The sequence below is a fragment of the Bacillus sp. 2175 genome, from assembly GCF_057812155.1.
In genome coordinates this window covers 2,756,346-2,814,016 of the sequence record NZ_CM173819.1, presented here as the reverse complement: position 1 = coordinate 2,814,016, position 57,671 = coordinate 2,756,346, and the positions used below count along the sequence as shown (strand labels likewise).

Genomic DNA, 57,671 nt, shown 5'->3' with positions numbered 1-57,671 from the left:
TGCAATTTATGAAGGATACGATAATTAATTAAATTTGAGAATGGTTACTCAAGAAAGGAATTAGCATACGCTAGTTCCTTTTTAATATTTTGTAAAACATTATCCATTCTAAAATTTGCATAGATATACTTGCTTTTTTCATATACATAGTTACTAATGACTCAATTTTTTCGTGAGAGGAGCGTATTTCTTGGAAAAAGTATTATTTTTCGGAGACCCAGGTATTGATGACTCATTTGCCATTATGTATGGCTTACTGCATCCCGAAATTGAAATTGTCGGTATTGTAACTGGATACGGAAATGTTGAGCATATACATGCTGCACATAATGCAACGTATATTTTGCAGTTAGCAAATAGACAAGACATTCCTGTCATTAGTGGTGCAACAAAACCACTTACAGAAGAAATTACTACGTACTATCCTGAAATTCACGGAGCAGAAGGATTAGGGCCTATCCATGTTCCAGAAAATGTATTATCTATTCCAATATATAATTTCGGCAGTATTGCTGCGATTCTTATAAAGTACGGAAAAGATTTGACAATTGTTGATGTAGGAAGATCTACCTCGTTAGCAATTGCTTTTAATTTATGGAATGATTTAATGCTAAATGTAAAAGGAATCTATTTCATGGGTGGTGTTTTTTTAGAAGTAGGAAACGTTACGCCGTTAGCAGAGGCAAATGTGTATGGAGATCCTATAGCAAGTAAAATTGTTTTCCATCAAGCAAAGAATTTATTCATATTCCCTTTAAATGTAACAAACAAAGCTGTGTTAACACCAAATGTGTTTGACTATATTCAAGCTAATTCAAAGAATCCATTCCATACGATAATGAAACCAATGTATGATTACTATTTTTCTGCATACCAAAAACTTAATCCATCTATCGAAGGGCCATTGCTTCATGATGTGGTTGCTATAAGTGGATTAGTTAACCAAAGTTTTTTTGAATTTGCGCATCGTACAGTGAATGTAGATACATACGGAGATACGAAAGGACAAACATTTGCTGATTTTCGCCCTAACTCTAAATCTGAAGGAGCCCGTATAGCTTTAGAAATAGATGCAGAAAAATTCATTCAAGATTTTATAAAAATTATGTTATAAGTCGTTGTCGAAAAAGGGAATTATTTCGCTACGTTGAATATAAACATACATCCTCTATATAAGGGAGCTTACAATATTGAATGTCCAGTTAAAGGTTGTTACGAGAGAAAATTGGGAAGAAGCATTAAAACTACAAGTTAAAGAAAATCAGTTGAAATTTGTTCCATCCGTAGCAGTTTCGCTTGCTAAAGTATATATAAAACCAGATGGTGACAATGTAGAGTACATACCACTCGCTATATACGATGGTGACCTTATGGTTGGTTTTGTTATGCATGCTGTTGTAAGAGAGACATCAGATATGTATTGGATTAACGGATTTATTATTGATCAATCGCAGCAAGGTAATGGTTATGGAAAAGCAGCATTACAAGAAAGTATTAATATAATAAAAAATACTTTTAAATCGTGTAAAGAAATTAGATTAACAGTACATAAAGATAATATCTCTGCAAAGAAACTATATGAACGATATGGTTTCATATCATTAGGACAGGAGTATGATGGTGAGCAAGTATATCGTTTATTTGTTTAACTATTATGAAGTAAAGGTGTGAAATGAAATATGCAATTTACTGAATTGAAAATTGAAGTATTCATTCCTGAAGAATATATTGAAACATTAAGGGATGAATTAAATAAAATTGGAGCATGTAAAACGGGCGAATATGACCATTGTCTTTCCTATAGTTCAGTGAAAGGATATTGGAGACCTTTAGACGAGGCATCTCCTTTTAATGGAGAAATTGGTCGAATATGCGAAGGGCAAGAATGTAAAGTTGAAATAAAGTGTAAACGAGAACTTGTAAAAGATGCTCTTGAAGTTATTAATGATATGCATCCGTATGAAACACCTATGATTTATATTATACCAATACTAAATGACTATTTTGAGCAACTATACATTGAATAACTAGGAGGAATATCAATTGAAAAGTAAATTCCATCATATTGTACGAGCAGTCATGATAAAAGATGAAAAATTATTAGTTGCTGAATATATTGGCCATCATTATTTTTTACCTGGTGGCCATGTTGAAATTGGAGAATCAGTAGAGAATGCATTAATAAGAGAGTTAAGAGAAGAACTTGGAGTAAACTGTAGTATACAACAATTTTTAGGAGTCATAGAAAATCAATGGCAAGATAAAGAAGTGCTCCATCATGAAATTAATCACATTTTTGAAGTAGAGTCACAAGATTTACATACGGACTTAACACCGAAATCGAGCGAGTCTCATTTAGCATTTCACTGAATAGATTATAATAAAGAAGCCTTAAATCATTATGAAATCATGCCAATGCCTTTAGTGAAGGAATTACTAGAAAGAAAGTTAAGTGATGAACTACTAAATTGTTGGATTAGTAATTTTTAAATCACTTTATTTATAGTAAATACGTCCATCGAATAAATATAAAGAAAATAGGCTGAAAAACAAGGTACATCACCTAGTGTAAGTTCATATTTTGTTGATGTACGCATTTAGTCTATAGTCTTGTTTCTATTTTGTTTACAAAAATATATAAACTTTAACGTTTGGGCGAAATTTATATTTATAAATGGAGGGGTTCGTAATGAATCAGTTTCAACATGAATTACAAACATTAAACCTTAATGATTATCAAACTGGTAATGTTGTGTATTGGGATCAACAACAAAGCCAATATCCATATTATTACATCCAAGGCGATGCACGTCGTTGTGGCGGATGCGGAGGTTGTGGTGGACGCTGTGGCGGTTGCGGCGGTGGCAGATGTGGTGGTTGCGTAGGTTGTGCCGGATGTTTTGGTTGCTTTAATTGCTGGAACTGGTGGATTATTTAAATATAGTACATCATTAATATTTTATATGAAAGAAAGGTGTAAATACTGTTTATACTTTTCTTTCATACTGTAATTTTGATGTGTATTAAGGGGGATTTATTTGTATACATATGATAAGTTGATTTCTTGGGTAGAGAATATAAAAGAAAAAAATCATAGTTCTGCTACAGCAATTTGTATTATAAAAAATAATAAAGTCGTATTAGAGCATTATAGCGGTTATCACTCAAATACATCGACTAATAAAAAAGTAACCGCATCTTCGCAGTTCAACGTTGCTTCTGCTAGAAAAAGTTATTTAGGATTAATGATAGCGTATGCGCTTTACGAGGGGAAAATAAACTCTATTGATGATGAAGCGATAAAATATTTTAAAGACTTTAATCCTGCATTGCTTGGTAAAACAACGATAAGACATTTGGTAACACATTCGCACGGATTAGAAGAAATGAATGACGGGACAATTTTTCGTGAATTTGAACCGGGACAAGCATGGGCATATAGAGATATTAATGTAAGAATGATGACACGTCTTATTTATCAGCTATATAACAAAAGTTTTCCTGAATTGTTAAAGGAGCGTGTTTTTAAGCCTGCTAATTTTCAAGAAACAGGTTGGAGAGTTCAGCGAGATGAAAATTTAGTTGACGTTGTTAATAATCCAAATGAAGACGCGACTAGTGAAATTGGTACGGTAGATGACGGTACTGAAAAAAATCTGTTTGTCTCAGCTAGAGAATTTGCTTATTGGGGCAATCTTCATTTAAATCAAGGTGTGATAAACGGTAAGCAAATTGTTCCAAAAGAAGTTATAAAAATCGCTACGAGTTTGCAGAGTCCAACATATGTAAATAAAGAGCTACCACAAAATGGCTTGTTTTGGTTCGTTCAAAATGAACCTGCACAATTAAGCGAACTTGGTGAACGTGTTCCAAAAGGGTCATATCAAATATTAGGGATTACTGGACCGACTATTTTAGTAATACCTGAATATAATGTAGTTGTTGCAAAAATGTATAACAAAAGATATAACTACGGCGGTGATAATTACTTATATTATTTACGTGAATTTAGTAATTTAGTCGCTGATACATTTAGTAACGGTAATAGGGCATAATTACTCCTATAACAAAAAGGAGTGATTGTAAGTGAAAGATAAAGTGAACAAAAATAAAAAACAAAATATAAAAGATGTAAATACAGAGCAAAATGCAATTTATAGCGATCCTAAAGATGCAGCTAATATGCAAACTGTACCGCAGCCGAAGGATTTTGATGAAATCGAATATTAATTTTTCATCCGACTATATGATGAATGAAAAATACGTCTTAAGTCTCATCACATATAAGAAATTATTTGATAACATATATACATAAGCATTCGAAAATGGCTTATCTTAACAAAGCTTTCTTTAGAAACATCTGATATAACCTGCAAAAGACACTTCTTTATGAAGTGTCTTTTTGTGTATATGAACTTAATTACCATTTTCCGTACAGTATCTTGCAATTTACGATGGATATACTAACTGTGAAAATCTATGTCAAGATAAAAGAAGGGGACAGTTAGTATGAAACAAACTTCTATAAATCCGTTACTAATTGTTCTAGGTACAATCATTGTTCAAATTGGCCTTGGAACAATTTATACATGGAGTTTATTTAATCAACCCCTTGTAAGTAAGTTTGGATGGAATCTTAATTCAGTAGCGATAACTTTCTCTATAACAAGTTTTTCTTTATCATTCTCAACTTTATTTGCAGCAAAATTGCAGAAAAAATTAGGACTTCGGAAACTTATTGCTACTGCAGGAATTGTTTTAGGACTCGGCTTAATACTTAGTTCACAAGTTTCTTCCTTACCACTATTATATTTATTAGCTGGTGTTGTTGTTGGTTATGCGGATGGAACAGCTTATATTACATCACTATCTAATTTAATTAAATGGTTTCCAAATCGGAAAGGGCTTATTTCAGGTATATCTGTATCAGCGTATGGAATGGGCAGCTTAATCTTTAGATATATAAACGGAAATTTTATCGATAACCTTGGTGTATCACAAGCATTCTTATATTGGGGTATTATCGTGTTACTTTTAGTGTTAATCGGATCGTTCTTCTTACGTGAGGCAATTGTAAGTAATGCTGTAACTGAAACATTGCACAATGACTATACTCCGCGTGAAATGATGCGAACGAAACAAGTATATCTGCTATTTTTTATGTTATTTACCTCGTGTATGGGTGGTTTGTATTTAATCAGTATGGTAAAAGATATCGGTGTACAACTCGTTGGACTTAGCGCAGCAACCGCTGCAAACGCCGTTGCTATGATTGCAATTTTTAATACAGTAGGTAGAATTATTCTTGGGACGTTATCAGATAAAATCGGCCGAATGAAAATTGTCTCTGCAACGTTTATTATTATAGGATTGTCAGTCTTTACTTTAAGTTTTATTCCGCTAAATTACGGAATCTATTTTGCTTGTGTAGCAAGTGTCGCCTTTTGCTTCGGCGGTAATATAACTATATTCCCAGCTATTGTCGGAGATTTCTTTGGATTAAAAAACCATAGTACAAATTACGGGATTGTCTACCAAGGTTTCGGATTTGGTGCGCTTGCAGGATCATTTATTGGAGCGATACTCGGGGGATTTCAACCAACTTTCATTATAATCGGTGTTTTAAGTGTTATTTCCTTCATTATTTCAATATTAATCCGCCCACCAAATGTAGAAAAGAAAAAGGAACTAAAACATTTACATCGGAAAGTAGCTTAATTTTAAAAAGAGTCCTCATGTTAGGGCTCTTTTTTATTCCATTAACTTTGCTTCTTTACGAACTTATTAAAGACAGGACAATTTCATTATAAAATTGAATAGATAAGTAAAAAGGAGCGTGACACTTAAAATGAAAATAGTACAGCAGTGGGTACAAGAAGATAGTGATTACATAAGAGAGAAAGTAATTGAATACAATCAAAAATATCTTGCAGATGAAGAAAAAACACCTTCAGAAAAGGTTAGTTTCATAGTAAGAAATGAAAAAGAAGAAATAGTAGGTGGGGTAACAGCAATAACTTTTTGGCACCATGTACACGTTGAGTTTCTATGGGTTTCTGAAGAATATAGGCATAAAGGTTACGGAAGCAAGTTAATAAAGCTTATTGAAGAATTTGCAATTGAAAAAGGGTGTAGGTTAATTAATTTAGATACTTTTAGTTTCCAAGCACCTGATTTTTATAAGAAACATGGATATAAAGTAATTGGAGTAAGTGAAGATCATCCGAAAGGACATAATCATTATTATTTAGAAAAACGGTTAAAAAGTATATAGAATTTGTTAACGTTAGTATTTGAAATACAAATGCAATAAGGGCGAGGTTATTATTAATTTCAGTATTAATTGAATCAATTTTTATACTAAAACTGCAAGAACGTACTTTGGATAATCTTCCTAAGGTACGTTCTTTTTTTATATCAGTAGCCTATTCTTATTAACTCCAACAATAGCGGTAAAGGCAAGACTTAACTAACTTATATATATTAAAAGGAGTTAATGGTAGAATGAATAGAAGACAGAAAATTCCTTTTATTTAAAATAGAGGAGGTACATATGAAAAAAGTTAATGTTACATACGCGATTTTGTACGATAAAACTAATGAAAAGATCTTAATGGTAAAAAACAAAGGGGAAAATGGTTCTTATTATACATTACCAGGTGGCGCAGTTAAACTAGGAGAAACATTAGAAGAAGCAGTAATTCGAGAAGTAAAAGAAGAAACAGGGTTACACATAAACGTAAACGGGATTTGTTCTATCAGTGAAGCCTTTTTCGAGGAAAGAGATCATCATGCAATTTTCTTTAATTTTCTAGGCGAAATAATCGGCGGGGAGACATATATATCAAGGCCAAAAGAAATCGAAGAGATTACTTGGATGGAATTACATATAGCAGCACCGTATTTACGCATACCAGAACATTTACTATATTTATTACAAAAGAAAGAAACAGTACCTTATTTTTTTAACGGAACAATCGTTCATCAATCTTCATAAAAATATTATCTCATGTAAGGCGGGGGAAACATGGAGTTTATCGTTAATCACAAACAATTCACTCAAGCACTTTCAGAAGTCAACAAAGCAATATCAACAAAATCTTTAATTCCTATATTATCTGGTATAAAAATAACTGCAGATCAATCTGGAATTACTTTAATTGCAAGTAACTCAAATATTTTTATTGAAAAATTCATTCCTGTTTCAATTGAAGACGAAAAGATTGCAACTATTTTAAAGGTAGGAACTATGGTTGTACCTGCAAAGTATTTCATTGAAATAATAAAGAAAATGCCAAGTGATATCGCAATAAAAAGTAAGAATGAGCAAACTATTAAGATACAATCAGAAGAAATCACATTAAGTTTAAATGGATTTCCTGCAGATGAGTTTCCGAATGTACCGCTTATAGACAATCATGCAGAAATCAAGGTAGAGACAGAGCAATTGATTGAAGTATTTAAACAAACAGTCTTTGCGGTAGCAAAAAATGAATCTAGACCTGTTCTTACTGGGGTGCATATAGAGTTATCTAATAATAAGTTAATTTGCGCTGCAACTGACTCACATAGACTAGCGATACGAGAAACATTACTTTCCTCAGATGTAAAAGCAAATTGTATTGTGCCAAGCGCAACCATTAGTGAACTTCTAAAATTAATGAACAGCAATTCGGAATTCGTATATATCTACCTTTCAGAGAGTCATATTATATTTACGCTCGGAACAACTACATTATATTCAAGACTAATTGAAGGGAAATATCCTAATATTTCTAACCTTATTCCAAATGATTTTAAAACGATTATTAACGTAGATAGAAAAAAGATATTACAAGGTGTAGACCGATCAAGTTTATTAGCAAGTGAATGGGCTAATAACAATGTTAACTTAGAAATCATAAACGAATCCACAATTAAAATTTCTTCAAACGCTTCTCAAATTGGGAAAATATCTGAAACGCAACAAATAGATGCGATTCAAGGTGAAAAACAATTAAATATATCTTTCGATGGGCGTTTTATGGTTGATGCTTTAAGAGCAATAAAAGAAGAAACGATTACTTTAAGTTTTGGAGGTTCTATGCGACCGATATTGATTGAAGCAGGAGAGCAATCTGCAGCAGTACATCTTATATCGCCAGTAAGAGCTTATTAAGGATAGAGGAAGGGATTAATAGACAAAGCAGCAATGGTAATCTGAAATACAAAGCAAAATAATAATAACCTGAATATAAAAGCCATAGATTAATCGATATGGGGTGAGTACGATGAAGAAAATAATTGTTTTACTCATTGGTATAGTTTTAATTATTTTTGCTTTTTATCAATACAACAAAAAAGACTATGCAGCTAAAAGTACTAACTTGTATGTAGAAAACTTTAAAGGGGAAAATGATTCAATAAAAATACAATCTGCTATTAATAAAGCAGAGTCTAGTAAAATTAAAACTGTATTGCTTGATGATAAAAAGTATAAAATCACGTCACCAATCATTGTTAAAAAAGGTGTGAAATTATTATTTGGTTATGGATCCCAATTTGTAGTTGAGGGAAACTTTAGAGTTTTAGAACTAGAGAAAAACGCATCCATTGAAGGAGCGTATATAACTATTGACGATCCTAAATTTAACTCTGAAGTTATTTATTTAGACGGTAAAAATAAATATTATAACACTTGGAACAAAACACAAATAAAAGATATAAATATTATCAATTGGACGGAAACGAATAAAGGTACCGGAATTTCTTTATACTCTGCTGGAAAAGAAAATGAAATTTCGTTTGTTAACTTCGAAAATATTAAAGTTGTAGGAATGGAAACTGGACTGAAATTAGTAGCGAAAAAACCGAGCACCGGACAAGCTTGGATAAATGCCAATCGTTTTATGAACTTTTCTTTAGAAGACTGTGTAAATATGATTTATATGGATAGTCAAGTAACTACGCCAAATGAAATTAGTGGGAATCAATTTACAAACCTTCAAATACAGCCTTCAAATAAAACAAAAAGCATTATACAGGTAAGTGGTCAACATAATGAATTTCATGGAATGGTGTGGGATTTAAATAAAATAAAACATGAAAACGAACTCATTGAACTGACTGATAAGAGTATGAATACAGTGGTTGAAATGTCCAGTGTACCAGCAAATAGAGTATTAGATAGTGGGAGATCCAATATAGTGAAATAAGTTTAAATACAGAAAAAAGAGCGAATTCTTTATAAGAGGATTCGCTCTTTTTATATTTTAAAATTAAATTTCCTTCCACCAAGCGGATAAAGGATAGTCTGTAGATTTTAACGTAATAGATTCGCCAATTTGTGGCGTTGTAATTTTAACTCCTAAACGGTTAGCTTCTTTCGTAACACGTTCTATCGGGTCACTCCATTCGTGTAATGCTAACGTAAAAGCACCCCAATGAATCGGAAGAAGTAATTCTCCTTTAACATCAATATGAGCTTGTACCGTTTCTTCAGGCAACATATGAATAGCAGACCACCTCGGATCATATTGCCCGCATTCCATTAATGTAAGATCGAATGGACCGTATTTATCACCAATTTCCTTAAAGTGAGGGGCATAACCGCTATCACCACTAAAGAAAATTTTAGTCTCTTGACCAAGAATAAGCCATGAACACCATAATGAACGATCTCTATCTGTCATACCACGTCCAGAGAAATGCCTTGCAGGCGCACATACTAACTTAATATTATCAAACGTAATTTCGTCCCACCAATTATGCTCACTAATTTTACTAGGTGAAACACCCCATTTAATAAGATATTGTGCAACTCCAGTTGGAACATAAAAGTGTTTTGCGCGATTTTTTAACTGCATAATACTTTTGTAATTCAAATGATCATAGTGATTATGAGAAATGATAATCGCATCAATTTCTTGAAGGTCATCACGTTCTAAAGAAAAAGCACCACTATAACGCTTACTATTAAACAAGGGAAATGGGGAAGAGGCATCTCCAAACATCGGGTCTAATAACAGTTTTTTACCTTCTATTTTCAAAAGAGAAGCAGAATGGCCAAACCATGTAACACTCTCTAACGCTTCATTATCTTTATTTGATAAAACAACAGGCAAATCCTTTATAGGACGCAGCTTTGATTTCATTTTAAAGTAATCCGTCATTAAACTTATAATATCTTTCGGTTTAAAACTCATATCAGTATGAATTTGGTTTGTATATTTCTTATTCATTCGTTCTCCTTTTTACGATTAACAATATACGTATGTTGTTATTGTAGCTATTTGTAGTTTAAACGAAATCATTTTACCTTTCACCTTAAATGCAGTACCTTTCATAAATTTGTCAAATTCATTATTCTTATATGCAAAATAAAAACCATGTAGCAGCAGATAAAATCAATATTAAGTAGATGTAAACTTTTTTAATTTAGTAAATTTCTTCTTATAAGCAACAAAGAACGTACGTTTCGTTATATGTTATAGAAGAAGATAAGTCTCAAATTATTAAAAGGAAGGAGAGGATGTAAGTGCACATAGAGCGAAAAAAGAAATCAAAATGTAAACTATCAAAATCTGAAATAACGCAGCTATATGCAGAGGGGAAAAGCACCTCAGAGATCGCTACACTTGCTAATGTGTCTGCAAGGTATATTCGTATGGTTTTATCAGACAGCAACGTCCCAAGGCGCGCTATAGGGAATTGGAAGAGAAAGTATGACATAAAAGAAAATTATTTTAAAACTTGGTCAAATAATATGGCTTATATTTTAGGATTTATAGCAGCTGACGGCGTTATACAAAAAGAAAATCAATGCGTCAGTATATCACAAAAAGAAAGTTATATTTTAGAAGATATAAAAAAAGAACTAAAAACAAATCAGCCGCTATACCAAAACAAAAAAACAGGTGTATATATGCTAAATATTAATAGCAAAACAATAAAAGACGACCTTATGAACATGCACGGAATTATGCCATGTAAATCATTTAACATCGAATTTCCTTTTGTACCAGAAGAATATTTACATCATTTTGTTCGTGGATATTTTGATGGGGATGGTTACGTCAAGTATGAAACGTATACAGTAAGCTTTGTAGGAGGATCATATAGCTTTATGAATTCTTTAAATCAGGTACTACAAAATCACAATTTACCAGCCGATTTACTAAATCAAAATAAACATTATCGCGTCATTTTAACCGGGAGAAAATCAATACAACTATTTTCAAATTGGATTTATAAAGACAAAGATATTTATTTGCATAGAAAATATGAAGAATTTCAGAAAGAAAGTCTAAGTCTAGATCAATTAAAAGATCGAAACCTAAAAAGAACCCAATCTGCTGTTAAGCAGAGAAAACAAAATTTCCTTAAGGAATATATGAAAAATAAATGTATCGCTAAAACTTGTTCCATTTTAGAAATAAAGGAACCAACTTTTAAAAGTTGGTTAAAAAATGATAATCAATTTAAAAAAGACTATGAAAGAATTCATTCATTATAAAAATACAAAAAACCTTAGTATATCTATGCTAAGGTTTTTAATTTGAGATTATTAGAGGATACTTATTTTCGTTTATAGAAGTTAGTAAATACATAAATCTTACAATGAATTTACTAGTAAGGGAGGGGTTATGAAGTGTTTACTAATAATATTCCGGAGAATATATTACATACAGCTTATGAAGCTAAAATGATTTTCTCTGGAGATAATTCGCCATCTATAAAAATAAAAGGAACGAAACTTCAATATTTACTTGTAATGCTTCATCTTGGATCAGTAAAGATTTAGTCTTATTGTTTAATGAAAACGATAAATCTTTAAAAGAATACTTTGCCAGCAGCAGATACTCAAAAGAAATTACTTATGAAGAGTTTTTTATCTGGTGGTATCACTTTTTCTATACAAAAGTAACTGAAGAATTAATAAAACAAGGTGTAATTATAACAAGCACAAAAAAAATCAAACGTACATAATCCATCAATAACTTTAAATTAAAGTGCTAATACACTTTTACAAATGTAGCAGCTAAATCGATAAATAATTATTAGTAAATAGAGGATAATCTGAAATCAAAACCTAACATTAAGAAAATGAAATGTTTAAAGGGGAGAAGAGCCTTGCAAAAGAAATTTATCAATCCAGAAACGATGCCACCAACTTTTGGATACTCGCATGTAGTCGAAGTTACAAACGCTAAACGAACAATTTACATATCTGGACAAGTAGCGATTAACACTGACGGTCAAATAGTTGGAATTGACGATTTAGCTACACAAACGCGACAAGTATTCGAAAATATTAAAAGTGCATTGGAAACTTCGGAATTAAAATTTAATGATGTAGTCAAATTAACATTTTTTTTAACAGATATTTCTCAAATGGCCATTGTGAGAAATATTCGAGATCAATACATTGACACTAATAATCCACCAGCAAGTTCAGCTGTAGAAGTTAGAAAGTTAATTAACGATAACTTATTAATTGAAATCGAAGCAATCGCTGTAGCAAACTAGTTATAAAAAAATATTCGTCATCATAATACAATTCGTTTAAAATGAACAGATTAAACGAATTGTATTTTTATTATTTAAAATCTAATTTATATCCGAAAATATTATTATCAATAGCTAATAAAGCGAATAAATACATAACCAATCACACATTACTAATTCGGTGGAAAAGGGGATCATAATAAGCACAACTAAAACTTAGTAAGTTTATTACTTTTTTACAGTTAACATAATATATATTATAGGCAGTTATAGGGACAAAGCGATATCGGGTATCAAAAACCAAGTAAACTATACTTAATGAGACGAAACAGAGATTTTTAGTGAGATTTACACAAAATCTTATCTAAACGAATTTCTACAGTTTTTATCATTTATTTTGCTATAAATCCATCACAGCAAATTCAAATCAATAATCAATTAAGAATTATCGAATCAAAAACATTTTTGATCGACAAGAAATTTTTTATACAGAAAAATTATTTCTATACAAAATATAAATTAATAATTATATTTTATGTTTTACTTTATGAATTTATTGCTATTTGCACACGTTTTACAACTTCACATTATTTGTTGTTATTTCTGTTATTTAGGCTTGACTTTCATTACACTCATTGTTTCTTATCCTAGTTAACATAACGCTTATTTTTAACATAAAAAAATCCTCCTCACCTTCAGGAAGATTTTTTGTTTGCTATTATTTTATTTATATCCTCTAGTAACAATCCCAATTGTAAATGACATTGGAAAAATCTAGATTTAACAGCTCTTCCTTACGTATAAAGAAATTAGCAACCCCAGAATCGCCCCACATAATATTTAATGAATCGTCTGTATCAATTTGCAGCAATAATATGTCATGTTGCTGGTATTTTTCTTCCCATTCTCTCGGATCTGTCTGTGTGAAAAATGGATATCCACCAATTTTATGTCCTTGATCTTTACATAAATCATCATACAGTTCGCCTAATTCTGTATTATTTTCTTCATCAACAATTTCTTCCCAATCAATGTTATCACTAAAAATCATTTCAAATCGATAATCTCTTGGTGTTACTGGTTGATAAGCTAACTCAAAATTCAGTTTTGCTGCTTCAGGTATGATAAAGTCTTCTAATTCTAAAGTGTTTAAATAACTAAAATCAGTAATTACCTTATTTAAATCTTCTATAATTGTAGAATGATAAATAATTCGAAAGTCTTTTTGGATTGTTGGATGATCAAAATCTGCTCCATAAAGCTCATCATCAGCACTTACGAAAAACTGTAACATTCCCTTTTGAGGCATATATTCAACATGCGGAATTTCTTCAAAGTTTAACTGCGCAAGTAGCATCATAGGTTGTCCATTTGAGTCTTTAGGATGCTCTTGATCTATAGGTAAATACGGATAACCACCAAACTTACTCTCAAAAAGTGTTGTCTCTGCTAATGTTCCAGACACTTTAACATACGGTTTTATACTTTCTTCTAAAATACTACGATACTGCTCTAGTTCTGTCGGAATTTGAAGTTGATACGTATTCTTCATCACATTTGCCTCCCTTTAGTAATGAATTGAAAATGCCTTACTTAATTATATAGCAAGAAATAGCTTCGTGAAAAATTGTTAAAAGTCCGTTTTCACCCTCGTTTTTTGCGCACTTGGTGGACAAAGTAAATTATGTTCTAAAACCTTTTTATTAATAGTTCGAATTAAATCCGCTGCTTCTGCCGTATTTGTATTTTCTTTTAGTCTTTCTTTTAAATCGTCAATTTCTTTTGAAAGCTCAATCCACCTAGGCAAAACATGATTATTTGCTAAAGTTCTATAAAGTTGCTTTTCAGGATTGTAAGAAAGATCTTTATCGAGATTAAGAGGTTTACCTTTACCAGGTAAATTATCAAATGACCCTTTCTTTTCTGCCTCTTTAACGATAGAACTAATATGATCCTCATACGTATAGGACCAAACTTTTTCATCTTTTACTAAAATCTCTTGCTTTTTTAGTTTTTTATCTAGTTCTTCTTGATTCATAGCTTCTCTCTCCTTTTTATTTTTTAGTGTCGTTTTTGTAAATTCCAATGCCCTTAATCCTTCGAATAGCTTTTCTCGCCACCACACGCTACCATGATCGCCTTGAAACTCTTCATAAGTAATTTGGTATTCCTTTTCTTTTAAAGCTTTATACAGACGTCTATTAGCCGTTAAAAGAGGTTTGTTTTCAAGTTCTCCTACTGCTATGTAAGAATAGAGATGAGTCGCATTAGAATCTATTGATTAAATTTGATTTTCATAATCATCTTTTTTCCAATGTACGGATCCAGACATTGACAACACATTTCCGAAAACATGTGGATTTTGAAGTGTTGCATAAAAAGCTGCTAAGCCACCAAGACTGAAACCAGCAATTGTTGTATGTTTTGTTTCTTGATGCACACGATACTTCGCCTGAATTCACGGAAGTAATTCCTCCTTGAAAAATGCATTCATTTTATCATTATAAGTTAGCTCTTCTAATCGATCGACAGGATCTATAGCAACAGCAATACAAGATGGGATTTCATTTTTGTAAATTAAATAATTAAGTGTTTTTGCGATTGGAAGGTTATGAATGAATGAATTCCCATCAAATACAATGAGAAGTTCTTGAAGATGTGAAGTGTGAGAATAATCATGAGGCGTATAAATATGAATTTTACGTGTGTTATTTAAAATCGAACTATAAAAAGAATATGTTTCAATCTTTCCGGATGGATAATCATTTGAAGGAAAACGACTGCTATACTGCACGTCCATACCTATTTTTAACACAGACGCTTTATTGGTACCTTCTCCATCACCTCTCTTTCTCCTTTGTAGTATTCTATATGTAATTTTTTCATTAGAATCCCTATATAAAAGTAGTCGTAAGTTATGTGTTTAGAGAAGTTATTGATTAGAAAGATGATCAATTGCTTGAATAGAAAGTTCCAATGATTTTATTCTTCTTTCTAACAGTGTTCTTTGAGGACTCCCAAGCTTTGACTTAACATAAATCTTTTCAATTGATGGCAACAAACCAATTAGAACATTTCGAGCGTCTGCTAAATCCTCTTGGGTGTAATGATGGGTTTCTTGATTCCAAATACTTTCTAACATAGCTAAGCCGATACTAGCTGCTTTGAGTCTTTTTTTCACTAATGTAGTATTTGCACCTTTTTGAGTCATCTGAGATAGTGCATTTTCAAGTTTACGGATTGTTGACTGTAAAGACTGTATGGATTCTACTTTATCTACATTTGATACGTTTTTCATATTAAACCTGTCCCTTCTTCGTTTCTAAATTAGTTTTCTTGATATTTGATAATACCATTTAGAAGCGAATTTTACTCGAAATATTTGAGTTGGACATGAATTGGAAGGAAAACAGCTAACAAGCTTCTATCTCCTCCCTCTTACATATTTTATATGTACTTCTTTTTTCTCGTTAAAATACCTACATGGACAAGGTATTAATATTGTATATTTTATGAACAAAAAACGTACAAACAGCATCACTTGTACGTTTTAATTTTTATTCAGTAAGATAATAAAGTAATAGCTTACGGGTTTTTTCATAATTCATGAAATCTCTATATAAAATGGGATAATTTATAATCTCTGTTTCTAGAAAACGATATTGCGGAAACCACTCAAAAAACGATTTTCTTAGCCACTTAATTTGATTAAACACAATCTCCTGTTCATTATTATTAAACACGTAACTTAAAGTACCTGCTGTATGCATCCAATAATAATTTAAATCAGCGCTTATACAATCATCTTCTGTAAACGTATTATTAAAATCTTTTCTTATTTTTCGAATGTCACAATTCGGAAACGGTTTATACAGTAGACTAGGCATGTTCTGCAATTCATTAAAAATAACCTTTTTACCTACCACTCCTTTATTTCTCTAGCCAATTTAATAAGTTTTCATAATGATATTGAGCATCGATATACCCAAGATTATATAAATTAACGAGCTTTTCCTTATTTCTTTCTATTCCGCTTATAGGAAGCTGTACACTTGGTTGAATTACAAAAAAATTATCTTTTTGTTCTTCTTGATTCATATAAGATATCGTCTCGTTATAAAAACGATAATGGTCTACTAAATTCTCTGCGATTTTCGGATATTTTCTATATAGAATTTTAGCTAGACCAGAAAATTTATTTCGCTGCTTCTCGTATCCTTCTGGCTTTGTCATAATTACAACGTTCTTTTCATAACCATCAGTTTGAGCTTTTAAAACTGGTATAGGATCTATAATTCCTCCATCTAGTAATTTTCGATTATCATATTCTACAGCAGGTGCTATAAACGGCACAGAGCTGGATGCACGGATGATTTTTAAAATATCATTTCCATGTTCTGTTTTATTATAATAAACAGCTTGTCCTGATTCGCAATCAGTCGTCCCTATAACAAATTGTTCATTACAGTTTAAGAAAGTTTGAAAATCAAATGGAACAATTTTATTAGGTACTTCATCAAATAAAAAGTCCATTCCAAATAATTCACGTTTTCGAATTAAATTTCGATAAGATATATACCTGTAATCTGATACTAGCTCTGTATTTACTTTCTTATTTCTCCCTTGTTGACGCGACAAATAGGTTGCTCCCATACAGGCTCCAGCTGATACGCCGACTACATATGGAAAGAATAAGTTCTTTTCCATGAAATATTCGAGTACACCTGCAGTATATAAACCTTTCATTCCTCCGCCCTCTAATACTAAACCGATATTCTTCATTCTATATCCCTCTGCTTCTTTTTTCTTAATTTCATATTAGCATAAGATTTTAAGATGAGGTTATATAAACTAATTACAACAATAACCAGAAACTACTAAAGTAATGTGATAATATCTTTGTGAGTAACATGGTACAATATAAGTAATTCATTCCACATATATTAAAGGAGGAATTTAATATGGGTTTATTTAGCGGTATTTTAGGAAATGCATCAAATACGAGTTCTGAAAATGTAGAACGTGATTTAGAGAAGATTATGCTAGACGATGAAAAAGTAGAGCATGCTTATAAATTAATTCGTGATCTAATCGTATTTACAAATCGTCGTCTTATATTAGTAGATAAACAAGGAGTAACTGGCAAAAAAACAGAATACCATTCTATTCCTTATAAAAGTATTACACAATATAGCATCGAAACGGCTGGGCATTTTGATTTAGATGCAGAACTTAAAATTTGGGTGTCTAGTATGGAGGAACCAATTACGAAAGAATTTAAAGGTGACGATAGTATTTTAAGCATTCAAAAAGCGCTAGTAACCTTTACGACAAAGTAGTGGTTTTTGTATCTTTATTCATTTTCAAAATTACTAACCCGAGTATTTTGGAAGAACATACATTGTTTTTGTATATTTAATCTAAAATAACATAAAAAGGTAAAGCGTATTTTAAATGCTTTACCTTTCTTTTTTGTAATAAACAAGTGTAGTTTTATCATTTAATTTCTTTATTACTTCTGTTCTTTTATACCCCATTTTCTCGTATAGAAAACAATTTCTTTCTTCTTCTAAAATCGTAGCAAGTTCAAAACTTCGTGCTTCTGGAAACATTTCTTCAATTAAAATAAGTACCTTCTGAGCAATTCCTTTCCCTTGATAGATTGGATGAATAAACATTGGACTAATCCAAAATTTATAAGGTAGTTCTTTTGCGGATATACATATCGCTCCAACAAGTTTCGAATCTATTATCACCTTATAAAAATTACTGCTGGGATTATTTATTCTAAAAATAGTTTTTTCAATAGTTTCATTTGCTGGATTTGTTTCATAGTCTTTATATTTATGTAATAAAGAGCTAAATGAATCTATTTGCATTTGAAATATAACTTCTGCATCAGTTTCTGTCACCTTTTCTAATATAATCTCCATGTTACCAATTTAGACGCTTTCTTAAAGAAGTAATATGAGCGGTATGGTGACGACCATGCCATGCATATAGTCCTATTGCAACAGCAAGTTTTGTTTCACCAGTTTCAGGATGGTTAAATGTCTTTTCTAAATCTTCAATTTCTAGAGAATATAAAAGATTAACCCATCTTTTATGTAATGAATCTAGCATTACTAGTGAAACATCTACCGGTAATTTTGAATCAGGTAACTCTGCCCATTTCTCTTCTTTATACGGCTTAATAGTTGGATTCTTTTCTGTCAGTGCTAATTTAAAGCGTATGTAGCTATTCATATGGCTATCAACGACGTGATGAACTACTTGACGTACAGTCCAACCTCCAACGCGATATGGTGTATCTAACTGCTTCTGATCTAAATCTTTAATTGCCTTTGTTAGTTCATTAGGTAAATCTTCAATTTCTTGAATCCATGTATCAATCATTTCTTCAGTTATAGGACGTTTGTATGTAAATTGGCCAATTGGATAACGTAAATCATTCATGAATAAGTCCTCCTTATTATAAGTGTGAAGTATTTCTCCAAATATAGTGTACAAACTTCACATGTTCTCCATTTAATTCTACAGATGTTATATCTGATTCGTTTTGATAAGAAGAAAATCCGCTTTTTTCTAGTACAATTTGTGATGCGAGATTATTAGTCGTTGTTTTAGCATGAACTTCAGTAATTTCATTATTTTCCGCTACATCTAAAATTAATTTTACGGCTGCTGTTGCAACTCCTTTTTTAGTAAATTTTTCTCCGACACGATACCCGAGCGAACTAATTCGAGTTTCCGTATCTATATCTACTAAATTGATTCGCCCTACAATTTCTTTTTCTTCATTACGAATTAAATAAAAATAAGAATCTCCATCCGCTTGTTCTATTAATAAATCGTCTAGTAGTTTTTGGAAATATTCAAATTCAAAATATTTTGAGCCACGATTTGGTACCATTGTTTCAAAAAAAGATTTATTTGTAAGTTCAAACGTAAATAAATCCTTAGCATCTTGTTTCTTTAGTTGCTCTATGTATATTTCCATTCCATATTCTCCTTCTTGATTTACTAACTGTTATACATTCTTTTTTAATCAATTATATTCCTGCTATTTCTTTCGATTAAGTAATACAGATAGTAGCACTTTCGGATGAAAGAGATGAAATGGACTACGAATTAAATTCATCACTCGTACTAACCGAATATAAACATCAGAATTACTTGCGGATAGTCGATATATTTGCTTCGTATACCATAGCTGAAATTTTTGTTTTGTAGTTAATTCTCTCTTTAGTTGCGGGTGACGTGATATTTCTGTTGTTGTCATATCCCAAGGCGTTTCTATTATAGTAGCTGCCTTTTTATAAAATTGTTGTGTAAATGTTTTATCAAGTTGTTTTCTATCTTGCAAAAGTAATTGCAATTGGTGAGCCTCCATAGCAGCAACTGATACGCCTTGGCCGAAAACGGGATCAAAACGACATTGCGCATCTCCAACAACTAATAATCCTTCTGGTACATTATTCACTAAATCAAATCGCCGGCGTACTTGATAAGGAATTTTGTATGTCTTTATATCAGTAATTCCCTCAGCCTTATTTAAGAAGTCTGTAACATTAGAAATTGATAGATTTTCAGCAAAATCATAAAACTCATCATCTGTTTGTGGTGCTTTCTCATTTGCGTATCCACTAAAAGTAACAAAATAACGATTATCTTCTATCGTTTGAATAAGAACGCCATAAGGGTTATCAGGGAAACTAGGAGACATTAGCATATTACAACAGTCTAACTCCTCATTTTCTTTAAGTTTGAACATTTTCGTTGCGTAAAATAAATCAATACGAACTTTCTCTTCTTGTACTTTAATTTCGTATTCTCGTAGCCACTCTATACTTTTTGAGCCAAATCCACTCGCATCAACTACAAGATCCGCATGAACTTCTTCTTGTGTGTTTGTCTCTAAATATTTAACTTTTACTCCACACACTTTGTTAAGCTTTGCATCTACCAATAACCCTTTAACCAATGTTTCATATTTAATAGTAATATTTGAAATTTGATGTATTCGTTTTTGAATATGCCATTCTAGCAAAGGACGACTTTGTTGAATCATATGTACTTCCCCTATGAACGGTTGTTTCCATAGACCGAATTGATGCCATTTCAAATCACGCGTAAAGTTGTTTATAATACTACCCGCTTCTATTAATTCGTTCGTAATATTAGGAAACAATTCTTCAATTGCGTTTTCTCCACCTTTTAATAACACGTGAGGATGATTACTTTGTGGAACTCTTTTTCTCGAAGATTTTCCATCCCATCTTTCACCAGCTTCTATAATGATTACTTCTTTAAAAGAAGTTGATAATGCTTTTGCTGCAAACTTTCCTGCCATACTTCCACCAATAACGATAGCCTTATTAAACATATTTTCCCCCTTAATAAAAAGAGATCCTGCCTTGTATGAATGAAACAGGATCTTAAACTAATTAACTTCTTTATCATTATACTTAAAATACATCAGTAAATTGCAACATTAAAATTAAAATACCTAATCCCCATACGTAATACGCGAATACTTTTAAGGAGTGACGTTTTAAATATTGAATCATCCATGAAACGGCTATGTATCCAAAAAACGCTGCTGATAACGTTCCGACAATTAAAGATGTACTAGAAATAGATTCTGCTTTCCCTTGAAAAACGTCTACAAATTGCAAAATGATAGCTCCAACGATGGCTGGTGTCGATAGTAAAAAAGAAAAGTACGCAGCAGTTTCACGGTCTAATTTTCTCCATAATGCAGCGACAATTGTCATTCCAGAACGGGAAATGGCTGGAAAAATAGCAGCAGCTTGAAATGAACCGATAATTAATGCGTCTTTATATGTTATGTCATCCATTTTTTTACGACCATTCTTTTGTTTATCTGCCATGTAGAGAAAGAATCCGGTCACTAAAAACTCCCAACCGATCGTGATTCCTGTTTTTGAAATATCTTCAAAGAAGTCTTTAAACAATAAACCAATTACAACTGCGGGTATTGTCCCAACGATAAGTAATAACATGAGCTTTGAAAATGGGTTTTTAATTAAATATATAAATTCTTTTTTGTAATAAATAAAAACCGCAAGTAAAGTCCCAATATGCAGCATCGTATCTAAAAATAAGCCAGCCTCATCTAATCGGAACAAATGCCTTCCTAAATAAAGATGTCCGGTACTACTGATTGGTAAAAATTCTGTTAAACCTTGAATTATACCTAGTATGAAAGCTTCTAACCAATTCATGATGGTCTCCTTTCTCTTTTGCTTGTACCAATATATGAGGGTTAAATTTTCGATATGAAAAAAACTATATTTCTCTATGAATTTACTTTTTATTTATGGATATATATGTAAAGAGGGTTAAGGAGGGTTATTATGTGGAAGCACACAAAATTCGGTAATGTATTACTTTGGGTGGGCCCTATCCTTGTATTTTTAGGACTATGTATGACAAATGTTATTTCAGATATTCCTTTCTTTGAGGGAAAACATAAAACGGTTGGTATTGTACTTATATTTATAGGTGTAATCTGTTTTGTTGCTGCTAATCATTTGAAAAAAGGAGAAAGATATGAAGAATAAATCTAAATAAAAAACAATCCTTGCATATTAGCTAGGATTGCTTTTTATTAATGTTGATTATTTGTAGAATACTTTATCAACGTTATATTTCGCTTTGTATTCATTAATGATATATGTTTCGTAAATTTCTCTTTCTGTTGGATCTTCTACGATACATGCATCAATGCGGTATACTTCATCACGGTGATTTTTAATTGGTGAAACATTATCTTCAAAATGCTTCTTAATACGTTGTCTAATTTTACGAGCTTTACCTACGAAAAGAAGTTCGTCATTAATATTGTAAAACATAAAAATGCCGCCTTTATCTCTAGGGAACAAGTGGAAATCGATAAATCCATTAATTGGAGTAATGATTGGCTCGTCTCCTTTAATAACTTGTTTACGTTCAGTAATTGAAACATCAGCTTCAGGAATTTTAATTTTAATCAAGTTCATTCACGTCCTCTTTTATTATAAAGATAAATAATAGCATACATAAGTAAGAAAAGCTATGTTCAGAGGCATATTTCATTTTATAATTCAAATATTATAGGTGTATCATGTAAACTTTTCTTCCAAATCATATGATCACTGGATTCTCCCCAGTAATCTTTCAATACATAGCTAGGTTTTCCAAACTTTTTCATCCATATACTTTGCGCATTTTTATATCCACTATCTAAACAATATTCTGTTATCCCTCTGCTAAGTAATGTAAGAAACATTGTATGTAGTAATAAACTCCCTATTCCCTTTCTCTGATACTCCGGAAGTATGAATACAGTTCCTATTTCATACAAATTTTTAAGTACACCACCTGTACAACTATTAATCAATGTACTTGCTGGACCGATTTCGATTGTTCCAATGATTTTATCGTTACTTGTATCAATTGCTAATAAAAAGTAACGACTTTCTCCGTTACTATCAAAGTCACTTTTCAAATACTGCTTTTTTGAGTTAATTTCATTTTCTATGTCATCTAATAATTGTGACAATCCTTCATCTTTGTATGTATTCGTAATAACTATACGGAAAAATAAATATAGTTCATCTACATCATTCAAATTCGGTCTTCTAACTGCAACGTTAGTCATGAATTCAATCTCCAATCCTCATTATGCCATTGTCAATACAACACTTTATATAATCTATTCATCATTATTCTGCAAAAACCTGCATAAATCCAACAGTATAGAAAGCTCATTATAAATATTGATAAAATAATTTTTATATCCATAGTTGTATGAACAGCAGGACCAAGTACCGGAAAGTGGAAAACATCGAGAACGATCATAATACAGGTGAAAATCAGAGAGATACGCGTGCGGCAAACAATCTTGGATCAGTGGCTATAATTCGCTTTTAAATAATCAACCCAAAGACTGTGTAATTCTGATTTGCTGACGCCAAATATTCGGTTATATTCTTCTGGGTGTCGAATGAAGTCGTTTAATTTCTCATATCCATATTTAATTACCAAAAATTCCACGATCGTATAGGAATATGGATACCCGTTTCTATACACGAATGCTGGCCCATTTATCTCGTCAAAGTTAGGTATTTTATCCGCAGAAACCAAGGTTGGGAGCACTTTTTGGACATTAAGATCCGTATTCCCTAAATAATTGGCAACTCCTTCTTCCAGCCACGTAGGTCGTTTACTGTCAATATGAGACAGTACGACATGTGTAAATTCATGAATGCTTGAATTTAATATAGAAGACCGATTTTTCGGTGATAAGATAAATAGTTTTTCATCGCTAAATACGCCTAATGACCAAAAATTAGAAAATAGCCCCAACGAATATACCAGATTGATTTGATTTGAAAAAACTGTTACTTTTGTCTTCGTCGTTGGCTCTGTTTTAAGTAAGCCAATGATACGCCCGTAATGCTGTTCTAAATTATCAGCAAGCTTTACAACCTCTGAATAATCCGCTTTAGAGCTGTAAAAGATGAAGTGATCTGTTTCCTTCTGATTCTTATAAAAAGTTGATTGTAAGGCAGTCATGTTCAAATAAATAAATATAAAAGAGGTCATGATAATGATAGTTAGAGTCGCCAATTTACCTATTTCGTGTGGAAATACAGGACTTCCATATGTTTTTTTTATTAATCGATAAGATGCGAAAATGATAAATGGCATCCAAATTAAACCGAAAATTGTCAAAGCTTTATAGGAATCCCCGAGCCAGTAAAATATGAAATAAGACATAGTAGTCAACAAACAAGTTACGGTCCCAACCAAGCTCGATCCTTGCGATTTCCAGATCCACAACGACAACAAGCCAGGTATTACTAAATTGGCGACAATTAAATCAATTATCAACGTGACATCCTCCCAGAATGTTATAGAGTTAGACGGATAGGGTGACGCTCCGGTTTTTCTCTCTTCTCGTAGCCATACTTCTATCAACTCAAAAATAATAGATACGACTATTAATATATGCAGTGTGGATGGAATAAGACCTCCCATGACGACAATCGCGAGACTTTTCGACATCAGTCCTCCTTCAGGGGTACAGCCGCATGTCCATCAACTTAAGAATTTTAGGGTGGCATTTCTTTTTAATCACTTACAATCCATTAATTCACCAGGACTTTTCTCTTAAATCCATTCTTTTCCGTGTTCGCGAATGAATTGAATCTCTCTTCCTTATTCATCGATGCCTAGAAACTTTGGCACACGTTTTAAACCTTTGTTTTCAAGGTGTTTTAGCAATGTATGAATTTTAATACTATCAGGTTTTAATTCTCGTCGAACCGTATCCCAAAAACAATATACACTGGAGACATTTCCTCCTGTTAGTGCTTCTTCTTTTTCGTACTGATTTCTCATTAAATTTCTGATTAAAATCCCCCAATTTAGGGACTCTATGATTGTGTGAATAGAGATGTATTTTTGCCCATAAATAAAAGCAGATATACAAAGGTATCTGCTCAGCAATGGGAATTTAATTGTCCACACCATGTATTTTAAGATAGACAAATAAACGCATCCTTAAGAATCAAGGACCACTACTGTCTCTATCCAATTAAATAATCATTTCAAGATATTCCGCATGTGCAATATAGATTCCCTTTTCTTTACATCTCTAAATTAAATATTACCAAAGATCACTAGATGAATAAAGAAAATTTAAAATATTTTTTCAATTATGTTATCCCATGCCTATTAAGTTAAGTTTATGGCGATGTAGCAGGACACCCATTTGTTCAACTGATTACTTCATGAAGTTATAAAATTAGTACCGTACATAGTAGATATATCTACTATGTACGGTACTTTTGTTTACTATTGGTTCATTTAATAAGGAAATATCAATACTTGATATGGCGCTCTCATTGCTTAAGCTCCTCTCGAAAATAAGTTTTAAATAAATATAAATAAAGAGCCGACATCACAATTCTACATTATTAATGCAGGTTTATAATGTCGGCCTTCTATTTTTAAAGAATTTTATTTTTCATAAACAGGTTACTCTTAACAGAGGGAAAACTGCTTATTCCTTGTCGAATTTGTTTAGCATGGTTCTTCCTAAATGTTAGCAGTACCCTATATTATTCAATTGCGCCAGCAACATCATAATCATTTAAATCTAACTCAATTGGTTGTCCCAGCGCTAATTTAGCAAGTTCCGCTCCTAAGTATGGACCAGCTGTTAAACCCGAAGCTCCTAATCCATTCGCAACGAGAATTCCTTCAAAGTTAGGTAGTGGTCCGATAACAGGTAAGAATCCTGGTGTGAATGGTCTGAATCCAACTCTCGTTTCAAGCATTGTAGCATTTTCTAAGCCAGGTGCAACTGCTAATGCCTTATGGAATACTTCATGTAAACCACCTGCTGTTACACGATGATCGAAACCAGTATCATTCTCATGTGTTGCACCAATTACGACATGCCCATTGTCAAACGTTAAAATATATTGATCGTTCGGTGGCATAACAACTGGCATATTTTCTGTTGCTGTATTCTCGATTTGCAGATGAACAATTTGTCCTTTTTGGAATGTAACTAAGAAATTAATTCCTAATGGATTCAAGATTTCATTCGCCCATGCGCCTGCAGTTACAATAACCTTTTCCGCTAAGATTGTTTCATCGTTTACTGTAACTCCCGTAACATGATTTCCTTCACGGACTAATATGGCATCGCCTTTTATGAAAGTTGCACCATGTTTTTTCGCAGCACTTATTAATGCATTACGTAATAATCTTCCATTTACTCGTGCAGCACCACTAATATGAACAGAACTATATTCGTCTGATAATGCTGGGAATAATTTTTTTGTTTCTTCAGCTGATAAGCGAGTGATTTCACCAATCTCTGGGGCATCTTCACGTCGTTTATAAGCTCGCTCTTCCATTTGATCTAACTTTTTCTCGTCAGTATGTAAACTAATTGCACCTACACGATTATATCCTGTGTCAGTTTCACCGTCTTCTTCTAATTGCTGAATTAACGAAGAATAGTAACGTGCACCGCCTTTAACAATTTTATACCATGCTTTATTACGACGCTGCGATAGCCATGGACATACAATACCTGCTCCTGCATCAGTTGCTTGTCCTAATTGTTGGCGATCCACGATAGTAACATTCGCACCTGCCTTAGCAAGATGATAAGCAGTAGACGCTCCTAAAATTCCAGATCCAACTACAATATACGATTTCATTTCAAACACCTTTTCTCTTTTACTAATTATATAAATATAAGAACATTCCTTAGTATAATGGAAGGAATGCTTTTTTCAATGTACTCATCACAATTAATTGTTGCAGCATTGTGACTTTCTTAATCATTATTTTTTCTTCTTACGGAATAATTCAATTGTTTTATAGCCTTGTGAAAGGATCTCTATCATTTTCTCTAGACGTTTTTCACGTGTTTTTTCTTGTTTTACAGAAAAAAGATTACGTGCCCAATCTTTCTGATATCCAGGCGTTAAACTTTGATAAAACTTAAGTTCATTCGGATGATTAGCTAATAATGCTTCAACATCTTTAATTCGATCTGCATAATCGGCAACACATTGACTCATAGCAGATGTTTTCGTTGTTTTTTTCTTCTCGCGTTTTAAACCTACAACAGTAAAGACTTCATCCATACTTACCATTCGTGCAAATTTAATGTCGCTTTCTCCCACATAACCATCTTCTCCAACGTTTAATGCCGGAAACATCTCATCACGGTGAATAAACGTACTATAACGAGCATTACCTTTTTTCGGATATGCGAAGAATACGTAACCTTTTTCAATTAGTAATTCTTCATTACTAATAATAAAATTCGTTTGTTTCACCATTTCATCAAGCGTTTCTACAAATATAAAGATAGCATCGTGTTCTTTTGAGAATGCAGTTTCTTTACCTGTAAAAATGTCATAATCACTTGGTTCGTTAATAACGACCATATTTGTATACTTATTAAGTTTCAATTTATCAATAACTGACATAATAATCTTCCTTTACATTCAAAATTCATTGTACATACTTTTTCGTACTGTTCTAGTGTATTATATGTATTAAGAAAATCAAACTTTAAATCGTATTATTCTGCTGCAAAAGAACATAATTCTTTACTAGATGGGGTGGTTTTATGCCATATGTAATTCGAGATGAAGGGCTAGTTTTACAAGGGGATGATGGAAAAGAACCAATTTTTCATACATATGAAGAAGCGGAGGAAACATTAAAAACATTAACTATACCGCAGTTTCCGAAACATATTAGAAGAAAACCATTTACACCAAAATAATAAAGATAGCCGCTTCTGAATAAGAACCGGCTATCTTTATTATTCATAACTTAATAGCAAATAAAGTATATAAAAACTCTTTATATTGATTTTCTGTAATTTCACGCTTAGTTTTTTCCCCATGAATAACTTCAGTTAAACTTGTATTCGTTAATGAAATATGACCGGAGTTCGTCAACTTTACTGCAATTGGTCCTTTATTAAAAATAGACTTCTCATCTTCTATCACTCTTCTTTGAACATCGTTTATTACTATCTCATCAATATTAGGTTTATAAAAAGCATGACAAACTTTCCATTCTCCATCAGTATCTATTCTTTCTAAAACATAATTTCCTTTACTTGTATCTTTTCGTCTCACTCGGTACGAACCATTTTTTGAAGAAACAGACTCGCCAGTAAAAGGTACAGGAACAAGAGGTACTAACGAAGCTATACCTACATCAATTAAATACTGTAGATTATCATAAGTTAAAATAATTGTTATATGGCCATCCTCCAGTGCCCATGCATTTATATCATTTTTATACACCGTACCTAATGCCAGTTGTACATCATAGCCACAGTTTTTTAAGAAATAGTAAAAAAGAGTATTTAATTCGTAGCAAAGTCCACCACGGGAACTAGTTAAAATTTTCTCTCGTAAGTTTTCCAGAGAGATTTGATTCGTATTTCGTGCTATAACATCTAAATTCTCAAATGGTATAGTGTGTGCAAATGAAAAGAGTATAGTAGGTAATTCTTCAAACGTTACTTCATTACGTTTTTTAAGATTTAATCTTGTGAAAAGCTGATTTTGTAAACTTGTCATAATTAGCACCCCTTAAAAATTTATAAGTTTAAATAATATATGCTGATTGTAAATTTTAAGGGGCACTGTAACAATGTACATTTCATTTAACTGTACCGGTACAAAAATTACGATTCACGAGGTAAATTAATAGAAAGCGTCATTACAAATGTCTTTTCTGTAATTACTTCTTTTTGAGGCAAATCAAAAGCTACGAATATAAATTTAATAGTTTATCTATAGGCAAATTATTACTATCACTTAAATCAACAAAATAGTGAAGTTGCCACGTTTGGCTCCTTTTAGCTTGATTGCTAACAGTGGTATCCCAAACAGGATAAATTCTCATTGCCATTTTCCCTGTTTGACTTTGTGTTCTCAATATTTTTTCTTTAAGAAGAACCTCTTTAGGAAAAATAAATTGTCCTAGTTTATTATCAGCAATACAAGTGATTACTAATAAATCAGGAGCAGCTTCATAAGAGAAAGCTCTATTTCGCATATTTTCATCTTTCTCCCAAAAAGAAACAAATTGACCAATTTTATTAGGAGTAACTTTTGATTTTCTAAAACGAATGGTTTTGTTATTTAAGTGGAATAAACATCCTGCATATTCTGCGTTTTGCTTTTCTTCTTTTAGATTCGTAATCATTAAATTGTTAGGTTTGTAAACTATATTGTTTAAATCTCGGATCGTATCATTAAAATTGTTCAAGAAAACGCCCCCTTTATTCATCTCTTAGTTTACCACAAACATCAGTTCTTCTATATCGTATATAATCATGAACTAAGTGAAATGGGGGAATTTAGCAGGATATAATTATTACTTTAATGTACTTAGTTTTTCAATTGCTTGTTGTTCAGTTGCTAAGTAAAAAATATCTTTTCCTTTATTACATTCATAAATAAAATCCTTTAAGCTTTTACTAGTATACATAGAGAAATCTCCAACAATAGCAATCTTTACCTTGTAGTTTATAAACTTTTGAAGGATATCGCCCGCAAGCCGTGTTTTTAGATCAAAGAAATCTTCACTTATTAAAGATTTATGGATAATAATATGTTTCGCATCTACCTCATATTGAACTGTTGCCATAGTATCTAATGCAGACTGAACATCCGATATTAATACCTTATCGTTCCTAATGACCGCAATATTGATTCCATCGATTACTACTTTCTTTATTTCCATAGTCCCACCCCTTTATAATTTATACAGTATGAGTAAAATTGTTTTACAAAACTTCGTATTAATCATAGATTAAATTAGCCTCAGCTATTAAAATAGCCTCTATTTTTTGTTGTAAATACATATTTTTTATTACTAATACGGTCAATGAAATTAATGATAGTTTCTCTTTTTTTATATTTTTGAATATATATATGGAATTACTTTTACTTGTTATAAAAATATTGTGGAGTAACATAACTTAACAAACTATCCAAAGTGTTAATCTCGGCATATGGTTGTATTTTGGTAGTATTCTTGATTTTCTGAGGGTTAAACCACACACCTTTTATATTTGCATTTTGAGGACCAGCAATATCCTTTTCTAAGTCATCCCCAACAAATAAAGTATTTTCCGGTTGTAAATTTAGCTTATCTAATGCTAGTTCGAATATACGTTTATCAGGTTTACTAAATCCCACTTCTTCAGAAATAATGATTGTTTCAAAATACCTATTTAAATTCGTGTTAAATATTTTAGCTTTTTGCCTCTGAGTTGAGCCATTTGTTATAATTCCAACTTTAAAGCGCTTCTTTATTTGATTTAAGAAATGAATAGTATTTTGGTCTATTGAAAAACATCTAGGGAAATTATTATTCCAAAAATCTTGGATGTAATTGCGTGGCAATCTATACCTTGGCGTGAATTCATCAAACAATGATTCTAAAACTGTCGTTTTATTACTTATGCCATATTCTCTTTTATCGTATTCTTTGAATTTCTGTAACATGTTGCTTTTAGCCGCACCATCTACATTTTCATAACACTTTTCTAAAACAATTAAAAATAATGCCTCTACTGCTTTATCCCTATCAAGTAATGTATCATCTAAATCAAACAGCATCGCTTTATAACCCATCAAATAATTTCACAACCTTTCTCGCATGATTTAAATAATCCTTAGTTCACACCTTAATCGTTTACTAAATTAGCAAAAAACTCTAAAGTTTGTGAAGTACACTCTATAATTTCGCTAGCTTTTTTTATATTGAAATTCATTTCCGTTTCCCCTTCTAGTAAGTAGCGAAAGTATATGTTCACACAGTTTAAGAAATCACATGCAGTTCCCAATATTATACATTGGTTTTTTAGAAATATAAATCGTTCAGCTTTTCATACGATAAGTTTTTTCAAGCATACAATTATTTTTTCATAAAAAGGAATATGGCTAATCATATTTTTTTGGAGAATACACATTCTTGAAAATGAAGCTAATACGTTAAACGTCCTATGAAGTTCCTATTGTATCTCCACATAAACTCCAGATAGTACGGCTATAATGACTACCAGAGGTGATATTATGAAAAACTATCATATTCTCGTGGTAGAGGACGATCAAGAAATTCAGGAATTAATTAAACAATTTTTAATGACGCAGCATTATACAGTGATAGTCGCTTCAGATGGACTAGAGGGTATGACACAATTTAATAAGCAATCATTTGATTTAATTCTTCTAGATGTCATGATGCCCAATCTTAATGGGTTTGAAGTTTCTAAAATGATTCGAAGTCAGTCAAACGTACCAATTATTATGCTAACTGCGTTGGAAGAAGAGGAAGATCAAATGAAAGGATTCGACCTTGGGATCGATGATTATATAACAAAGCCCTTTTCATTTCATGTTTTGATTAGACGAGTCGAAGCTGTACTTAGAAGAAGTTATGATAAAAATGTAAATAATCATTTGATATTTAAAGAAGTGCGTATTGATGTGGATGCATATAGAGTATATGTAAATGACGTTGAAATTATATTAACGACAAAAGAGTTTGAAATTCTACAACTACTATTTCAAAATGAGAGAAAAGTACTCACAAGAGAAAATATCGTAGAGAAAGTCTGGGGTTACGATTATTTTGGAGAAACACGAATAATTGATACACATATTAAAAACCTACGCAAAAAATTAGCTATCCCTTATATTAAAACAATAAAGGGTATTGGTTATAAAATTGATGAATAGTATTGTGAAACTCATGAAAATGAAGCAAATTACTTATAAACTCTTTATGACTACATCTCTCATTTTATTATCCTTTGCAGTATTGATTTATTTAACTTTATACTTCTTTCTCCCTACGTTTTATGAGCAATATAAAACAGATCAACTTCAAACAGGGATAAACGAAATCATTGATAAGTCTAAAAATCTTACGTTTCAAGATGCGATACCACTTTTTGATGAATACGCAAAAAAAAATAATGCGATGCTTTATCTTCAAAATAAAGAAGGAGTAATTATTTACTCTCCTTCATTTTCTTTTATTCAAAGTGGTACGCAAAAAACAGTAGTTACTAAAGCAACACGATTCGAGAATGCAAGTACCCTCAGCAATTCATATAATGTTACGAAACCAATTCAATTTCAAGATGGTAGTTTAACGCTTATAGTGTTTGCTACATTTCAACCGATTGATGAAGCTTCACAGGTTTTAGTACGCTTTCTCCCCTATATTAGTATCATTGTGCTCGTTATTGGTATAGGAAGTGCTTATTTTTATTCCAGGTTTATTACAAAGCCACTTATTTATATTAATGAAGGTGCACAAAAGATGGCAAATTTAGATTTCTCCGAAAAAATTGAGGTTCGCTCTACAGATGAGTTAGGAGAATTATCTAATAGTTTGAATGACATGTCTATTAACTTGCAACAAGCTATGTTTGATTTAAAAAAAGCAAATGAACAATTAAAAAATGATATTGAAAAAGAAAGAGAAATAGAAACAAAACGCAGAGAGTTTTTTGCGATTGTAGCACATGAATTAAAGTCCCCTCTTACTGTAATGAAAGGATACTTAGAAGGAATGATATACAATATTGGCCCTTATCAAAATCGCGATCAATATTTAAAGAAAAATCATCAAATTATTGAAAGTATGGAACAATTAGTTCGTGAAATTTTAAGCGTATCGAAATTAGAACAACACACCTTCAAACTAAAAGTAGAGAAAGTTAATCTTTCAAAATTAATAGGTACAATTACAAAAGATCTCGAATTTTTTGCTTCTCAAAAAAACATCGAAATAATAAAAGAAATTGATTTTGACCTTTCTATTTATACAGATTGTGCTCTTTTAGAAAAAGCATGTAAAAATATTATACACAATGCGGTTATGTATTCACCACATAATGAAAAAGTCTATATAAAGTTAAATGAGGATTCGAAACAAGGTCAAATCAAAATGCAAATTATAAATACAGGTGTCAATATTAAAGATGAAGATTTACAACAAATTTTCAAACCATTTTATCGAATTGAAAAATCAAGAAATCGAAATACTGGAGGAAATGGTTTGGGGCTATATATTGTTAAACAAATTCTTGAAACACTAGATATAAAGTATTCAATGAAAAATATGGAACATAGTGTGCAATTTTGCATGAGTATTCCATTATCTAAACATAAAAACAAACAAACTCTCCTTTAAATAGGACGAGTTTGTTTGTTTTTGTAGTAAGTATAAACTTATTAACAGGTTTTTCATTTGATGATATGTATGTTCTTAGAGCTGCTTTTGATAAGCAATCTATGCAAGATCTTCTTGGGAATTTAATAGTTGTTCGCCAATCTACCCTGCATTTACTTAGAAGCTTAGATAAAGAAGCTTGGTCACAAAGAGGAAATGCGAATAATTCTGAAGTTACAGTTCATGCATTAGCATACATTATTGCTGGTCATGAGCTTCATCATCTTCAAATTATAAAAGAACGTTACCTTGGTCCTGATCTATATCCAGCAACTTAATATTTGAAGAAAATGAGTCCTATTTATGTAGTGCTCTATTAGCGCTTAGAACCATGGCAATTAAATGCATTTATTTATAAAATTCACCACATAATATTTATGCTATCCCTTCTTATTCTGTACATAATTTTCTTTAGGCTGATATACTATAAACGCAATAGTTCTGGAAAGGTGATGATAGTATGTATGAACAACAAAATAATAGAGATAGAGATCAAAAAATGATGTTTTCTATGCAAGGAGTTCCCACAAATAAAATTAACATGCATCAATTACCTAAATGGATTAGAATTTTTGGCTATTGTGCGTTTGGTTGGATAATAGTATTTAGTTTAATTATGATTGTAGGTTTAATTCTGCAATAACTATACAGAGTAGGTAAACGGGACGATATTTAGGTCATACATCTAGGTAATGTCCCGTTTTTTATGTGTGATTATCCCATGATATAGGTAACCAATTATAATAAAAAGAACCTGTAGAATATCCTACAAGTTCTTTTTATTATATTATTAAAACGGGAACAACAAACTATTTTAACATTCAGTACAGGGAGACCATTTTGATTATGGCTTGATTTTATTATAAATCAAATATAAGCTTTTGAAAGGTCTAGATTTTGAAAATTATGTGAATTAAAAAACTACGATGTTTATATTAGATTTCATTTACGACCAACTTCTTCTTACTTAAATACACTGCACGATCTGATTTTTTAGCAACCTCCTGTGAGTGCGTCACAACAATAATGCATTTATTCTCTTTATGTGCAAGTTCTTGAAATAGTTCTATTATATCCATTGCAGTTTCCTCGTCGAGGTTTCCTGTCGGCTCATCTGCAATCAGTAAATCAACATTACAAGATAGTGCTCGAGCAATTGCTACACGCTGTTGTTGTCCACCGCTTAGTTGCAGGACGTTTCGTTTCGCTTCAACTTCTGTGAGTCCTACCCTTTCTAACAATTCTAATGCTCTTGCTGTTTTATTTTGCACTTTAACACCCGTAATTTCCATTGCTGTTAAGACATTTTGAAGAGCTGTCATATAGGTTATCAAATTATAAGATTGGAAAATTACAGATACATTTTGATTACGGTATCGATCCAAACCAATTTTTCTAATATCTTTGCCATTATACAGTACATAACCATTTTTAGGGACGTCCAGTCCACAACCTAAGCTCAGAGTTGTGGTTTTACCAGATCCAGATGGTCCTAAAATCGTGTAGAAATGTCCTTTTTGAAAAGAAAAGTTAACATTATCTAGTATCGCTACATTTTTCCCATTACTTTCATAATAATAATCCAAATTTTTAAACTGTAAAATCGTCTCCATATTAAGCCTCCTCATTCATCTTTTAAAAGAATTTGTTTTGGGTTTAAACGTAGAATAGATAATGCTGGAAGAAGCGTTGCTATTATAGCAATAGCTAGTCCAATTCCACCCATTTTCCCTACATCTTCTCCTGTTACACTTACATCAATTTTATCAATTGGATCTTCTTTTTGATTTTGTAGAGTACCACCAGATCCAGCCATCATTACAGTACCATGTTGCGAAGTATCTGTTTCTTCGCTTGCAGTAGCAATTTCATTCGAAAGTAAATTATCTCCGATATATTGAGAAACTTTAGCTCCTGTTGTTATGGATAATCCAAATGCTAAAATAGCGACACACACTACTTCTACTACGAATTGCGCTATCAATTTCCACTTTTTCTCTCCAATAGACAATAGAATTCCCATTTCTTTACGACGTCCTTTAATTGATAGCATAATGATTAATCCTAAAATAATTGCACCTGCAATCGATACAATATAAATAATCATTTGAGAAGTCGAAGAGATATTTTCGATAGGACCAATCATTTGCTTGTACAATGAATCATGCGCATCTAATTTATAATAATTAAAATCAATGTTAGATTTTTTTGCTTCTTTTTTAAATGCATCAATATATTGTGGATCATTCAAGAAATACACGACTTGACCACTACTTATACCTTGGTCTACTTCTAATTTTTTCATAGTTGAATGCGGCATATATAGTTTATTAGCTGGATCCATAATAGGAGGAGCCTGTTGACCCATTGCTTGCTCATTTGTTTCGTAAATGCCGATAATTTCAACCTCAAGAGTTTCCTTCTTATCCCCTGATTGTACTTTAACTTTGTCTCCTACTTTCAAATTGTTTAATTCCGCTAATCGTTTTTCCATTAAAGCTACATTCTGATCTTTCATTTGCTCTGTTATTGGTTTTCCATCAATGATTTTACTTTTTCCGTTTTTAAAGCTTTCTTGTAATGCAGTCTTGCGAACTCCCTCAATCATAAAAGAAGCATTCATATCTATTTCTGTACCAGAACTTGAACCGCCTCGCGCAGCCGTCATTCCCACTTTACCTTTTCCTTCTTCTTCTCCTTCTGAAGCTCCTACTAGTTTAAGCCCATCAGAAATACCGAAAGTGTTAGCTATGTAATTATAATCTTTTACATACTTGGACTTCGCTAATTGATTTGTTTCTTTTGCATCGAGCTGCGGCGGATTTGGCATTTCTCCAGTTTCCTTAGCTTTTTGACCTATTTTGTCGAAATCAAGACCTAAAGTAACATCTGCACCAAGTTTTTTTCTTGCAGCATCCGCTGCTTTTTTTGATGCATTTTGGATTGTGTAACCTGAAAGAACCAAATTTGTAACAATCAGAAAAACTGCCATCAAAATTAATGATGTTCCTATCCTTTTTTTCATACTGAGAATTGCTCGTTTCATAAAATTCATTTTTCTTACCTCCTTGATAACTTGTATTCTATATAGGTTATCTAGAGTTTATATGGAGCTAATCGGTAGTTTAACTAGAGATATAAGGAGTTTATGTGTAGTTATTCATTTACCTGTTCAAGAAAAACTAGAACACAAATTCAAAAATGCAGTCGTTTTTGAATATTGGTAAGGAGTTAGTCAATTTAAGAGACTTATAGAAAAAGAGGTTAAGCTTAATTTAATGTATATAATATAAAAAATATATTTATTGTATAATTTCTATACAATAAATATAGAGAAGCTATTTGTGAATATCTAGATGGGAATTGTTAAGTTCCTCATAGAAATTACATCTTTTAATAAGAAAAGAAACAAGTTAACATTCTTCTTAAATTTTAATATAAATTATTTATAGTTTTATTTTATTGCACGATTTATAATATAATATACAAATTTATCACCTATTTTTATAATTCAAGCACCTACTATTAGGAAAAGAGAATATTTCCTAATTAATTTAAAACATAAATTTTGTCTATGTTTTAAACAATATGTATTTTGGAGGAGGTTAATTTGATTTTTTCAAAACTCATTGATCGGTACGCCTTATATGATTTACACAAAAAAAGAAGTGTAGCATTTCAGTTTACTTCCCTTTCTAACACTTCATTAAATATAAAGAACATAGAATCTTTTTATAAAGTAAAACCATCACATTTTCATTTTGACATTAAGCATTCAAAGCAGGAAAATGAATACATGGTTGGGCAATTCAACTATAAAAGTTCGGTTCAATCCGGTGATTCACGCAACGACTCTGTAACTGGGGAATTATTCTTACATGAAAATGAAAATGCACCTCATGTTATCTTTGTTCACGGTTGGAGAATGGATTCTAACGAACGTGTGAAAAAAATATTCCACGATCATATGACCAGCCTGAAGTGGAATATGTATTATTTCACTCTACCCTATCATTTTGAAAGAAAACCCGATCAATCCTTATTCAGTGGAGAGTATATGGTAAGTGCAAATATTGAACGAACATTACAAGCAACTAGACAAGCGGTAGCTGATTTACGAGCTTTGATTAAATGGATTAAAGCAAATAAAAAGGGGACCCTGATTCTAATAGGAATTAGTTTAGGCGGATTTATTACTAACTTAACCTCTCTTGTTGAAGAAGAAATTGATGTGTTAGCATCCATTTTCTATGCAAATCGACTTTCTTATTCTATTTGGAATACAACTCCAGGTAAATTTATTAGAGAAGACTTGGAACATCATGGTGTTACGTATGATGATTTAATAGATTATTGGAAAATCACTGAACCGAGTCAAGCATTGCCAAAAGTAAAAAAAGAAAATATTTTATTAATTTCAGGTAAGCATGATCTATATGTGCATTCTGAGGATACAGACTACTTGTGGGAATCTTGGGAAAGACCTACACGATATATTTATAAATGTGGGCATGCCGGGATCGTTCTTAAACGTAAAAAAATTGCAACTGATACTATTGATTTTATTCAAAATCGATTGAACTCCTCACACTTATCCAATGTCATGCCTTAAATTGTGAGATTACTAAGTACAAAATCTTATACTTATATTGTTATATTTTTTACTAGTCACCTTTGTAAATCTTAGCCCCAAGCCTTACACGATTGAAAATGAAATAAAATAAATAACTAAGGAACTAATTTACCATATGGAAAAACATTGCTCAGCATTTTCACCAGTGGTCCCTGTATATGCAATATTACATACAAAAATCTTTATGTATTACGTTATTAATTTAAAAATAAATTATTCATCCATAAATCTATACCATCCGTATTTACAGTTATGGATACCCTAATTACATATGAAAAAGAGAGAAGAACATTGGCTAGTTCTTCTCTCTTTGTTTATTTTTAAGATAACTATCTATAAAATTTTGCTTTTCATAATTCTTCATGAGTCTAGAAAAGAATCTAATCCTTTTCTAGACTCAAAAATAAATTTTTCTAATGTACATAATTACAACGACATTAAACCACTTTGCTCTTAAATCCACTACTTGTATTATTGATTGCATGAAACTCCTTCTTGAGAAAGGTTTTAATTTCCGAATATTCTGTTGACCGTTATAACATATCCAATTTACAATTTAATTGTGGTGTTCTTTCACAATTAAACTACTTAGAATACACTTCATTTATTTGAAAACAATTACAAATAGAGGTGCTAAAATGAAAACTAGAGTAAATCCAGAATTATTACAAGGATTAGAGATGTTTCCGGATCTCGATTTACGCCCAGAAAATTTGCAATCAATCAGAGAAGGAATAGCTCAAATGAGACCACCTACCGTTGTTGATGACTCTCTTTCTTTAACAGATAAAGTCATTGTTGGGCCTGATGATAATCCGTTACCATTACGAATTTATCGTCCAAAATCAAATCATGAATCTTTACCTGTCTTATTATGGATACATGGTGGAGGTTATATCTTAGGGTCTATAGATGATAACGATGATACTTGTATGAGGTTTGCAAAAGAAGCTAGCTGTGTGGTCGTGTCTGTAGACTACCGCTTAGCACCTGAACACCCTTACCCAGCACCAATTGAGGATTGTTATTCAGCTTTAAAATGGATTGCTGATAATGCAAAGTCATTAAACATTGATTCGAATCGAATTGGGGTTGCAGGAGTAAGCGCTGGCGGTGGACTAACAGCAGCATTATCATTATTAGCACGAGATCGAAAATATCCTTCAATTTGTTTACAAATGCCACTATATCCAATGATTGATGACAGAAATGATACACCTTCAGCGAATGAAATTAAAGAGGGATTTGTTTGGAACCAAAAGGCAAATGAAGCTGGCTGGAAAATGTATTTAGGAGAAATGTATGGAACGGATCAAATCCCTGCCTATGCAGCACCTTCTCGAGCTGAGGATTATAGTGACTTACCGTATACTTACACATTTGTTGGTCAATTAGATCCATTCCGCAGCGAAACATTAACCTATGTAAGCAAACTAGCACAAGCTGGTGTTGATGTGGAGTTTCATTTATATCCAAATGCCTATCACTGGTTTGAAGGGTTAAATCCAAATGCCGATGTATCTATTTATGCTGTGAACGAAATAGTACAAGCAATAAAGACTGGTTTCAAACGAGTATCCAAGGTTGAGGCTTAATCCCATTACAAGAGAAACACTTATAAATAGTATATATGTATTTATCATTTAAATATAATAGCCGATTCTAAATAAGAATCGGCTATTAATATGTAAAATCCGCCTAATATATCAAGGTTGAGAAACAGATATAAGATGTTTAGGCGATGTGTTTATTTCCTCTGCTAATGCTTTTATGTTCATCATGATTTGAAGTATTTCTTCTTTTGTTGTTCTTGGGTTAATAGAGCAAAGTCGAATTACTACTTTTTCTTTTAATTTAGTCGTACTTAGCATAGCAAATCCTCTTTGATTAATTTCTTCCACCAATTTTTTGTTTATTTCATGAATTGTATCTGTAGATGTTAGCTCACATGGAATATAACGAAAAGTAACAATTCCTAATTGGGCAGGTGTTACTACTTCCCAATCTTTTTCTTTCCTTAAAAACTCTTCAACTTGTTCAGCTAGCATAATGCCATGATCAATTGCCTCACGAAAAGCTGTAACTCCGAATGCTTTAAAAGAAAGCCATACCTTTAATGCTCTAAATCTACGAGAAAGTTCAATTCCACGCTCCCCAAAATTCACTTTTTCTTCTATATTAGTTTCTGTATCCTTAATATACTCTGGGATCATACGGAATGTTTCACTTAAATATTGGCTATTTCGAATAAGTACACAACCAACATCATAAGGCTGAAAAAGCCATTTATGCGGGTCTAACGTTAAAGAATCGGCACGATGAATTCCACTTAATAACTCCCTTCCTTTTTCACTGAGAATTGCTGCAGCCCCATAAGCCCCATCCACGTGTAGCCATATATCTTCATCACCACATACATCAGCCAATTCATCGAGGGAGTCCACCGCTCCGCAATTCGTTGTCCCTGCATTAGCAATAACACAGAATGGTTTTTTCCCTTTTAATCGATCTTCTTTTATTTGTTTTCTTAAAGTACTAACTGAAATTTTTAAGTCTTCATCTGTCTCAATTCGGCAAATTTGATGCTGTTTAAAACCTAATACTTTAAGTGCTCGATCTACAGAAAAATGAGTTTGGTTAGAAAAATAAACAATCGCATTTTCTATGTCATTATTCAGCTTGACCTGTCTCGCTACAGTAAGTGCAGTCAAATTAGCCATGGAACCACCACTGACAAATAGTCCTTCAGCTGAATCAGGGAATCCTAGCATTGATTTTAACCAGTTAATTGTCGTTAATTCAATTTGTTCGGCACCTGCACCTACTATCCAAGCTGTAGGAAATACATTAAACCCACTTGCTAAAAAATCTGCTAATACACCAACATAATTATTAGGACCTGGCACAAAAGCCATAAAATGAGGATGATCCACATGAGTAATTTGATTAAACACATTGTTATTAAGAAAATGAAGTAATTCTTTTGGATTAGATCCGTTTTCCGGAATCGTTTCAATTAGCTTGTCTCTAAAAATATTACTATCAATCGTTTCTGAAACTGGTTTACTTTTTAAATGATTCATATGATCAACAATCAAGTCAACCGCTTGATATCCTAACTGACGCATTTCTTCGGCTGATAACTGTAATTTTTTTGTCATTTGATTTACTCCTATTCTATTTAAAAAGGCGAGTTCTTGCTCGCCTTTTCATTTTTTATAATTTGTAATCACAAATTGTTTGTATTGGATTTTGAAGAATCGTGTTGATTAACCCATGGATGTGATTTAATATTTCCTGTATTTTCTCTGCTTCATATACCGTTTGATCATATCCAAACTTTATTGTAAGTCTTTCTTCAGGGAAGCACATAATTCCATACTTTACATGTGGCTCATCAACAACTTCGTAATCCGTGATAGCAAAATGTCTGTTTTCATTTGAAGAAAAGATTGCTGGATTAGTTGGATAGTTTTCAAAAACCCAAAGATGGTCAGTCAACTCAGTTTTTAATTCACTTTGCTTTTGTATATCAACAAATGAATAGTATGCATACTCATTACATTTCAATGTCTCTAGTTGTACCTTTTGCAGGAAGTCCACAAAAGATTGCGTTTCTGTCCATGCTAATCGGATAGGCAAAACATTTGTGAACAGACCGAACATATTTTCAATTCCTTCTACTTCGGGAGGTCTGACTGATACTAGATTAGGCAATACTACTTCTCTCGTTCCGTTGAATTTGCCAAGCAATATTCCCCATACAGCTAGTAATGCCGTATTCATAGTTATATTATTTTTAGTTACAAATGTCTGTAACTGATCAGTCAAATCCTTGTCTAATGTTAAATCCATAAAAGTGAAGTTTAACCCTTCACTTTTAGATGGGACTTTCTTTTTAGGAATACTAATTTTCTGATTGTATCCTGATAAATAATCTCGCCAAAAATGACGTGCTTTCTCATGATCTTGTGCCAAAGTCCAATCTATAAATGTTTCAAAAGGTTTTACCATGGGTAACCCCGCCGTAGTTCCGGCATTTGTAGTTTCGTAGAGCTGGAATAATTCGTCTATCAAAATGCTGACGCTCCAACCATCACATAATAGATGATGGGAACTCCAAATTACTTTATGCTCGTTATTACCTAGTTGGAATATACAGAGACGTGTCATAAGTTCATCATTTTTAAATCCTCGACTTAAATTTTCATTCATCCACTGTTTTAGGAATTCTTGCTGTTCTTGTTTCGTCATCTCAATCAAGTTTTTTATTTCTGAATTTATTTGAACATCATATAGAACAGCTTGCCAAGGTTTTGCTTGTTCATCTTGCACAATTATTGTTCTTAAAGAATCATGACGATCAACTAATTGTTGGAAACACTGAATAAAGAGTTTAATATCCAGCTCCCCCTCAAGTGCCCAAATTGTTTGTTCAAAATATGCATTTGTATCAGGTTCATTCGTAGCATGCTCATAAATAACTTCCTGGAAAGGTGCTAACGGGTAAATACGTTCTATTTTTATATCCGGCATTTTTTCTTGTATTTTGTTAAGTGTATGTTGATTAAGTTGTTTATCTTTAACATTTAGTAATGTAGCTTTATTATCGTTCATTATGTTTACATCATTTGTTTGTGAACTTGAAAACTGGTCTAGCTTTTTAACAAATTGAACCATGTCCCTTAATATAGGAAATGAAAATATATTTTTTGGTTCAAGCTCGAATCCTTGTCGATACAGTCTGACGGACACTTGAATCGCTTTTATCGAATCTCCACCTAAGGCGAAGAAATGATCATTTACTCCAACTTGATCTATTTTGAGTACTTCTTGCCAAATACTAGTTAATATTTTTTCCATTTCAGTTTTTGGGGCAATAAATACTTTATTTTTTTGTTTCTCCGGAGTAGGGAGCGCTTTTCTATCTAATTTCCCGTTTGGAGTCAGGGGTAATTGGTCCAAATAAACAAAATAAGAAGGAATCATATAATCTGGCAAGTGATCTCGCAAATGCTTTCGTAGTTCTGTTGTACTAATATTTTGCTCAGTTACCACATATGCAACTAAAAATTTTATTCCGTTCTCATCTGTTTGATCAATTACGACAGCATGTTCGACTTGTTTATAAGTTAGAAGACAATGAGAGATTTCTTCTAACTCTACTCGATATCCCTGAATTTTCACTTGGTAATCTTGGCGGCCTAAAAATTCAATATATCCCTCAGAATGCATTTTTCCACAATCTCCTGTTTTATATATAAGACCAAAATCAGGATGTGACACAAACGCTTCATTTGTTTTCTTTTTATCATTTACATATCCTTTAGCAAGGCCCACTCCCCCGATATATAAATCTCCAATTACACCAACAGGGCACATTTTCTTTTCATAGTTCAACACATAATACGTTTGGTTTGCCAAGGGCATCCCGTATGGAATACTATTCCAATGTGATGCCACCTGTTTGATCGGATAATAAATTGACCAAATCGATGCTTCTGTTGCCCCTCCTAGTGAGACTACTTCTGCAATCGGAAAATGTCGTTTTATTTTTTCTGGTAAAGAAAGCGGAATCCAATCTCCACTATGTAAAACTAAACGTAAAGAAGGATATTCAAAATGAGAACCTACTTGCTCCAATGCCAAATCCATGATTGCAGGCACTGTATTCCAAATTGTAATCCCTCTACGTTCGACAGTGCGGATTAATTCTTGCATGTCTCTCGGATCACGAATCATTACTAACATTGCACCTGTGCTTAAAGCTCCGAAAATATCGTATACAGATAGGTCAAAACACATGGAAGAGATACCAATAATACGATCATCTTCATTCACCTCATATTTTTGATTTATGTCTTGAATAGTATTTGTAACCGCTTGGTAAGTAATAATTACTCCTTTTGGTTTTCCTGTACTTCCTGAAGTGTATATAATATAGGCAATATCTTCTGGACCAGCAATAGCGGGCATATCTTCTGTTGTATAAAATGACAAATGATTTTCTTCATAAAGACTAGGTTCTAATAAAAGCTTGCATGAGCTATTTTTTAAAATATATGTTTGGCGATCTAAAGGATGATCGGGATCAATCGGAACATAAGCGGCACCTGATTTTAAAATACCTAACATATTAACAATTGTGTCAACTCGCCTTTTTGCTAAAAGACCCACTTTGTCACCTAGACCAATACCTTGCTCTTTTAAGAAGTGGGCAATTTGATTAGAACGTTTATGAAGTTCCGAGTATGTTAACCATTCTTGTTCAAATACCACTGCTACTTCATCCGGCGTACGTTTTACTTGGTCTGTAAATAATTGATACAGAGTAGTTGAAGGTATTTTTTCTGTTGTTTCATTGTATTGCTTAATTAGAGTTTGATCCGATTCTTTCATATGCAAAGATGTTATATCGCTTTGTTTCACCAATTGTTCCAATAAGTCAACAAATTGGGAAAACATTGCTTCTATTACATCAACATCAAACAACTCTTCAACATAGTTCCAGCTAATTAATAACTCTCCATTTTTTTCAATTACTACATTATCCAAATACACTTGTGGAGTCCGAGCATGAATATAGCGAAGAGAACCAAGTTGTTCCCAAGAGAAAGCACCTGCACCTGCTAACATCGAGGTGAAAACGATTGGCATAACTGCTTTTGGCGTCATCTGATGATATCGAGTAAAATCTCGAATAAAGTTAACTCCATCGTAATGACGATGTTCAAGGCCATCTAATAAAGTAGCTTGCGTTTCTTTTACTCTAGTAAAGAAAGTTTGCTCTGGTTTTACATCAACATCCAATAAAATAAGTGATGTGAAATCTCCAACAATCTGTTCTACTTCATCATGAACAGGATAACGGTTAAATACAGTCAAGTTAATTGCTAATCGACGTTGATTACTCCAATATGCCAACACATCACCATATATTGTACAAAGTAGAGCGGAAGGCGTTACCTCTTTCTCTTGTGCTAACTTTCGTAGCTTTGTCCATTTTTTATTATCCAGGATTTTTGTAAGTGATTGGAATTTAGGAGTAGGGTGTTTTTGCCCATCCCCCCGAAAAGGGGGAATAAGGACAACAATACTTTATTCTTCCAAGGAGTCTTCTCGTGTTAAGCTGGTGAGAATATCATCTTTATTGATACTCTCAAGAATTTCCTCTATATTTACTACTGTTGGGGATTTACTAAATTCATAACGACCATAAAAATTAATATGTTGCCATGCAATTGGTGAAATATACTGTAACATTTTCATCTCAAACCCTGTATCTTTGGATTTTATTAATAAATTCGATAATATACTCGCATTGTAATAAACAACACAGTTGCTGAGCAGCCTACTACATTCATTCCAGATGTGCTGATCTTGTTCAGTCTTGAAACGAAGTTTCCCAAAGTTTGCATAGGATACTGATCGACGTAATTTATGATAGCTTTCTCCACGATTTAGTGATTTTTGAACATTTTGACGTAACGATAATGAATCAATATATTCTAAAAAATATAGGCTTTTAATGATGTTATCATACTCCCATAGTGCCCGCTTGGTTTGATTTTTCCGTGCATAAGAACTTAATTTTCGAACAATAACATTTTGAGTCGTCGTCTTTAAAGCAAGAGATACCATAATTCGTTTTATATTGTCCCATTCTTTTACAATGAGATCTGTATTAATTTTACGCACAGGTTTAATCAGCAATTCTTCATAATGGCTTGGATGTTGAAAACCATATAAATTTCGAGATATCGTTGCTTGAATATCTTTATATCTAGGTGCAAATTGGTAACCAAACAAATCTAAAATAGCAAAATTAACTTCATTCGTTCCATGTGTATCTGTAGAATGGATAGTAGGTTTTATATTGGTTGTATTATTGTATAAAATATCAAATACATAATGGCTTTCATGCTCATTTGCACCAATAATTCTTGCTTGAATTGGAATGTGGTTAGCCACCATTGTATACGAAGTGATTCCTTTATTCATTCCAAAATATTTAGAAGAATGACGAGACTGTAGTGTATGAATCTGTGTTTCGTATTTTTGGCCATCACTACTTGAATGGATGAAATCATCAATGTTAAAATACGGGAAAATAGGAAGCTTACTTGTGGCATTACTGATACAATCATTTACATCTTTTAATGTTTCTAATCGAATAAAATTAGCTGATGTAGTAGCTAATTTTGAAAAATCTATATCAGAGACTTCTCCCATTCTATATAACCCCATATTTGTTCCCCAAGCTATTAAACATGGAATGAGAGTATAATCCTTTGCTTTTTGATTGGCATAGCGTCCCAGAATATGTTCAAAGTTATCTAGAAAATTGCATTGCTGATTTACAAAATACAGGATACTCCTCATATCAACTTGTGGTAATACATCGAAAAAAGAATGATTAATAAGAGATGAAGATCGAGTATATGGAAGTGTCCAAGAATGATGATTTTTATGTTTTTTCACTTGAACATATTTGTTTTTTCCAGAAGTAATCCTTTTATTAATAGAGATGATACGAGCTTCCAATTTGTTTTCAAGTTCTTTTAAATGTTGTTCGATGGGCTGTTGTAGCTTAGTTAAATTGAAATCTTGAATCATACTCTCTTTATGTACCCACGTATCTTCATCGACTAAATCATCTTCAAAACTTCTATACTGTATGCTATCTCTACAAAAAACATCTCCTGATTGTAAGCGGTACCATAAAGAATGATAAATTAAAAATTCATATCGATCTATTAGTAAACGTTTTGAATGCGCATCATCTTTCGTGTAAAGGTAACGTTTGGCCCCATTTTGTATAAAGGTTTGTGGAATATTTTCGATATCATATTTAAGTAAAGCTTTTCGTTTCATAAAAACTTCTTTTAAAAAATGTATTGCATCCATAAGAGGATCTTCAATATCTGTTGTAACAAAATCAATCGTCATAAAAATAGGACGAATTTGTCTCTTGAATTGTAAAGCTAATGTATCAATACGTTCCCAACGGAACGCTTTTTCATCTATCTTCGAAGTATTCAGGATTTGATTTGCTAGCTCAGTTAATTTAGGACGGTCTAGGATAGAAAATACACGTCTTTGTATGTCTTTAAATACTGTATGTTCGGAAATGTTTTCATCTATTATAACTTGTAAAATATTTCCGACTTTCTTGAAATCTTCCTGGTTTTCTGTGTAATAGTTATATACTTGATCTTTTGCAAAGGATAAAATATCATCGTTGTATTTTCTCATTTTATAAATAAAACTATTGATCAAATTATCATTCATTCTTTGGTATCGATGAAAAATAAAGCACAATAAATAAAGATTTACAAGGGATTCATTAAACCTTTTTAATTTATATACGGAATAATATTCTACTAAAGAAGCGTAATATTTAATACTTTCATTAGAAATTTTTAGTTGTGGCAAAATTGAATTGGCCAGTTGAAAAAGAGGATACATTTCTTTCCCATATTCAATTTCCCGTTTAATTTCATTCATACTAAAGTCTTTAGGTTCATGTTTGATTCGAGTAATCTTATATAAACCAGAAGGATTATATAATAATTCTTTTAAATGCTGTTTATCCGCCTCGGATAGCTGTTTTTGTATAACCCTTATAAGGCGGTTTTGTTCATATGTAATAGCATTTCCTATAACCTCTTGTATAAAGCTATAACCAGGAATAATAATTCGTTTAGTAGTTAAATAATTTATAAGTTCGCGAAAAATAAAAATCGGTTTCCCACTTATAGCTGCAGCTCTACGAGCTTGTTCTTTTAAATCTAGTCGAGATTGTGAATCACAAAGATAATAATTAAAGCGCTTAAGAATAAGTTGTTGTTGATTTAGCCTAGTTTTTTTATCAATAGATCCAAAATCTGAGAAGTCAGCATTATTGAAATGAACTTTAAGAATATATTGAATATCTTCTTCCACTTCACATAGGTTAAATTGAAAAAATAAGTGCTTTGACTTAAAGTATCCAAGTTGAAGAATAAAATAAATCTTAGATTTTATTGAACGTAAAGTATATAACAATTCAGTTTCCATTTGAGAAAGAGAAAAATATTGTACGCGCTCTTTAGTTGTAAAAAGAGGTCTACTATAAAGTTGATTTATTTCATCTGTAGTTAAAATAGTTAATCTTTTTTGAATATTCATATTTAATCGTTTTCTACATCTCCTTATGAATTATAATTATAATAGATTACACCGTGTCAAAAAGTATACTTTTTGACACGGTGAGTTTGAGTAGTTTTTAATGTTTCACAATTATAACATAATTATTTTTGAAATATGTCATGAGAGTTGTATAGAATTTGACATTAAAATATAATAATTATATCTTATAACCAACAAATTTTTATAAATATAGATTGTGTGTGATTTGAAATGGGGGAAGGAATACATAATGAGGAAATTCTTTTATATTAGAGTAAGTAGTAAAGATCAATCTATCGAGAGACAACTCGCAACCGCAGCAGAGATAAGTATTCCTGAAGAATACATCTTTATAGAAAGAGCAAGTGGAAAAGATTTTAAACGTCCTGAATATCAACTTATGAAACGTATGTTGAGAAACGGCGATGTTTTATATATTCAATCCTTAGATCGCTTGGGAAGAAATAAACAAATGATTTTAGATGAATGGCAAGAATTAATTAAAGAAAAAAAGATTGATATCGTTGTGTTAGATATGCCACTTCTTAACACTATGAAATATAAAGATTTAAATGGAATTGAAACTCTTATTTCAGATTTAATTTTACAGTTATTAAGCTATATGGCTGAAGATGAAAGAAAAAGAATCCGCGAACGACAAAAAGAAGGAATTACAATTGCACTTCAAAAAGGAGTTAAATTTGGCCGCAAAAAAGTTGAAATTGATGATAATTTTAAAGAAGCTTATCAAGAATGGAAAAATCATAAAATTACTGCAGTAGAAGCAATGCAAAGAGTAGGCATGAAGAGTAATACATTTTATAGAAGAGTTAAAGAATATGAACATAATTTGGAAGAAAAGAAGCTCTCTTAAATAGAAAAGCTTCTTTTTACATACTACCCTATTTCAAGAGAAATTATTAAAAGTCAAATAAATCCCCTTTAAATAATTTGATTTTTCGTTATTTTTTGTCAGTTATGTGTTATAATGATAATGTACATGTAAAATGGTTTGAAATATTAGTATAGACTCATTCAGGAAAAGCGCGTTCTACAATAGAACGTGCTTTTGTGTAAATGTCAAGATAAACATGTACATTTTCGCTTGTTTAAGCATGTACAAAATCAATCATTTTCTTTGCTAAAATGATCTTTAATTCGATAGGATTGTCCTACAATACTGACCACCGTGGCATGATGTAAGACACGATCTAGTATGGCATTGGCGAGTTTAGGGTCCTGGAATACTTCGTCCCAAGACTTGAAGTTGATATTGGTCGTTAGGATGGTACTACGCTTTTCATAACGCATATCGATTAATTGAAAGAATAATTTTGCATCCTCCGGATCAATAGGCAAGTACCCAATTTCATCAATAATAAGTAATTTGTATTTTGTATAGTGCTTTAAACGAGATTCTAGGCGATTCTCAATCTTGGCACGTTTTAAATTTTGAAGTAAATCATGACATTTAATAAAATAAGTACTTGTTCGCTTTTTAGCTGCTGCTATACCAATAGACGTGGCCAAATGGGTCTTACCAACACCACTAGGTCCTAAAAATACTATGTTTTCTTGTTGCTCTAAGAAACGTAGAGAAATAAAATCTAAGATTTGTTGTTTATTAATACTCGGCTGGAATTCGAAATCAAACTCATCAACCTCCTTTCTATGAGGAAATGCGCCCATTTTCACCATAGAATGAATCATATTTTGTTCTCGTACATCAATCTCATAGTTTGTCAGTTTAACAAGTGTCTCTACGAAGGATAATTCATTATTAATGCTAAAATCGACTACGTCACCTAAATGTTGTGCCATTTGTTTTAATTTTAAATACTCTAGGTTTGTTGTTAATTGTTGATAGCTATTCTTCATTTCTATATACCTCACCAATTACTGATAAATTTTGTTTCGCCAAATTGTCAATGTTCGGATATTTAGGTAGTGACTTAGCCAATGCTTTTTTATAATGTTCTTCTTTATAATTGAGCTTAGATTGGCTGATTTTATGTTGTACAATTAACTTCATGTTATGATAAACATATATTTGATTATCATATACTTGTAAACCGACGGTTTTACCTTGATATTCAGCTGGAACTGAGTATTGATTCGATTTGTAAGATATCATGCCTGATGTATTAACTTTTACAAGTTTATGCTTAATCATATAGGAATCTCTTATCGCGCTCTTCGGGAGTGGTTGTAGGAGATTCTTTTCCTGTTTTAGGGCAAACACTGGAATCTTACCAGTCCCTTGATGAAATGTTTGATTAATTCTTGCACATAATTTTTGCACAAATTCATGTAATTCTTCAAAAGTGAATCTTCCTTGATAAGCATGAATTTCGTCTAGAAGTTTCATTGGCGCTTCTACTTTCCCTTTGGTATTTGGTCGCCCTGCGATACAAGGTTGTACCTTAAATCCAAAATCTTGAGCGAATTGGGCAAACTTATTGTTAATCGTTCCTGTAAAGTGTTCTGTTCGAGCTTCATCCATTACCGTCTTCATATTATCCGTGACAATTACCTTCGGTACACCACCAAACATTTCAAATGCCTCTGTCATAAATGACATTAAAACACTTTGTGATTTTGAAATATTCAAATGAAAAACTTTAAATCTCGAGTAGGACAATAAAAGTACAGCTACATTCACATATACGATTTCGCCACTTTTGGTTTCAAATCGTATGCTTTCTTTCCAATCTAATTGAGCTTGTTCTCCTGGAGGTGTCTCATAACGGACACCCACTGAATGACCTGATAAAATACGCTTCCCCTCATCAAAATATGTTCTAAATTCAGGCTTTCTATTAATATAAGCACGAAATGCAGACTGTGAACATTTTAAACCGTGATTGTCTGTTAGATACTGCCATAACACTCGTTTGTAGTAGAAGATTTGTTTAGAATCACTAGATAAAAGAGCTGCAATCACTTCATAATATGTATCGATTTTCGATGTTTTATTTTTTGTCCCTTTTGGTGTAAAACCATTCAAATACTTATCTATGGTACGCCGATCCACATTCAATTCTCTGGCTAATTGACTTTTATTTATCTTCATTTTTAAGTTCCCCATTAGTTTTTTAAAATTTGGTAAGTCTGAAAGACTTTTAACCTCAAATTCTGTTTGAATATCTAGCTTAATATACATACTAACCACCTCAGAGTCAGTATGGAGAATCCAATTGAAAATGTACATATTTATTCAAGCGTTAATGTACATATTTAAGTTAGCATTTATACTTTTGTATTATACACCTAAATAATCTTAATAATGAGAATATTAATTATCAATTTTATTAGAAACGCAATGATGTAAAATGACATTAAGCTAAACTTTTCTTTAAATCTTTACCCCTAACAAAGATTTAAAGGTTCTTCTATGTCTTAATATAAAATATAGTAAAGGAAGGAGTTCACTCTAATGAAGATTGAACTCCTTTCTTTATTATGGTTTTTTATATAATTAAAACTATATATTAATTATAACTAATTTACTTATCTAATAACCTATCAACCTATCAATAAATCTTTCATTATATACATAGTAATATAACAAAGCTGACATTCACCCCTTATGTATAGAGGGCATTTTCTACATGTATTTTTAAAATATCCACTCTTCATTTACTATAATAAAAGAGGAAAAAATACATCTTTAAAAAATATATACATATACCTATGCTAAGGAGTGTGATGCCTTTGAAACAGTTTAAAGAAATTTTAGAAAAAGGGGCCATACCTATCGGCCAATCCGATATATTAGGAAAATCGCTGCGGCAATTTGATGAGATACAATATGAAAATGAAACATATCTTATTATTTGGCATCCCATTTATAAGGAATTTGTCGGTTCTCATGAATCAGGGAATTGGATTTCTCATACCGATTTACATAAAGCTGTTTGGATCAGAAATTTAAAAGAAGCATTTGTTACGAAAAAATAAGAAAAGGTTCTAACAAAAAAGTCAGAACCTTTTCTACATACTTTCTAGGGATTTCGTAAAAACGAAAGTACATATAGTATACCATAAGTACAAAAACATTTATTTGAAAAGATAGTAAACGCCTCTTATTATTGCTCGTTAATCTCCGCTAACGCTTTATTTCATGATTCGGTTCTATTGTCACACAGATCACTGTTACCAAAATATTTACTACAAATTTTTAAAAAAATGTACTGCACAATTGTATTGAATGATATTTTTCAGTCCACGACAGTAACTCTGGCGCTCCATCTACAAAAACATCCTATTTTTTCTTATTCCCCCTTTTCGAGGGGATGGGCAAAAACACCCGAGTAGCAATCTCTGCTGGATCCTTTTTTAACAGCAAAGAAGGTGCAAACGGAAAGTCAGGAAGCTTACTTGTCCAATAATCTTTTGCTGTTTTATATTCTTCGCTTTGTTCCATTTCATCATAGATAAACATATAATCTTGAAAATCAAAAGATAAAGATTCTAATTTTTGATTTGGTTTATAATAATAATGCAACAAATCCTGTCCAACAATGTTCATGCTTGCTCCGTCCATTAATAAAGCATCGTATCGAAAACATAATAAATACGTGTCTTCTTTTAAAAGAAAAGCTTTCAATTCAAACAAAGGCCATTGCCCCAAAGGGAATACATGGTTAGTCATTCGAGAACGCTCTTCTTGTAAGCGAGCATGTTGATTCCTATCATCTAAATCTATGAGACTCACTATTTCAATCTCGTAATCAGGAACGCTTTGTAATATTTGCTGTTTTCCCTCTGGTAAAATTACAGCTCGCAACATTGGATGACGATGAATTACCTTTTGAAAACTTTTTGAAAGACGATTGATATCCAATGCTGTTTCATATTCAAAATATGTTTGAGGTGAAATACCGCTTAATTCAAACTGTGAATTCCGTCCTATCATATACGCTGTCTGAACTTCTGTTAAGGAAAATGGCTTAGACAAATCTTTAACATGAGTTGGTCTACTTTCAAGGTTTTCCTCTTTATGCTCTAACTTTACACAAGAACTCAATTGAGCGATTGTGGGGTGCTTAAAAAAATCTGTTGTACTTATTTTTAAGCAGTCTTTTCTTAATAAATTAATTACCTGAAGTGCTTTAATAGATTCTCCTTTTAATGCAAAAAAATTATCATGAATACCGATTCCCTCAATCTCCATAACTTTTTCCCATGCACGCACTAATTTTTGTTCAATTTCATTGCGCGGAGCAACGTATGGAATTGATACATAATCCGTTTGTGTTATATCCAACAATCTTTTTCTATCCACTTTTCCATTTGGATTCAATGGAATCTCTTCTACCTGAATCATTTTTTCAGGAATCATAAACTCAGGTAATTTATCACTTAAATATTTTCTGATTTCACCAAAAGACACCTTGTTATCCGATACATAGTAGGCAGCTAATAATTTCCTATTTCCATATACTTGATCAACAACGATAGCCTGGTTTATTTCTGGATATTCCCTTAATTGAGTTTCGATTTCTCTTAATTCAATCCGATACCCCCGAATTTTCACTTGATGATCCATTCTACCTAAATATTCAAGTTCTCCATTAGGCAACCAACGAACGAGATCACCTGTATGATACATCATTTCCCCTGCCGCAAAAGGACTCGGTACAAATTTTTCATCTGTCAGTTTATTTTTACCAAGATACCCTCGTGCTACCGCTACGCCAGCAATGCAGAGTTCACCAGGAATTCCAAATGGTTTTAATTGGCCATACTTATTCAATATATAGGAATGATAATTCGGGTTAGGTTTGCCAATCGTAACTTCTTTGGAAGTGCTCAAGTCTTTTACTGTTGCGCAAATGGTTGTTTCTGTGGGACCATAAATATTTAAAATTGTTGCTTCACTGATACAACGAATTTTTTCAACCAAATCAATGGAAAATGATTCTCCTGCTAATAAAATAGATTTTAAATCTTTTAGAAAAATCGCCCCTTCTGGATCACTCAAAATCACTTCCATTCGCGATGGCGTTGATTCCCATAAATCCACCTTATGTTTTTTGACCAAATGAGACAATTCTTTTGTTGCAAACTGGTCCTCTGTAGCAATTACTACTTTTGAACCTTGCGTTAAAGGAAGACATATTTCTAACAAGGAAATATCAAAAGATACACTAGCAAGAAACAAGAATGATTGATTAGCTTTTACTTTTTCTCTCATTACATTTAAAAAATGAACTAGCGATTTTTGTTCTATCATTACCCCTTTTGGATTTCCTGTCGATCCTGATGTGTAAATAACATAAGCTAAATCATTAGGATTATGTTCTCGAACTAAATTACTTTCTTCACCTTGAAAAAGATATTCTTTATCAAGATACAGTACTTCACCTGCAAATTGTGGCAATACTTCCTCTGTTCGCTTACTAAGTAAATATTTTGCTTGACTATCTTGTAACATATATTCAATTCGTTCAGTTGGGTAGTTAGGGTCGATTGGTAAATACGCTGCTCCTGCTTTTAAAATCCCCATCATACCAATAATCATTTCTAATGACCGATCTACCATAACACCAATAATACTTTCTTTTGAAACACCTTTACTTTGAAGAATAGAAGCCAATTGATTCGCTTTCTTATTCAATTCTCTATATGTCAAAGATTGATCATTACAAACAACAGCAATTTGATCTGGAGTTTTTAATACTTGCGCTTCAAACAAATCTTGAAATGATTGAAACAAGTCTATGCCCGTTTGAAAAGTATTCAATCCTTCTAACAACTCTTTTTCTTCTTCTGCAATAATACAAATATCTTTCAATGCCAAATTCGGATTTTGTGAAACTTGCTTTAAAACATAACAATACGAATTGGCAAACTGTTGCAAAGAAGAGAATGAACGGGACTTGCAAGAAATTTGAAATTCAAATTCATTATGTATTTCATTCCATTTTCTTCGTATCCATAGGGCTAAATTATTCTCTGCGTATTCTTCTAGCGAATTTTCATTATGTAATCCTTCCATCCCGATTACAATTTGAAAAGGAGTTAAATTGTGTTTAACTAATAATTCAGAGAGCGGATACTCCTGATTTTCATACCCGAATAAAGTCGTTTGTTCAATCTCATTTACTAATTGTTTAAAGGTGTGATGCGGCTGGATTTCACTTCCTAAAGGAATCAACTTATTAAGATTCTCACTTTGTTCAAGATTCTTTTCAATTATAGGAATACCAATAGTAATTCTTTCTTGATCTGTATAATGTGCCAAACAAACCCTTAAAGCGGCTTGAAACCAGCTAAATAATAATAAATCTTGAGACTTACTTATTTTTTGTATACTTTTACTAAATTCTACATTCACTATGACTTGAACGTATTCACAAGGTGTTTCTTTATTTAGTTGGTAATCGCTATTAAATTTAAATACAGAAAAATCGAGAACCTCGGAAGATAATTGCTCCTTCCAAAACGCTTCTACTTCTTTATTTTCATGAATCGAACTTCGATCTTTAATGTGCATTTTTATCTTTATCCCCCTAATATTCATTTCTTCTACTCGTTAATTTTCAAGCCAACTTCAAGCCCATGGAGAAACACTTGATGACTATCCAAACATAAAAATTGCTGAATATCTTCAAATTTCATATGACCAACTGAACAAACCCCTAAATTTAATGTCTCAGCAACCATATTTAAGGTAGCAGTGATAATGCCTGACTCAATACAAGCAAATAAATATCCATCTGAACCGTATTTCGGGATGGAAGCGTTCGCATTATAAACCAAATAAACTGAGAAGGCAGATTGAGTAAATAAATCCTGATTAATTAACTCATGATCACTTTTGATTACTTGATCAATGTTGTTTACAATCACAAGACTATTTTTTGATGGGTTATAATAATAAAATCCAGCTTTCATATCCTCTATACGTTTTGGTTTTACATAAACAAAGATATCAATGGGATAGAGCCCCCCTGCACTTGCGTAATGATAGTATATTTTTTCTTCCCTAACCTGTTTTAGAGTTGATAAGAATCGGGAAAATTCCGAAAAACTAATATGTTTTTCCATATCAAATTGACGACAAGACCTACGTTCCTTGATTATAGTAGGTAGCTCATTTGTTGTTTCAAGTTGAATTTCGGTCGACCGTGCAGCAACGTGCGTGCGATTTAATTGTTCACTCATATACTTATCTAACTTTTCTTTAGAAAAGCGAATCTGGTTGCTATATGGATTTGAAAAAATCTTTTCTTGTGAAGAAAATACTTCTCTTGGGTGTAATATGTTACTTACTAACACACGATTTTTTATCATGAGCTCTATGTTTTTGTGTGTCTCTTCTACATTTCCTAATGAAAAGCGCTCTACTAGTTCACTGATTTTCACACCTTTTTGAGCCATAAAATAAAAATCAGGAAACCACTCAGACAGAATACCTGTAAATCTCATTTCCCCGATCAAAACTTCATTATGCAACTTCTCCCAATGCTTAATCGGAGACCAGTAATAAATTTTCTCGCTCATATAACCCTCCATAAACGTTTAACTTATTTTTGAAATGCAATTTTCTAATTTACAAAAATTTTTTCGGATTCTGCTCCTTGTCTCATAGTGATTATAAATACATGCACTTTAACGAAACTTGAAAATAATGAAATAACTTTTTCTTCATTAAAATTTTTTATTTCATCATAAAAAATGATTTCTTTTTGGATATTTCACATCCTTTCCCATAGTAATCCTATAAGGTATAAACCATTTATAACATTGAGAATATTCATGTATTTCCAATGTGAAATTATTGTAATGGATTGGAGAGCGGTTGAATATAGTTATTAAATCAAATAATGTTGAGAAAGTTTTATTTATTATATCGATAAAATTTTATGATGTAATTTATTACAAATAGATTAAGAAAAGAGTTTTAAATTTTTCTTAATCAGTTAGTGTGAAAATATCACATACTATTACATACAATCGAGTTACTTACATTTCATATTTAAAATAGAGAAAAGACACCTTGAATGGTGTCTTTTCTCTATTTTAATTCCATATACTTTTTACGCCTTTGTTATTTTTAAACGATTTGTAGGAATTAATACAACTCTAACATCTAGTTCGTTATATGTTCGAATATATAATAAACATTATATAAATTACGAATGTATTTCAGGTAATTTTATAAATAAACTCAAAGATATCTTCTCCTCCTACTGTCACAAAAGAAATAATCTATTGCTTATTTCTTTTATTAAATTGTAATATAATTACAGTATATGAAATTATATTACATTAACTTTAAAAGCGAAGTGAGAATAATCTTCACTTCGCTTTTTTCATTTGCAATCCTTATTAAATTTGCTCAATGCAGTATTTATTTCCACATTCTTCGTTTTTATTTAATCGGTTTCTCTGTTTTTAAGACAAATGAACTTAATGCAGGAACTTTAATTTTATTGTCATGGACAACATAAAGTGGTTTACTTCCCGCCTGCTTGCCGTCTACTAGTACTTTCCAAGGCCCTTTCGATGGAAGTGTTATTTCAACAGCTTCTCTATTTGCATTGTGAGCCAC

51 protein-coding genes and 8 pseudogenes (2 of these 59 cut by a window edge) are annotated in these 57,671 nt (G+C 32.0%); 28 read left to right on the top strand and 31 right to left on the bottom strand.

Features of this window, described 5'->3' with window-relative positions:
- The 13 genes and pseudogenes from ACXKY9_RS14715 to ACXKY9_RS14655 all read left to right on the top strand — a co-directional run.
- On the top strand, positions 1-28 hold the 3' end of the coding sequence (locus tag ACXKY9_RS14715; protein WP_001013594.1) for a family 8 glycosyl hydrolase. It extends 1,334 nt beyond the left edge of the window; the window shows 28 of its 1,362 coding nt (coding positions 1,335-1,362); the start codon falls outside the window, past its left edge; its stop codon occupies positions 26-28.
- 162 nt (positions 29-190) lie between these two features.
- Positions 191-1,114, top strand: a complete 924-nt coding sequence (locus ACXKY9_RS14710; RefSeq protein ID WP_000416798.1) for a nucleoside hydrolase — start codon at positions 191-193, stop codon at positions 1,112-1,114.
- 76 nt (positions 1,115-1,190) lie between these two features.
- Entirely contained in the window at positions 1,191-1,649 is a 459-nt protein-coding gene (locus ACXKY9_RS14705) for a GNAT family N-acetyltransferase (protein ID WP_001102682.1), read from the top strand.
- 30 nt (positions 1,650-1,679) lie between these two features.
- Positions 1,680-2,027: a divalent cation tolerance protein CutA gene (gene cutA / locus ACXKY9_RS14700; RefSeq protein WP_001160775.1), complete on the top strand. Its 348-nt coding sequence runs from the start codon at positions 1,680-1,682 to the stop codon at positions 2,025-2,027.
- Positions 2,028-2,043: 16 nt separating this feature from the next.
- Positions 2,044-2,490, top strand: a pseudogene (locus ACXKY9_RS14695) (NUDIX domain-containing protein).
- Positions 2,491-2,689: 199 nt separating this feature from the next.
- The gene (locus ACXKY9_RS14690) at positions 2,690-2,938 is read left to right on the top strand and encodes a heterocycloanthracin/sonorensin family bacteriocin (protein WP_001071345.1); all 249 of its coding nucleotides are present in this window, start codon (positions 2,690-2,692) and stop codon (positions 2,936-2,938) included.
- 100 nt (positions 2,939-3,038) lie between these two features.
- Positions 3,039-4,055 (top strand): serine hydrolase domain-containing protein, encoded by a 1,017-nt coding sequence (locus ACXKY9_RS14685; protein ID WP_000288900.1) that lies wholly within the window; start codon positions 3,039-3,041, stop codon positions 4,053-4,055.
- Positions 4,056-4,086: 31 nt separating this feature from the next.
- Positions 4,087-4,230, top strand: a complete 144-nt coding sequence (locus tag ACXKY9_RS14680) for a hypothetical protein (RefSeq protein WP_000653680.1) — start codon at positions 4,087-4,089, stop codon at positions 4,228-4,230.
- A 279-nt stretch (positions 4,231-4,509) separates the two neighbouring features.
- Entirely contained in the window at positions 4,510-5,718 is a 1,209-nt protein-coding gene (locus tag ACXKY9_RS14675; protein ID WP_000815125.1) for an L-lactate MFS transporter, read from the top strand.
- Between the two features lie 130 nt (positions 5,719-5,848).
- Positions 5,849-6,274 (top strand): GNAT family N-acetyltransferase, encoded by a 426-nt coding sequence (locus tag ACXKY9_RS14670; protein ID WP_000706907.1) that lies wholly within the window; start codon positions 5,849-5,851, stop codon positions 6,272-6,274.
- 279 nt (positions 6,275-6,553) lie between these two features.
- On the top strand, positions 6,554-6,997 hold the full coding sequence (locus ACXKY9_RS14665) for an NUDIX hydrolase (RefSeq protein WP_000757608.1): 444 nt from the start codon (positions 6,554-6,556) through the stop codon (positions 6,995-6,997).
- 30 nt (positions 6,998-7,027) lie between these two features.
- On the top strand, positions 7,028-8,158 hold the full coding sequence (gene dnaN, locus ACXKY9_RS14660; RefSeq protein WP_000394484.1) for a DNA polymerase III subunit beta: 1,131 nt from the start codon (positions 7,028-7,030) through the stop codon (positions 8,156-8,158).
- 112 nt (positions 8,159-8,270) lie between these two features.
- The gene (locus ACXKY9_RS14655; protein ID WP_000721076.1) at positions 8,271-9,194 is read left to right on the top strand and encodes a hypothetical protein; all 924 of its coding nucleotides are present in this window, start codon (positions 8,271-8,273) and stop codon (positions 9,192-9,194) included.
- A gap of 63 nt (positions 9,195-9,257) precedes the next feature.
- Here the strand turns inward: ACXKY9_RS14655 and ACXKY9_RS14650 are convergent, their stop codons facing one another.
- Positions 9,258-10,220, bottom strand: a complete 963-nt coding sequence (locus ACXKY9_RS14650; protein ID WP_001037078.1) for an MBL fold metallo-hydrolase — start codon at positions 10,218-10,220, stop codon at positions 9,258-9,260.
- Positions 10,221-10,516: 296 nt separating this feature from the next.
- Between ACXKY9_RS14650 and ACXKY9_RS14645 the strand changes: the two genes are divergently transcribed.
- The 4 genes and pseudogenes from ACXKY9_RS14645 to ACXKY9_RS14630 all read left to right on the top strand — a co-directional run bounded on the left by ACXKY9_RS14645 (position 10,517) and on the right by ACXKY9_RS14630 (position 12,507).
- On the top strand, positions 10,517-11,494 hold the full coding sequence (locus ACXKY9_RS14645) for an LAGLIDADG family homing endonuclease (RefSeq protein ID WP_000546838.1): 978 nt from the start codon (positions 10,517-10,519) through the stop codon (positions 11,492-11,494).
- Positions 11,495-11,629: 135 nt separating this feature from the next.
- Positions 11,630-11,782 carry a hypothetical protein gene (locus ACXKY9_RS14640; RefSeq protein WP_002005131.1) on the top strand — a complete coding sequence of 51 codons (153 nt, stop codon included), beginning with the start codon at positions 11,630-11,632 and terminating at the stop codon, positions 11,780-11,782.
- Positions 11,767-11,978: pseudogene (locus ACXKY9_RS14635) on the top strand (hypothetical protein); the annotation flags it as partial. The gene ACXKY9_RS14640 and the pseudogene ACXKY9_RS14635, both read left to right, overlap by 16 nt.
- A 133-nt stretch (positions 11,979-12,111) precedes the next feature.
- Complete coding sequence (locus ACXKY9_RS14630; RefSeq protein ID WP_001169714.1) at positions 12,112-12,507, top strand: RidA family protein; 396 nt, start codon at positions 12,112-12,114, stop codon at positions 12,505-12,507.
- Positions 12,508-13,222: 715 nt separating this feature from the next.
- Here ACXKY9_RS14630 and ACXKY9_RS14625 read toward each other — a convergent pair.
- The 5 genes and pseudogenes from ACXKY9_RS14625 to ACXKY9_RS14605 all read right to left on the bottom strand — a co-directional run bounded on the left by ACXKY9_RS14625 (position 13,223) and on the right by ACXKY9_RS14605 (position 17,268).
- The gene (locus ACXKY9_RS14625; protein ID WP_000799821.1) at positions 13,223-14,038 is read right to left on the bottom strand and encodes a YwqG family protein; all 816 of its coding nucleotides are present in this window, start codon (positions 14,036-14,038) and stop codon (positions 13,223-13,225) included.
- 78 nt (positions 14,039-14,116) lie between these two features.
- Positions 14,117-15,328: pseudogene (locus ACXKY9_RS14620) on the bottom strand (DnaJ family domain-containing protein); the annotation flags it as partial.
- A 90-nt stretch (positions 15,329-15,418) separates the two neighbouring features.
- Positions 15,419-15,784, bottom strand: a complete 366-nt coding sequence (locus tag ACXKY9_RS14615) for a hypothetical protein (RefSeq protein ID WP_000800309.1) — start codon at positions 15,782-15,784, stop codon at positions 15,419-15,421.
- A gap of 259 nt (positions 15,785-16,043) precedes the next feature.
- Positions 16,044-16,412: a YxiJ-like family protein gene (locus ACXKY9_RS14610; protein ID WP_000232877.1), complete on the bottom strand. Its 369-nt coding sequence runs from the start codon at positions 16,410-16,412 to the stop codon at positions 16,044-16,046.
- Positions 16,413-16,416: 4 nt separating this feature from the next.
- Entirely contained in the window at positions 16,417-17,268 is an 852-nt protein-coding gene (locus tag ACXKY9_RS14605) for a patatin-like phospholipase family protein (RefSeq protein ID WP_000789289.1), read from the bottom strand.
- 179 nt (positions 17,269-17,447) lie between these two features.
- Between ACXKY9_RS14605 and ACXKY9_RS14600 the strand changes: the two genes are divergently transcribed.
- Positions 17,448-17,825 carry a PH domain-containing protein gene (locus tag ACXKY9_RS14600; RefSeq protein ID WP_000522471.1) on the top strand — a complete coding sequence of 126 codons (378 nt, stop codon included), beginning with the start codon at positions 17,448-17,450 and terminating at the stop codon, positions 17,823-17,825.
- Between the two features lie 120 nt (positions 17,826-17,945).
- Here ACXKY9_RS14600 and ACXKY9_RS14595 read toward each other — a convergent pair whose 3' ends face one another.
- From ACXKY9_RS14595 to ACXKY9_RS14575, 5 genes are all read right to left on the bottom strand, one after another.
- Positions 17,946-18,419 carry a GNAT family N-acetyltransferase gene (locus ACXKY9_RS14595; protein ID WP_002005126.1) on the bottom strand — a complete coding sequence of 158 codons (474 nt, stop codon included), beginning with the start codon at positions 18,417-18,419 and terminating at the stop codon, positions 17,946-17,948.
- A gap of 1 nt (position 18,420) precedes the next feature.
- Entirely contained in the window at positions 18,421-18,942 is a 522-nt protein-coding gene (locus ACXKY9_RS14590) for a YfiT family bacillithiol transferase (RefSeq protein ID WP_000999070.1), read from the bottom strand.
- A gap of 16 nt (positions 18,943-18,958) precedes the next feature.
- Positions 18,959-19,486, bottom strand: a complete 528-nt coding sequence (locus tag ACXKY9_RS14585; protein WP_000409237.1) for a GNAT family N-acetyltransferase — start codon at positions 19,484-19,486, stop codon at positions 18,959-18,961.
- Between the two features lie 63 nt (positions 19,487-19,549).
- Positions 19,550-20,872, bottom strand: a complete 1,323-nt coding sequence (locus ACXKY9_RS14580) for an FAD-dependent oxidoreductase (RefSeq protein ID WP_000482051.1) — start codon at positions 20,870-20,872, stop codon at positions 19,550-19,552.
- An 82-nt stretch (positions 20,873-20,954) separates the two neighbouring features.
- Entirely contained in the window at positions 20,955-21,734 is a 780-nt protein-coding gene (locus ACXKY9_RS14575) for an undecaprenyl-diphosphate phosphatase (protein WP_001104298.1), read from the bottom strand.
- A 132-nt stretch (positions 21,735-21,866) separates the two neighbouring features.
- Between ACXKY9_RS14575 and ACXKY9_RS14570 the strand changes: the two genes are divergently transcribed.
- Positions 21,867-22,073: a hypothetical protein gene (locus tag ACXKY9_RS14570; RefSeq protein WP_000265477.1), complete on the top strand. Its 207-nt coding sequence runs from the start codon at positions 21,867-21,869 to the stop codon at positions 22,071-22,073.
- 57 nt (positions 22,074-22,130) lie between these two features.
- Here ACXKY9_RS14570 and ACXKY9_RS14565 read toward each other — a convergent pair whose 3' ends face one another.
- From ACXKY9_RS14565 to ACXKY9_RS14540, 6 genes and pseudogenes are all read right to left on the bottom strand, one after another.
- The gene (locus tag ACXKY9_RS14565) at positions 22,131-22,511 is read right to left on the bottom strand and encodes a nucleotide excision repair endonuclease (protein ID WP_001048937.1); all 381 of its coding nucleotides are present in this window, start codon (positions 22,509-22,511) and stop codon (positions 22,131-22,133) included.
- Positions 22,512-22,588: 77 nt separating this feature from the next.
- On the bottom strand, positions 22,589-23,152 hold the full coding sequence (locus ACXKY9_RS14560) for a GNAT family N-acetyltransferase (RefSeq protein ID WP_000185958.1): 564 nt from the start codon (positions 23,150-23,152) through the stop codon (positions 22,589-22,591).
- A gap of 248 nt (positions 23,153-23,400) precedes the next feature.
- Positions 23,401-24,273 carry a gluzincin family metallopeptidase gene (locus tag ACXKY9_RS14555; RefSeq protein WP_229181177.1) on the bottom strand — a complete coding sequence of 291 codons (873 nt, stop codon included), beginning with the start codon at positions 24,271-24,273 and terminating at the stop codon, positions 23,401-23,403.
- Between the two features lie 444 nt (positions 24,274-24,717).
- A pseudogene (locus ACXKY9_RS14550) lies at positions 24,718-24,897 on the bottom strand (hypothetical protein); the annotation flags it as partial.
- Between the two features lie 722 nt (positions 24,898-25,619).
- Complete coding sequence (locus ACXKY9_RS14545; RefSeq protein WP_000844386.1) at positions 25,620-26,735, bottom strand: NAD(P)/FAD-dependent oxidoreductase; 1,116 nt, start codon at positions 26,733-26,735, stop codon at positions 25,620-25,622.
- Between the two features lie 126 nt (positions 26,736-26,861).
- Positions 26,862-27,515 carry a YdeI/OmpD-associated family protein gene (locus ACXKY9_RS14540; RefSeq protein ID WP_000110844.1) on the bottom strand — a complete coding sequence of 218 codons (654 nt, stop codon included), beginning with the start codon at positions 27,513-27,515 and terminating at the stop codon, positions 26,862-26,864.
- A 143-nt stretch (positions 27,516-27,658) separates the two neighbouring features.
- On the opposite strand from ACXKY9_RS14540, the pseudogene ACXKY9_RS14535 reads away from it, so the two are divergent.
- Positions 27,659-27,840, top strand: a pseudogene (locus tag ACXKY9_RS14535) (hypothetical protein).
- A 20-nt stretch (positions 27,841-27,860) separates the two neighbouring features.
- Here the strand turns inward: ACXKY9_RS14535 and ACXKY9_RS14530 are convergent.
- From ACXKY9_RS14530 to ACXKY9_RS14515, 4 genes are all read right to left on the bottom strand, one after another.
- On the bottom strand, positions 27,861-28,628 hold the full coding sequence (locus tag ACXKY9_RS14530) for an arylamine N-acetyltransferase family protein (RefSeq protein WP_000202804.1): 768 nt from the start codon (positions 28,626-28,628) through the stop codon (positions 27,861-27,863).
- Positions 28,629-28,818: 190 nt separating this feature from the next.
- Positions 28,819-29,322 (bottom strand): MepB family protein, encoded by a 504-nt coding sequence (locus ACXKY9_RS14525; RefSeq protein ID WP_001058768.1) that lies wholly within the window; start codon positions 29,320-29,322, stop codon positions 28,819-28,821.
- A 108-nt stretch (positions 29,323-29,430) separates the two neighbouring features.
- Positions 29,431-29,799 carry a DUF4180 domain-containing protein gene (locus ACXKY9_RS14520; RefSeq protein ID WP_000403462.1) on the bottom strand — a complete coding sequence of 123 codons (369 nt, stop codon included), beginning with the start codon at positions 29,797-29,799 and terminating at the stop codon, positions 29,431-29,433.
- Between the two features lie 203 nt (positions 29,800-30,002).
- Complete coding sequence (locus tag ACXKY9_RS14515) at positions 30,003-30,695, bottom strand: HAD family hydrolase (protein ID WP_000540717.1); 693 nt, start codon at positions 30,693-30,695, stop codon at positions 30,003-30,005.
- A gap of 441 nt (positions 30,696-31,136) precedes the next feature.
- Between ACXKY9_RS14515 and ACXKY9_RS14510 the strand changes: the two genes are divergently transcribed.
- From ACXKY9_RS14510 to ACXKY9_RS14495, 4 genes and pseudogenes are all read left to right on the top strand, one after another.
- The gene (locus tag ACXKY9_RS14510; protein WP_000800726.1) at positions 31,137-31,802 is read left to right on the top strand and encodes a response regulator transcription factor; all 666 of its coding nucleotides are present in this window, start codon (positions 31,137-31,139) and stop codon (positions 31,800-31,802) included.
- A 13-nt stretch (positions 31,803-31,815) separates the two neighbouring features.
- Positions 31,816-33,267, top strand: a complete 1,452-nt coding sequence (locus tag ACXKY9_RS14505; RefSeq protein ID WP_003284409.1) for a sensor histidine kinase — start codon at positions 31,816-31,818, stop codon at positions 33,265-33,267.
- A 41-nt stretch (positions 33,268-33,308) separates the two neighbouring features.
- Positions 33,309-33,584 (top strand): annotated as a pseudogene (locus tag ACXKY9_RS14500) (DinB family protein); the annotation flags it as partial.
- A 182-nt stretch (positions 33,585-33,766) separates the two neighbouring features.
- Positions 33,767-33,949, top strand: coding sequence for a hypothetical protein (locus ACXKY9_RS14495; RefSeq protein ID WP_000273232.1), 183 nt, complete (start codon positions 33,767-33,769; stop codon positions 33,947-33,949).
- 292 nt (positions 33,950-34,241) lie between these two features.
- Here ACXKY9_RS14495 and ACXKY9_RS14490 read toward each other — a convergent pair whose 3' ends face one another.
- Positions 34,242-34,919, bottom strand: coding sequence for an ABC transporter ATP-binding protein (locus tag ACXKY9_RS14490; protein WP_000447855.1), 678 nt, complete (start codon positions 34,917-34,919; stop codon positions 34,242-34,244).
- 11 nt (positions 34,920-34,930) lie between these two features.
- Positions 34,931-36,361, bottom strand: a complete 1,431-nt coding sequence (locus ACXKY9_RS14485; RefSeq protein ID WP_001010232.1) for an ABC transporter permease — start codon at positions 36,359-36,361, stop codon at positions 34,931-34,933.
- A gap of 555 nt (positions 36,362-36,916) precedes the next feature.
- Here ACXKY9_RS14485 and ACXKY9_RS14480 point away from each other — a divergent pair.
- Together ACXKY9_RS14480 and ACXKY9_RS14475 are read left to right on the top strand one after the other, a co-directional pair.
- Positions 36,917-37,918, top strand: coding sequence for an alpha/beta hydrolase (locus ACXKY9_RS14480; RefSeq protein WP_000577705.1), 1,002 nt, complete (start codon positions 36,917-36,919; stop codon positions 37,916-37,918).
- Positions 37,919-38,577: 659 nt separating this feature from the next.
- Positions 38,578-39,534, top strand: coding sequence for an alpha/beta hydrolase (locus ACXKY9_RS14475; RefSeq protein ID WP_000857943.1), 957 nt, complete (start codon positions 38,578-38,580; stop codon positions 39,532-39,534).
- A 111-nt stretch (positions 39,535-39,645) separates the two neighbouring features.
- Here ACXKY9_RS14475 and ACXKY9_RS14470 read toward each other — a convergent pair whose 3' ends face one another.
- The 3 genes and pseudogenes from ACXKY9_RS14470 to ACXKY9_RS14460 form a co-directional block, all read right to left on the bottom strand.
- A complete protein-coding gene (locus ACXKY9_RS14470; RefSeq protein ID WP_000162820.1) occupies positions 39,646-41,100 on the bottom strand; it encodes a pyridoxal phosphate-dependent decarboxylase family protein in 1,455 nt (484 codons plus the stop codon).
- A gap of 55 nt (positions 41,101-41,155) precedes the next feature.
- Positions 41,156-44,986 (bottom strand): annotated as a pseudogene (locus ACXKY9_RS14465) (non-ribosomal peptide synthetase); the annotation flags it as partial.
- A gap of 51 nt (positions 44,987-45,037) precedes the next feature.
- A complete protein-coding gene (locus ACXKY9_RS14460; protein WP_001025593.1) occupies positions 45,038-48,109 on the bottom strand; it encodes a Tn3 family transposase in 3,072 nt (1,023 codons plus the stop codon).
- 250 nt (positions 48,110-48,359) lie between these two features.
- On the opposite strand from ACXKY9_RS14460, the gene ACXKY9_RS14455 reads away from it, so the two are divergent.
- Positions 48,360-48,983 (top strand): recombinase family protein, encoded by a 624-nt coding sequence (locus tag ACXKY9_RS14455; RefSeq protein ID WP_001224533.1) that lies wholly within the window; start codon positions 48,360-48,362, stop codon positions 48,981-48,983.
- 251 nt (positions 48,984-49,234) lie between these two features.
- On the opposite strand, the gene istB is transcribed toward ACXKY9_RS14455, so the two are convergent.
- Both istB and istA read right to left on the bottom strand, forming a co-directional pair.
- Positions 49,235-49,987 (bottom strand): IS21-like element IS232 family helper ATPase IstB, encoded by a 753-nt coding sequence (istB, locus tag ACXKY9_RS14450; protein ID WP_000798699.1) that lies wholly within the window; start codon positions 49,985-49,987, stop codon positions 49,235-49,237.
- Positions 49,977-51,272: an IS21-like element IS232 family transposase gene (gene istA / locus ACXKY9_RS14445; RefSeq protein ID WP_000275580.1), complete on the bottom strand. Its 1,296-nt coding sequence runs from the start codon at positions 51,270-51,272 to the stop codon at positions 49,977-49,979. Before istA ends, istB begins: the two co-directional genes overlap by 11 nt.
- 545 nt (positions 51,273-51,817) lie before the next feature.
- Here istA and ACXKY9_RS14440 point away from each other — a divergent pair.
- Complete coding sequence (locus ACXKY9_RS14440) at positions 51,818-52,069, top strand: hypothetical protein (protein ID WP_002133690.1); 252 nt, start codon at positions 51,818-51,820, stop codon at positions 52,067-52,069.
- Between the two features lie 310 nt (positions 52,070-52,379).
- Here the strand turns inward: ACXKY9_RS14440 and ACXKY9_RS14435 are convergent.
- From ACXKY9_RS14435 to pulA, 3 genes and pseudogenes are all read right to left on the bottom strand, one after another.
- Positions 52,380-55,610 (bottom strand): annotated as a pseudogene (locus ACXKY9_RS14435) (non-ribosomal peptide synthetase); the annotation flags it as partial.
- Positions 55,611-55,642: 32 nt separating this feature from the next.
- Positions 55,643-56,620, bottom strand: coding sequence for a SagB/ThcOx family dehydrogenase (locus tag ACXKY9_RS14430; protein WP_001290955.1), 978 nt, complete (start codon positions 56,618-56,620; stop codon positions 55,643-55,645).
- Positions 56,621-57,491: 871 nt separating this feature from the next.
- Positions 57,492-57,671, bottom strand: partial view of a type I pullulanase gene (gene pulA, locus ACXKY9_RS14425; protein ID WP_001167499.1) — the final stretch only. 2,379 nt of this gene lie beyond the right edge of the window; only the last 180 of its 2,559 coding nucleotides appear in the window; its start codon lies beyond the right edge, outside the window — the gene reads right to left on this strand; it ends in the stop codon at positions 57,492-57,494.

Bases quoted from the DNA above. Each gene is read 5' to 3' on its own strand.
- ACXKY9_RS14675 (WP_000815125.1), top strand. From the start codon at position 4,510: ATGAAACAAACTTCTATAAATCCGTTACTAATTGTTCTAGGTACAATC.
- ACXKY9_RS14460 (WP_001025593.1), bottom strand. From the start codon at position 48,109: ATGAATATTCAAAAAAGATTAACTATTTTAACTACAGATGAAATAAAT.
- ACXKY9_RS14475 (WP_000857943.1), top strand. From the start codon at position 38,578: ATGAAAACTAGAGTAAATCCAGAATTATTACAAGGATTAGAGATGTTT.
- dnaN (WP_000394484.1), top strand. From the start codon at position 7,028: ATGGAGTTTATCGTTAATCACAAACAATTCACTCAAGCACTTTCAGAA.
- cutA (WP_001160775.1), top strand. From the start codon at position 1,680: ATGCAATTTACTGAATTGAAAATTGAAGTATTCATTCCTGAAGAATAT.
- ACXKY9_RS14575 (WP_001104298.1), bottom strand. From the start codon at position 21,734: ATGAATTGGTTAGAAGCTTTCATACTAGGTATAATTCAAGGTTTAACA.
- ACXKY9_RS14440 (WP_002133690.1), top strand. From the start codon at position 51,818: ATGCCTTTGAAACAGTTTAAAGAAATTTTAGAAAAAGGGGCCATACCT.
- ACXKY9_RS14615 (WP_000800309.1), bottom strand. From the start codon at position 15,784: ATGAAAAACGTATCAAATGTAGATAAAGTAGAATCCATACAGTCTTTA.
- ACXKY9_RS14540 (WP_000110844.1), bottom strand. From the start codon at position 27,515: ATGTCAGTTATTGATAAATTGAAACTTAATAAGTATACAAATATGGTC.
- ACXKY9_RS14565 (WP_001048937.1), bottom strand. From the start codon at position 22,511: ATGAACTTGATTAAAATTAAAATTCCTGAAGCTGATGTTTCAATTACT.
- ACXKY9_RS14485 (WP_001010232.1), bottom strand. From the start codon at position 36,361: ATGAATTTTATGAAACGAGCAATTCTCAGTATGAAAAAAAGGATAGGA.
- ACXKY9_RS14670 (WP_000706907.1), top strand. From the start codon at position 5,849: ATGAAAATAGTACAGCAGTGGGTACAAGAAGATAGTGATTACATAAGA.
- ACXKY9_RS14655 (WP_000721076.1), top strand. From the start codon at position 8,271: ATGAAGAAAATAATTGTTTTACTCATTGGTATAGTTTTAATTATTTTT.
- ACXKY9_RS14590 (WP_000999070.1), bottom strand. From the start codon at position 18,942: ATGAATGATTTACGTTATCCAATTGGCCAATTTACATACAAACGTCCT.
- ACXKY9_RS14625 (WP_000799821.1), bottom strand. From the start codon at position 14,038: ATGAAGAATACGTATCAACTTCAAATTCCGACAGAACTAGAGCAGTAT.
- istB (WP_000798699.1), bottom strand. From the start codon at position 49,987: ATGAAGAATAGCTATCAACAATTAACAACAAACCTAGAGTATTTAAAA.
- ACXKY9_RS14650 (WP_001037078.1), bottom strand. From the start codon at position 10,220: ATGAATAAGAAATATACAAACCAAATTCATACTGATATGAGTTTTAAA.
- ACXKY9_RS14665 (WP_000757608.1), top strand. From the start codon at position 6,554: ATGAAAAAAGTTAATGTTACATACGCGATTTTGTACGATAAAACTAAT.
- ACXKY9_RS14580 (WP_000482051.1), bottom strand. From the start codon at position 20,872: ATGTTTAATAAGGCTATCGTTATTGGTGGAAGTATGGCAGGAAAGTTT.
- ACXKY9_RS14600 (WP_000522471.1), top strand. From the start codon at position 17,448: ATGGGTTTATTTAGCGGTATTTTAGGAAATGCATCAAATACGAGTTCT.
- ACXKY9_RS14530 (WP_000202804.1), bottom strand. From the start codon at position 28,628: ATGACAAGTTTACAAAATCAGCTTTTCACAAGATTAAATCTTAAAAAA.
- ACXKY9_RS14585 (WP_000409237.1), bottom strand. From the start codon at position 19,486: ATGGAAATATACATAGAGCAACTAAAGAAACAAGATGCTAAGGATTTA.
- istA (WP_000275580.1), bottom strand. From the start codon at position 51,272: ATGTATATTAAGCTAGATATTCAAACAGAATTTGAGGTTAAAAGTCTT.
- ACXKY9_RS14505 (WP_003284409.1), top strand. From the start codon at position 31,816: ATGAAAATGAAGCAAATTACTTATAAACTCTTTATGACTACATCTCTC.
- ACXKY9_RS14430 (WP_001290955.1), bottom strand. From the start codon at position 56,620: ATGAGCGAGAAAATTTATTACTGGTCTCCGATTAAGCATTGGGAGAAG.
- ACXKY9_RS14605 (WP_000789289.1), bottom strand. From the start codon at position 17,268: ATGAAGAATATCGGTTTAGTATTAGAGGGCGGAGGAATGAAAGGTTTA.
- ACXKY9_RS14690 (WP_001071345.1), top strand. From the start codon at position 2,690: ATGAATCAGTTTCAACATGAATTACAAACATTAAACCTTAATGATTAT.
- ACXKY9_RS14515 (WP_000540717.1), bottom strand. From the start codon at position 30,695: ATGGGTTATAAAGCGATGCTGTTTGATTTAGATGATACATTACTTGAT.
- ACXKY9_RS14570 (WP_000265477.1), top strand. From the start codon at position 21,867: ATGTGGAAGCACACAAAATTCGGTAATGTATTACTTTGGGTGGGCCCT.
- ACXKY9_RS14470 (WP_000162820.1), bottom strand. From the start codon at position 41,100: ATGACAAAAAAATTACAGTTATCAGCCGAAGAAATGCGTCAGTTAGGA.
- ACXKY9_RS14520 (WP_000403462.1), bottom strand. From the start codon at position 29,799: ATGGAAATAAAGAAAGTAGTAATCGATGGAATCAATATTGCGGTCATT.
- ACXKY9_RS14495 (WP_000273232.1), top strand. From the start codon at position 33,767: ATGTATGAACAACAAAATAATAGAGATAGAGATCAAAAAATGATGTTT.
- ACXKY9_RS14455 (WP_001224533.1), top strand. From the start codon at position 48,360: ATGAGGAAATTCTTTTATATTAGAGTAAGTAGTAAAGATCAATCTATC.
- ACXKY9_RS14510 (WP_000800726.1), top strand. From the start codon at position 31,137: ATGAAAAACTATCATATTCTCGTGGTAGAGGACGATCAAGAAATTCAG.
- ACXKY9_RS14490 (WP_000447855.1), bottom strand. From the start codon at position 34,919: ATGGAGACGATTTTACAGTTTAAAAATTTGGATTATTATTATGAAAGT.
- ACXKY9_RS14560 (WP_000185958.1), bottom strand. From the start codon at position 23,152: ATGACTAACGTTGCAGTTAGAAGACCGAATTTGAATGATGTAGATGAA.
- ACXKY9_RS14555 (WP_229181177.1), bottom strand. From the start codon at position 24,273: ATGTCTTATTTCATATTTTACTGGCTCGGGGATTCCTATAAAGCTTTG.
- ACXKY9_RS14595 (WP_002005126.1), bottom strand. From the start codon at position 18,419: ATGGAGATTATATTAGAAAAGGTGACAGAAACTGATGCAGAAGTTATA.
- ACXKY9_RS14545 (WP_000844386.1), bottom strand. From the start codon at position 26,735: ATGAAATCGTATATTGTAGTTGGATCTGGAATTTTAGGAGCGTCTACT.